This window comes from Caulobacter sp. GW821-FHT11E10 (assembly GCF_058808375.1).
Window position 1 is genome coordinate 222658 of sequence record NZ_JBXARP010000009.1, and the last position, 56345, is coordinate 279002.

At 66.7% G+C, this 56345-nt stretch carries 56 protein-coding genes and 1 pseudogene (2 of these 57 only partly in view); 11 read left to right on the forward strand and 46 right to left on the reverse strand.

What is annotated here, in order from left to right:
* The 4 genes from AC1RRV_RS19715 to lexA all read left to right on the forward strand — a co-directional run.
* A protein-coding gene (locus AC1RRV_RS19715; protein WP_492861342.1) for a lysophospholipid acyltransferase family protein crosses the window boundary here: on the forward strand, positions 1 to 424 show its 3' portion. Its footprint begins 143 nt before the window's first position; only the last 424 of its 567 coding nucleotides appear in the window; the start codon falls outside the window, past its left edge; its stop codon occupies positions 422 to 424.
* Positions 425 to 488: 64 nt separating this feature from the next.
* A complete protein-coding gene (gene lepB, locus AC1RRV_RS19720; RefSeq protein ID WP_492861343.1) occupies positions 489 to 1301 on the forward strand; it encodes a signal peptidase I in 813 nt (270 codons plus the stop codon).
* A 111-nt stretch (positions 1302 to 1412) separates the two neighbouring features.
* Entirely contained in the window at positions 1413 to 2216 is an 804-nt protein-coding gene (locus AC1RRV_RS19725) for a class I SAM-dependent methyltransferase (RefSeq protein ID WP_492861433.1), read from the forward strand.
* A gap of 171 nt (positions 2217 to 2387) precedes the next feature.
* A complete protein-coding gene (gene lexA, locus AC1RRV_RS19730; protein WP_492861344.1) occupies positions 2388 to 3092 on the forward strand; it encodes a transcriptional repressor LexA in 705 nt (234 codons plus the stop codon).
* Between the two features lie 60 nt (positions 3093 to 3152).
* On the opposite strand, the gene AC1RRV_RS19735 is transcribed toward lexA, so the two are convergent.
* On the reverse strand, positions 3153 to 3920 hold the full coding sequence (locus tag AC1RRV_RS19735; RefSeq protein WP_492861345.1) for an isocitrate lyase/PEP mutase family protein: 768 nt from the start codon (positions 3918 to 3920) through the stop codon (positions 3153 to 3155).
* A 46-nt stretch (positions 3921 to 3966) separates the two neighbouring features.
* The gene (locus AC1RRV_RS19740) at positions 3967 to 6135 is read right to left on the reverse strand and encodes a ComEC/Rec2 family competence protein (protein ID WP_492861346.1); all 2169 of its coding nucleotides are present in this window, start codon (positions 6133 to 6135) and stop codon (positions 3967 to 3969) included.
* Between the two features lie 174 nt (positions 6136 to 6309).
* Here AC1RRV_RS19740 and gltX point away from each other — a divergent pair, with 174 nt between their 5' ends.
* Positions 6310 to 7737 (forward strand): glutamate--tRNA ligase, encoded by a 1428-nt coding sequence (gene gltX, locus AC1RRV_RS19745; RefSeq protein ID WP_492861347.1) that lies wholly within the window; start codon positions 6310 to 6312, stop codon positions 7735 to 7737.
* Between the two features lie 67 nt (positions 7738 to 7804).
* Positions 7805 to 9085: a citrate synthase gene (gltA, locus tag AC1RRV_RS19750; RefSeq protein WP_492861348.1), complete on the forward strand. Its 1281-nt coding sequence runs from the start codon at positions 7805 to 7807 to the stop codon at positions 9083 to 9085.
* Between the two features lie 72 nt (positions 9086 to 9157).
* Here gltA and AC1RRV_RS19755 read toward each other — a convergent pair whose 3' ends face one another.
* From AC1RRV_RS19755 to rpsB, 17 genes are all read right to left on the reverse strand, one after another.
* A complete protein-coding gene (locus AC1RRV_RS19755) occupies positions 9158 to 9424 on the reverse strand; it encodes an EscU/YscU/HrcU family type III secretion system export apparatus switch protein (protein WP_492861349.1) in 267 nt (88 codons plus the stop codon).
* Entirely contained in the window at positions 9421 to 11484 is a 2064-nt protein-coding gene (locus AC1RRV_RS19760) for a flagellar hook-length control protein FliK (protein WP_492861350.1), read from the reverse strand. The genes AC1RRV_RS19755 and AC1RRV_RS19760 overlap by 4 nt, the downstream gene beginning before the upstream one ends.
* Positions 11485 to 11685: 201 nt before the next feature.
* A complete protein-coding gene (gene lpxB / locus AC1RRV_RS19765) occupies positions 11686 to 12873 on the reverse strand; it encodes a lipid-A-disaccharide synthase (protein WP_492861351.1) in 1188 nt (395 codons plus the stop codon).
* Entirely contained in the window at positions 12870 to 13712 is an 843-nt protein-coding gene (lpxI, locus tag AC1RRV_RS19770; protein ID WP_492861352.1) for a UDP-2,3-diacylglucosamine diphosphatase, read from the reverse strand. The genes lpxB and lpxI overlap by 4 nt, the downstream gene beginning before the upstream one ends.
* A gap of 7 nt (positions 13713 to 13719) precedes the next feature.
* Complete coding sequence (gene lpxA / locus AC1RRV_RS19775; RefSeq protein ID WP_492861353.1) at positions 13720 to 14511, reverse strand: acyl-ACP--UDP-N-acetylglucosamine O-acyltransferase; 792 nt, start codon at positions 14509 to 14511, stop codon at positions 13720 to 13722.
* On the reverse strand, positions 14508 to 14987 hold the full coding sequence (gene fabZ, locus AC1RRV_RS19780; RefSeq protein ID WP_492861354.1) for a 3-hydroxyacyl-ACP dehydratase FabZ: 480 nt from the start codon (positions 14985 to 14987) through the stop codon (positions 14508 to 14510). Before fabZ ends, lpxA begins: the two co-directional genes overlap by 4 nt.
* Positions 14988 to 14989: 2 nt before the next feature.
* Complete coding sequence (gene lpxD / locus AC1RRV_RS19785) at positions 14990 to 16009, reverse strand: UDP-3-O-(3-hydroxymyristoyl)glucosamine N-acyltransferase (RefSeq protein WP_492861355.1); 1020 nt, start codon at positions 16007 to 16009, stop codon at positions 14990 to 14992.
* 53 nt (positions 16010 to 16062) lie between these two features.
* The gene (locus AC1RRV_RS19790) at positions 16063 to 16698 is read right to left on the reverse strand and encodes an OmpH family outer membrane protein (protein WP_492861356.1); all 636 of its coding nucleotides are present in this window, start codon (positions 16696 to 16698) and stop codon (positions 16063 to 16065) included.
* A gap of 2 nt (positions 16699 to 16700) precedes the next feature.
* Positions 16701 to 19064, reverse strand: coding sequence for an outer membrane protein assembly factor BamA (bamA, locus tag AC1RRV_RS19795; RefSeq protein ID WP_492861357.1), 2364 nt, complete (start codon positions 19062 to 19064; stop codon positions 16701 to 16703).
* Between the two features lie 17 nt (positions 19065 to 19081).
* A complete protein-coding gene (locus tag AC1RRV_RS19800) occupies positions 19082 to 20278 on the reverse strand; it encodes a M50 family metallopeptidase (RefSeq protein ID WP_492861359.1) in 1197 nt (398 codons plus the stop codon).
* 21 nt (positions 20279 to 20299) lie between these two features.
* Positions 20300 to 21499 (reverse strand): 1-deoxy-D-xylulose-5-phosphate reductoisomerase, encoded by a 1200-nt coding sequence (dxr, locus tag AC1RRV_RS19805; protein WP_492861360.1) that lies wholly within the window; start codon positions 21497 to 21499, stop codon positions 20300 to 20302.
* Positions 21487 to 22332 (reverse strand): phosphatidate cytidylyltransferase, encoded by an 846-nt coding sequence (locus AC1RRV_RS19810; RefSeq protein ID WP_492861361.1) that lies wholly within the window; start codon positions 22330 to 22332, stop codon positions 21487 to 21489. Before AC1RRV_RS19810 ends, dxr begins: the two co-directional genes overlap by 13 nt.
* Positions 22292 to 23071, reverse strand: a complete 780-nt coding sequence (gene uppS, locus AC1RRV_RS19815; RefSeq protein ID WP_492861362.1) for a polyprenyl diphosphate synthase — start codon at positions 23069 to 23071, stop codon at positions 22292 to 22294. Before uppS ends, AC1RRV_RS19810 begins: the two co-directional genes overlap by 41 nt.
* Positions 23072 to 23119: 48 nt before the next feature.
* Positions 23120 to 23686, reverse strand: a complete 567-nt coding sequence (frr, locus tag AC1RRV_RS19820; RefSeq protein ID WP_492861363.1) for a ribosome recycling factor — start codon at positions 23684 to 23686, stop codon at positions 23120 to 23122.
* 27 nt (positions 23687 to 23713) lie between these two features.
* Positions 23714 to 24454 (reverse strand): UMP kinase, encoded by a 741-nt coding sequence (gene pyrH / locus AC1RRV_RS19825; RefSeq protein WP_492861364.1) that lies wholly within the window; start codon positions 24452 to 24454, stop codon positions 23714 to 23716.
* 178 nt (positions 24455 to 24632) lie between these two features.
* Entirely contained in the window at positions 24633 to 25571 is a 939-nt protein-coding gene (tsf, locus tag AC1RRV_RS19830) for a translation elongation factor Ts (protein WP_492861366.1), read from the reverse strand.
* A gap of 149 nt (positions 25572 to 25720) precedes the next feature.
* Positions 25721 to 26596: a 30S ribosomal protein S2 gene (gene rpsB, locus AC1RRV_RS19835; protein ID WP_492861367.1), complete on the reverse strand. Its 876-nt coding sequence runs from the start codon at positions 26594 to 26596 to the stop codon at positions 25721 to 25723.
* A gap of 357 nt (positions 26597 to 26953) precedes the next feature.
* Between rpsB and AC1RRV_RS19840 the strand changes: the two genes are divergently transcribed.
* Positions 26954 to 27604: a haloacid dehalogenase-like hydrolase gene (locus AC1RRV_RS19840; RefSeq protein ID WP_492861368.1), complete on the forward strand. Its 651-nt coding sequence runs from the start codon at positions 26954 to 26956 to the stop codon at positions 27602 to 27604.
* A gap of 69 nt (positions 27605 to 27673) precedes the next feature.
* Here AC1RRV_RS19840 and AC1RRV_RS19845 read toward each other — a convergent pair whose 3' ends face one another.
* Positions 27674 to 28351 (reverse strand): hypothetical protein, encoded by a 678-nt coding sequence (locus AC1RRV_RS19845; RefSeq protein ID WP_492861370.1) that lies wholly within the window; start codon positions 28349 to 28351, stop codon positions 27674 to 27676.
* 171 nt (positions 28352 to 28522) lie between these two features.
* On the opposite strand from AC1RRV_RS19845, the gene AC1RRV_RS19850 reads away from it, so the two are divergent.
* Complete coding sequence (locus tag AC1RRV_RS19850) at positions 28523 to 28837, forward strand: hypothetical protein (protein WP_492861371.1); 315 nt, start codon at positions 28523 to 28525, stop codon at positions 28835 to 28837.
* A 100-nt stretch (positions 28838 to 28937) separates the two neighbouring features.
* The gene (locus AC1RRV_RS19855) at positions 28938 to 29405 is read left to right on the forward strand and encodes an SMI1/KNR4 family protein (protein ID WP_492861372.1); all 468 of its coding nucleotides are present in this window, start codon (positions 28938 to 28940) and stop codon (positions 29403 to 29405) included.
* Between the two features lie 59 nt (positions 29406 to 29464).
* Here the strand turns inward: AC1RRV_RS19855 and AC1RRV_RS19860 are convergent, their stop codons facing one another.
* The 3 genes from AC1RRV_RS19860 to sidA form a co-directional block, all read right to left on the reverse strand.
* A complete protein-coding gene (locus AC1RRV_RS19860) occupies positions 29465 to 29815 on the reverse strand; it encodes a GFA family protein (RefSeq protein ID WP_492861373.1) in 351 nt (116 codons plus the stop codon).
* Positions 29816 to 30008: 193 nt separating this feature from the next.
* Entirely contained in the window at positions 30009 to 33440 is a 3432-nt protein-coding gene (gene dnaE / locus AC1RRV_RS19865) for a DNA polymerase III subunit alpha (RefSeq protein ID WP_492861374.1), read from the reverse strand.
* Between the two features lie 37 nt (positions 33441 to 33477).
* On the reverse strand, positions 33478 to 33567 hold the full coding sequence (gene sidA, locus AC1RRV_RS19870; protein WP_156136740.1) for a cell division inhibitor SidA: 90 nt from the start codon (positions 33565 to 33567) through the stop codon (positions 33478 to 33480).
* Positions 33568 to 33769: 202 nt separating this feature from the next.
* Here sidA and AC1RRV_RS19875 point away from each other — a divergent pair, with 202 nt between their 5' ends.
* Together AC1RRV_RS19875 and AC1RRV_RS19880 are read left to right on the forward strand one after the other, a co-directional pair.
* Positions 33770 to 34729 carry a nucleoside hydrolase gene (locus tag AC1RRV_RS19875; protein ID WP_492861434.1) on the forward strand — a complete coding sequence of 320 codons (960 nt, stop codon included), beginning with the start codon at positions 33770 to 33772 and terminating at the stop codon, positions 34727 to 34729.
* 35 nt (positions 34730 to 34764) lie between these two features.
* Entirely contained in the window at positions 34765 to 36003 is a 1239-nt protein-coding gene (locus AC1RRV_RS19880; protein WP_492861375.1) for a hypothetical protein, read from the forward strand.
* Positions 36004 to 36010: 7 nt separating this feature from the next.
* Here the strand turns inward: AC1RRV_RS19880 and AC1RRV_RS19885 are convergent, their stop codons facing one another.
* From AC1RRV_RS19885 to AC1RRV_RS19995, 23 genes and pseudogenes are all read right to left on the reverse strand, one after another.
* Positions 36011 to 36700, reverse strand: a complete 690-nt coding sequence (locus AC1RRV_RS19885) for an ABC transporter ATP-binding protein (RefSeq protein ID WP_492861376.1) — start codon at positions 36698 to 36700, stop codon at positions 36011 to 36013.
* On the reverse strand, positions 36693 to 37973 hold the full coding sequence (locus AC1RRV_RS19890) for a lipoprotein-releasing ABC transporter permease subunit (RefSeq protein WP_492861377.1): 1281 nt from the start codon (positions 37971 to 37973) through the stop codon (positions 36693 to 36695). Before AC1RRV_RS19890 ends, AC1RRV_RS19885 begins: the two co-directional genes overlap by 8 nt.
* Positions 37973 to 39301 carry a proline--tRNA ligase gene (proS, locus tag AC1RRV_RS19895; RefSeq protein ID WP_492861378.1) on the reverse strand — a complete coding sequence of 443 codons (1329 nt, stop codon included), beginning with the start codon at positions 39299 to 39301 and terminating at the stop codon, positions 37973 to 37975. The genes AC1RRV_RS19890 and proS overlap by 1 nt, the downstream gene beginning before the upstream one ends.
* A 98-nt stretch (positions 39302 to 39399) precedes the next feature.
* Positions 39400 to 39550, reverse strand: a pseudogene (locus AC1RRV_RS19900) (hypothetical protein); the annotation flags it as partial.
* A gap of 75 nt (positions 39551 to 39625) precedes the next feature.
* Entirely contained in the window at positions 39626 to 39886 is a 261-nt protein-coding gene (locus tag AC1RRV_RS19905) for a DUF1467 family protein (RefSeq protein WP_492861379.1), read from the reverse strand.
* Positions 39886 to 40305, reverse strand: coding sequence for a methylmalonyl-CoA epimerase (mce, locus tag AC1RRV_RS19910; RefSeq protein WP_492861380.1), 420 nt, complete (start codon positions 40303 to 40305; stop codon positions 39886 to 39888). Before mce ends, AC1RRV_RS19905 begins: the two co-directional genes overlap by 1 nt.
* A 112-nt stretch (positions 40306 to 40417) precedes the next feature.
* On the reverse strand, positions 40418 to 42097 hold the full coding sequence (locus tag AC1RRV_RS19915; RefSeq protein WP_492861381.1) for a ribonuclease J: 1680 nt from the start codon (positions 42095 to 42097) through the stop codon (positions 40418 to 40420).
* Positions 42097 to 42882 (reverse strand): type III pantothenate kinase, encoded by a 786-nt coding sequence (locus AC1RRV_RS19920; RefSeq protein ID WP_492861382.1) that lies wholly within the window; start codon positions 42880 to 42882, stop codon positions 42097 to 42099. The genes AC1RRV_RS19915 and AC1RRV_RS19920 overlap by 1 nt, the downstream gene beginning before the upstream one ends.
* Entirely contained in the window at positions 42879 to 43634 is a 756-nt protein-coding gene (locus tag AC1RRV_RS19925; protein ID WP_492861383.1) for a biotin--[acetyl-CoA-carboxylase] ligase, read from the reverse strand. Before AC1RRV_RS19925 ends, AC1RRV_RS19920 begins: the two co-directional genes overlap by 4 nt.
* Positions 43621 to 45066: an NADH-quinone oxidoreductase subunit NuoN gene (gene nuoN, locus AC1RRV_RS19930; protein ID WP_492861384.1), complete on the reverse strand. Its 1446-nt coding sequence runs from the start codon at positions 45064 to 45066 to the stop codon at positions 43621 to 43623. Before nuoN ends, AC1RRV_RS19925 begins: the two co-directional genes overlap by 14 nt.
* A 7-nt stretch (positions 45067 to 45073) precedes the next feature.
* On the reverse strand, positions 45074 to 46576 hold the full coding sequence (locus AC1RRV_RS19935) for an NADH-quinone oxidoreductase subunit M (RefSeq protein WP_492861385.1): 1503 nt from the start codon (positions 46574 to 46576) through the stop codon (positions 45074 to 45076).
* On the reverse strand, positions 46573 to 48654 hold the full coding sequence (gene nuoL, locus AC1RRV_RS19940) for an NADH-quinone oxidoreductase subunit L (RefSeq protein ID WP_492861386.1): 2082 nt from the start codon (positions 48652 to 48654) through the stop codon (positions 46573 to 46575). The genes AC1RRV_RS19935 and nuoL overlap by 4 nt, the downstream gene beginning before the upstream one ends.
* An 8-nt stretch (positions 48655 to 48662) precedes the next feature.
* Positions 48663 to 48968, reverse strand: coding sequence for an NADH-quinone oxidoreductase subunit NuoK (gene nuoK, locus AC1RRV_RS19945; protein WP_013079344.1), 306 nt, complete (start codon positions 48966 to 48968; stop codon positions 48663 to 48665).
* Complete coding sequence (locus AC1RRV_RS19950) at positions 48965 to 49582, reverse strand: NADH-quinone oxidoreductase subunit J (RefSeq protein WP_492861387.1); 618 nt, start codon at positions 49580 to 49582, stop codon at positions 48965 to 48967. Before AC1RRV_RS19950 ends, nuoK begins: the two co-directional genes overlap by 4 nt.
* 83 nt (positions 49583 to 49665) lie before the next feature.
* A complete protein-coding gene (nuoI, locus tag AC1RRV_RS19955; protein WP_354072622.1) occupies positions 49666 to 50157 on the reverse strand; it encodes an NADH-quinone oxidoreductase subunit NuoI in 492 nt (163 codons plus the stop codon).
* Positions 50158 to 50388: 231 nt separating this feature from the next.
* Positions 50389 to 50628: a hypothetical protein gene (locus tag AC1RRV_RS19960; RefSeq protein ID WP_492861388.1), complete on the reverse strand. Its 240-nt coding sequence runs from the start codon at positions 50626 to 50628 to the stop codon at positions 50389 to 50391.
* Positions 50628 to 51689, reverse strand: a complete 1062-nt coding sequence (gene nuoH, locus AC1RRV_RS19965; protein WP_492861389.1) for an NADH-quinone oxidoreductase subunit NuoH — start codon at positions 51687 to 51689, stop codon at positions 50628 to 50630. Before nuoH ends, AC1RRV_RS19960 begins: the two co-directional genes overlap by 1 nt.
* A 3-nt stretch (positions 51690 to 51692) precedes the next feature.
* Positions 51693 to 53753 carry an NADH-quinone oxidoreductase subunit NuoG gene (nuoG, locus tag AC1RRV_RS19970; protein ID WP_492861390.1) on the reverse strand — a complete coding sequence of 687 codons (2061 nt, stop codon included), beginning with the start codon at positions 53751 to 53753 and terminating at the stop codon, positions 51693 to 51695.
* Positions 53754 to 53758: 5 nt separating this feature from the next.
* The gene (gene nuoF / locus AC1RRV_RS19975) at positions 53759 to 55078 is read right to left on the reverse strand and encodes an NADH-quinone oxidoreductase subunit NuoF (RefSeq protein WP_492861391.1); all 1320 of its coding nucleotides are present in this window, start codon (positions 55076 to 55078) and stop codon (positions 53759 to 53761) included.
* 3 nt (positions 55079 to 55081) lie between these two features.
* Positions 55082 to 55348, reverse strand: coding sequence for a hypothetical protein (locus AC1RRV_RS19980; RefSeq protein WP_492861392.1), 267 nt, complete (start codon positions 55346 to 55348; stop codon positions 55082 to 55084).
* Entirely contained in the window at positions 55345 to 55569 is a 225-nt protein-coding gene (locus tag AC1RRV_RS19985) for a hypothetical protein (RefSeq protein WP_492861393.1), read from the reverse strand. Before AC1RRV_RS19985 ends, AC1RRV_RS19980 begins: the two co-directional genes overlap by 4 nt.
* A 1-nt stretch (position 55570) precedes the next feature.
* Positions 55571 to 56260 (reverse strand): NADH-quinone oxidoreductase subunit NuoE, encoded by a 690-nt coding sequence (nuoE, locus tag AC1RRV_RS19990; RefSeq protein WP_492861394.1) that lies wholly within the window; start codon positions 56258 to 56260, stop codon positions 55571 to 55573.
* Positions 56257 to 56345: the end of a nuclear transport factor 2 family protein gene (locus AC1RRV_RS19995; protein ID WP_492861395.1), read on the reverse strand. It continues 244 nt past the right edge of the window; only the last 89 of its 333 coding nucleotides appear in the window; its start codon lies beyond the right edge, outside the window — the gene reads right to left on this strand; the stop codon is at positions 56257 to 56259. The genes nuoE and AC1RRV_RS19995 overlap by 4 nt, the downstream gene beginning before the upstream one ends.

A 56345-nucleotide genomic window follows, 5' to 3' on the forward strand; every position in this document is an offset into this window, starting at 1 on the left:
CTACTTCCTGGGCGCGGCCGACGCGCTGAACCTGAAGCTCAGCTTCATGGGCAAGGCCTCACTGTTCCGCTGGCCGTTCGAGAGGCTGATGAAGGACCTGGGCGGCGTGCCGATCGATCGATCCCAGTCGCGCGACACGGTCCAGGCCATGGCCGACGAGTTCGCCCGTCGTGACGAATTCATGCTGACGATCGCGCCCGAGGGCACGCGCGGCAAGGCGAGCGGCTGGAAGACCGGCTTCTACAACATCGCCCTGAAGGCCGGCGTGCCGATGGTGCCCGGCTTCATGGACTACAAGCGCAAGGTGGTGGGCCTGGGCCCGGCGATGACCCCCAGCGGCGACTATGAAAAGGACATGGCTGTGCTTGCCGCGTTCTACGCGCCGGTCACGCCAAAGCATCCGGAACTGAAGACCATCCTCTAGGACCCTTCGCCACGATTTGGCCAAGCTCCGCCGTCTAGCTAGACGCCGAGACGGAGGGACAAACATGGCCGAAACACGCGCCGAGAAGACGGGCTGGATCCACGGACTGGTCGAGACGGCCAAGACGGTCGCCATCGTGCTGGTGGTGTTCCTGGTTCCACGCACGGTCTTCTGCCAGCCGTTCACGATCCCGTCGGAGTCGATGCAGCCGACGTTGATGGTCGGCGACTACATCCTGGTGTCGAAGTATCCCTACGGCTGGAGCCGTCACTCCATCACGCTGAGCCCGCCTGTCGGCCACGGTCGCCTCATGGAGAAGACGCCGGTGCGCGGCGACATCGTCGTCTTCAAGAAGCCCAGCGACGGCCGCACCGATGTGATCAAGCGGGTCATCGGCCTGCCCGGCGACCGCATCCAGGTGAGCGGCGGCGTGCTGCGCATCAACGGCGTCGCGGTGTCCCAGAGCCTGACCGCCATCGACGCCGAGGGCTCGCCCGACGGCTATCCGATCCCGGTCCGCCACCTTCGCGAGACCCTGCCCAACGGCCGCGCCTACGCCACCAACAGCTTCGGCGCCGACACCTCGGCGGCCAATACCGGCGTCTATACGGTCCCGGCCGGCTGCTACTTCGTCATGGGCGACAATCGCGACAACTCGGCCGACAGCCGCTTCAATCCGGGGGCCACGACCCCGGGCTACGCCTCCTGCCCGTGGGATGTGGCCCGCGACGCCGACCTGCCGCCGCAGCTGGGCATGGGCTTCATTCCGGCCGAAAACCTGGTGGGCCGCGCCGAACGGATTCTGTTCTCGTGGAATGGCCACGGCCTGCGCCTGGACCGCACGTTCCGCAAACTGCCCGCCCCGAAGGTTGGCTGAACCCCATCACGTCGCTACGGTCCGCCCCGCTGCGGATCGAAAGGGAATCGGATGCGGGACGGCTCTTTCCTGACGGCGCTGCGCAACGCCACCCCGGCGCCCCTGCGTCCGATGCTGGGTCGCCTGCGCCGCGCGCTGACGCCCGCGCCGCCGGTCGCCGCGCCTGACGTCGTCCCGACCGATCCAAACGCCCTCCAGGCTCCTCAAGAGCTTTGGCACCTGGTCGGGGCCGCCGACGCCGACTTCGTGCGCGTCGGCCAACAATTCAAGCAGCTCTTCATCCAGGCCGGCCTGCAACCGCATCACGCGATTCTCGACGTCGGCTGCGGCATCGGACGCGCCGCCGCGCCGCTGGTGGACTATCTGGACCAGACCGGCCGCTACGCCGGCTTCGACGTGATGGCCCAGGCCATCGACTGGTGCAAAGCCAACATCGCGGTCGGCGATCCGCGCTTCGAATTCCTGCACGCCGACATGCACAGCGACCGGTACAATCCGGAAGGTTCGCAGCCGGCCAGCGCCTACGTCTTCCCTTATCCTGACGCCAGCTTCGACTATGTCTGGCTGGGCTCTGTCTTCACCCATCTGCTAGCCGCCGATCAGGCCCAGTTCGCCCGCGAGATCGCCCGCGTGCTGAAGCCCGGCGGGATCAGCATCGTCTCCTGGTACCTGGTCGACGACGAGGCGCGCGCCAATACCGGCAACGGCAGGATCGCCTTCGACTTCGTCCATGCGCTGGACGGCTGCTGGACGGCGACGCCGGACCTGCCGGAATCAGTGATCGGCTATGATCTCGAGCCGATCCTGGCCCAGTACGACGCCCTGGGCCTCGACGTGCTGAACCAGGCCCTGGGCGTCTGGCGCCGCGAACCCTTGCAGGATCAGGACATCATCGTCGCCCGCAAGCGCATCTGAAAGTTTTCGTTAAGCTTTTGATTCTGAGCGACATTTACCTTGTCGCCGAGCCTAGCCTTTGATTTTTCTGGCCTTTCTGGCCCAACACAGCCTCGACTTGACTTTAATGCGGAACGCCTAGAGAACATTCGAAAGGTTTGCGGTTTGTTCCGCGCTCCAGTCGAGGTCGACATGCTCACTCGCAAGCAGCACGAACTGCTGATGTTCATCCACGAACGCATCAAGGAGAGCGGTGTCTCTCCTTCGTTCGACGAGATGAAGGAGGCGTTGGATCTGGCGTCCAAGTCGGGCATCCACCGCCTGATCACCGCCCTGGAAGAGCGCGGTTTCATTCGTCGTCTCGCCCACCGCGCCCGGGCTCTCGAGGTGGTGAAACTGCCGCAGCAGGCCACGACGGCGGCGCCGCCCAAGGGGCGTGGAGCCTTCCGCCCGCAGGTGTTCGAAGGCGGCGGCGCGCCTCCGCCGACGCCTTCCGCGGCGCCTCCTGCCAACGACAGCCGAGAACTTCCGATACTCGGCAAGATCGCCGCCGGCACGCCGATCGACGCCATCCAGCACGAGCGCGAGCGCCTGCCCGTACCCGAATCCATGCTGGGGGCCGGCGAGCACTATGTGCTCGAGGTGCAGGGTGACTCGATGATCGAGGCCGGCATCCTCGACGGCGACTATGTGATCATCAAGAAGGGTGACACCGCCACCTCGGGCGAGATCGTCGTCGCCCTGGTCGGCGAGGAAGCCACCCTGAAGCGTCTGCGCAAGAAGGGCGGCTCGATCGCCCTGGAAGCGGCCAACCCGAAATACGAAACCCGCATCTTCGGTCCCGACCAGGTCGAGGTGCAGGGCAAGTTGGTCGGCCTGATCCGCCGCTACCACTAAACGTTCGAGATTACGGAGCAATCGGCCCCGGTCTTCATGTGAGACCGGGGCCTTTTTGTATCAGGGCCTGGGCGCCAAACGCCCCTCCTCCGCCAGCCGCTTGGCGACGGTGTCGAACCCCGCCCAGGCGGCCGCCGCCAAGGAGGCGCCGGTGCTGACCCGCCGAACGCCCAAGGCGCCGAGGCTCTCCACGGACATCTCCAGTCCCCAGAACAGGACGTTGACCGGCTTGGGCGCAACGGCTTGGACAATCGCCCTGATCTCCGTCGGATCGGTCACCGCCGGCGCATAGAGACAGTCCGCGCCAGCCTGGGCATAGGCCTTGAGACGTTCCAGGGTGGGAGCGAGATCGCGATTGCCGCGCAGATAGCCTTCCGTGCGCCCCACCAGCATCACGTCCTGGCCAGAGGCGTCGATGGCGCCGCGCGCCGCCTTGATCCGCGCGACGGCGGTCGGAAGGTCGTAGAGCGCGCTGCCCGACCAGTCCTCGATCGACAGGCCCGCGACGCCCGCCTCAACGGCCAGGGTCACGCTTTCGCCGACGCCATCGACCGTCTCCGAAAAGCCGGCCTCGAAGTCGGCATTCACGGGCAGGTCGGTCGCGGCGCACAACTCGCGAAGATGCGCGATCACCTCGTCCCGGGTAATCTGGCCGTCATCCTTGCCCATGGCCCAGGCCGCCCCGGCGCTGGTCGAGGCCAGAGCCTTGAAGCCCAGCTTCTCCAGCCGCCGCGCGCTGCCCACGTCCCACGGGTTGGGCAGAGCGAAACAGCCTTCGGCATGCAGGGCGCGGAAAGCCGCGCGGCGGGTGGCGAACGGGTTCGACATGGCTGGTGCTCCTTCGAAACGCGTGGGCCCGCGCTCGTGACGACGCTTAGCGCCCGCCCGTGACATAGGGTGTCAGCAGGCGGCTCCAAGGGCGGTCCCCCCGCAACGGCTGGGCCCAGACGATCCGCCAGCCGTCCGGGCCACGATAGAGCTCGGCGGCGCCGCCTCGCTCAAAATCCTCGGCTGTCAGCAGCACGGTGTCGGCGCACAGCGGCGGGGTGCGTTCCGGCGCCAAGGCGCGGACCACCACGACCTCGCTGCGCACGCAGAGCCCCGACAGCGTCTCGGCGTCAGGAGTCTTGCGGCTCCAGGCGATCGACAGCCGCACGGGCGCGCCCAAGGCTGGCGCGCAAGTCCGCTTGTCACAAGCATAGAGGCTCCACGTCGCCGGCGTCAGGCCACGTCGCCGGGCCCACAGTTCGGCGCCGAAACGCTTGGCGTCGGTCCGCAGCAAGACCGCCGCATCGCCCGAGCGAACGGCGGCGGTGGCGCCGTCGGCGGCGACCCACGCGTCGGGCGGCGCCGGTCTGGGCCACAGAGCGACCGCGAGGGCGAGCGGCGCGCCGATCCAGCGGAGCTTCCCGCGCCACAGACACAGCAGCATCAAGCCGAGGAAAGCGATCACCAGCACCTGCGGGGGCGCGCTGGCGACGATCCGCTGAGCGCCGTGGGCGTCGGAAAAGCCGTTGGCGATCCCGACCATGCCGTCGATTCCCCATCCGGCGACGGCCAGGAACGGCGCGCCCAGACCGAATGGCTCCAGCAATGTCCCGACCGCCAGGAACGGCATGATCACGAACGAGGATAGCGGCGCGACCGCCAGATTGGCCGGCAAGCCCCAGACCGCCACCCGGTTGAAGTGCTGCATGGCGAATGGCGCGGTCGCCAGGCCCGCGACCAGGCTAGCCGCGACGCTGGCGGCCAGCCACGCGAACGCCGCCTGTGGCCAGCGTATCCACCAGGGCGTCGAGATCTCGCTCACGGGCGTGGGCCAGGCTTCGGCCAGCGCCACAAGGGCGGCGGTGGCGGCGAAGGACATCTGGAAACCCGGCTCGCCGGCGGTCTCGGGCTTCAAGGCCAGGATCAGCAGCGCCGCCAGCGCCAGGCCGTGCAACGTGATGGCGCGCCGGTCGAACAGGATGGCCAGGAAGGCGACACTGGCGGTGATCGCCGCCCGCTCGGCCGGCGGCGGCGCGCCGGAGATGACGAGATAGCCGAGCACCGCGACGAGGCCCGCCACGGCGGCGATCTTCTTGCCCGGCGCCCGCAGCGCCAGCCATGGCCAGGCGGCGACACCCAGGCGCGCGAAGCCAAATACGAAACCGCCGACGATGGCCATGTGGAGGCCGGAAATCGACAGGATGTGCGCCAGCCCCGAGGCGCGCATGGCCTCGGTCTGGGCCTCGGTGATCCAGGCCTCGTGCCCGGTGACCATGGCCGCGCCGATCCCGCCGCTGGTGGGGCCCATGCGCGAGAGGATCCGTTGCGCCAGGCTCCAGCGGAAGGCGTTGACCGCCATCGCCACCCGCAGAGCCGCGGGCGGCGGATCGAGCCGCGTCGGTTCCAGTTCGCCGATCGTGAAGCCGACGCCGCCGATCGAGTCGAACCAGGCGTCGCGGGCGAAATCATAGGATCCGGGCGCGGCCGGCGGTGGCGGCGGGCCCAGCATAGCCCTCAGGTGGATCGCCCGGCCGGGCTCTGGCGTCTCGTTCTCGCCGATGGTCACGCGGATCCGGTTCGGTGTCCGCGCGGGCGCCACGCCGGAGATCGCGACGGGCGCGATCACCAGGCGAGTCCCGCCCGCGCCGGGACTAACGACGTCGACGACGAAGCCGTCGACCCGACGCACCACCCGCTCGCCGGCCATGACGGGCCCCGCCACGCGCTCGCTACGGACCTTGGCCGCGAGCCCGCCGGCGGCTCCGAAGGCGGCCAGACTGGCCAGCGCCACGAGGATCGCCGGCCCGCTCCGGCGCCGACAGATCCACCAGATCGCGGCCAACGACAGGGCGAGTCCAGCGAGCGCCCAGAGGCACGGCTCGCGTCGCGCTTCCAGATAGGCCGCCGCGCCGAGACCGAACGCGACCGGCGCCCAGAGGAACACGCGATCCTGGTTGACTCGCAGTTCGGCGAGCGCCAGCGACGCTAGGGTCCGCCACGAGAACCGCGTCGCGGTCACCGTTGACGGCGTTTCGATCACAACCTCGCCTAACATCCCGAAACCGTTGAATTTTTGACGGCTGAGCCAAGTTCGCCGCGCTGCGGAAAACCGCTAGGCCCCGCACGAACCGGCGTGCTAAGACGCGCCGCCCCAAGTCGCTTAGCACTCGCTTCGCGGGCCGGGCTTTCCGACGCCGCTACGGCGCCTCGTCCTGCAGCCTTGAAGTCCATGTCGAACCCCATTCCTACCGGCTCCTCCACGACGGGCGTCGTCACGCGCTTCGCCCCCTCGCCCACCGGTTTCCTGCATATCGGCGGCGCCCGCACGGCGCTGTTCAACTGGTTATATGCACGGCATACGGGAGGGAAGTTCCTTATTCGCGTCGAAGACACGGATCGTGAGCGTTCGACCGAAGCGGCCGTCGCCGCGATCTTCGAGGGGCTGAATTGGCTGGGCCTGGAATCCGACGACGAGGTCGTCTTCCAGCACACCCGCGCGCCGCGTCACGTCGAGGTGGTGCAGGCAATGCTGGCCAAGGGCCGCGCCTATCGCTGCTGGATGACCGTCGAGGAACTGGAAGTCGCCCGCGAAAAGGCCCGGTCCGAAGGCCGCGCCATCCGCTCGCCCTGGCGCGATGCGCCCGAAGGCGATCTGGCGGTCCCGCACGTGATCCGCTTCAAGGGGCCGCTGGACGGCGAGACCGTGGTCAACGACCTGGTCAAGGGTCCGGTGACCTTCAAGAACATCGAGCTGGACGACCTTGTCCTGCTGCGCGCTGACGGCGCCCCGACTTACAACCTCGCCGTGGTCGTCGACGACCACGACATGGGCGTCACTCACGTGATCCGTGGTGACGATCACCTGAACAACGCCGCCCGCCAGAGCCTGATCTATCAGGCCATGGACTGGACCGTGCCCGCCTTCGCCCACATCCCGCTGATCCACGGCCCGGACGGCGCCAAGCTCAGCAAGCGCCACGGCGCGCAAGCGGTCGGTGAGTTCGCCGACCTCGGCTACATCCCCGAAGGCATGCGCAACTACCTGGCGCGGCTAGGCTGGGGTCACGGCGATGACGAGGTGTTCGACGACGCGCAGGCGATCAGCTGGTTCGACGTCAAGGACGTGGTCAAGGCGCCGGCGCGCCTGGACTGGGCCAAGCTGAACCACACCAACGCCCAGCATCTGCGCAAGGCCGACGACGACCGTCTGACGGACCTGGCCCTGGACGCCGCCCAGAAGCGCGGTGAGTCCTTGCCCGCCGACGCTCGTGAGCGCATCGCCCGCACGGTCCCCGAGGTCAAGGAAGGCGCCAAGACCATCCTGGAACTGGTCGATCACTGTGCGTTCGCACTGAAGACTCGGCCGTTCGCGCTCGAAGAGAAAACTCAAAAGCAGCTGACCGAGGAAACGGTGGAGCGGCTGAAGCGTCTGCGCGATCAGCTGGCGGTCGCGCCGTCGTTCGACGCCGCCACTCTGGAAACCGTGTTGAAATCCTTCGCGGAATCCGAGGGCGTCGGTTTCGGCAAGTTCGGCCCGGCCCTGCGCGGGATCCTGACCGGCGGCGCCCAGGCTCCGGATCTCAACAAGACCATGGCGGCGCTCTCTCGCGAAGAGAGCCTGGGGCGTCTTGACGACGCCCTAGCGCCGCGCGCATGAGGCGCTATAACGCACCCGCGAAAAGCGAAAGTTGGACTGCTCGTTCCAATAATGAAGGGGTCTACGGATGACCGATAAAGCCACGCTGACGATCGGCGACAAGAGCTACGACCTGCCGATCCTCAAGGGCAGCACGGGTCCGGACGTCATCGACGTCCGGAAGATCTATGCCGAGAGCGACCACTTCACCTTCGATCCGGGCTTCACCTCGACCGCTTCGTGCGAGAGCAAGATCACCTATATCGATGGTGACGCCGGTATTCTGCTGCACCGCGGCTATCCGATCGACCAGCTGGCCGAGAAGTCCTCGTTCCTCGAGGTCTGCCACCTGCTGCTGAACGGCGAACTGCCGACGGCCGACGAGTTCGCCAAGTTCGAGAAGAACATCACCTACCACACGATGCTGCACGCGCAGTTCGACGCCTTCTTCCAAGGCTTCCGCCGCGACGCGCACCCGATGGCGGTGATGACCGGCGCGGTCGGCGCCCTGTCGGCCTTCTACGCCGACAGCATCAATGTCGACGACGCCCGCGAACGCGAGATCAGCGCTCATCGCCTGATCGCCAAGATGCCGACGATCGCCGCGCGCGCCTACAAGTACACGATCGGTCAACCGTTCGTGTCGCCGCGCAACGACCTGTCGTACTCGGAAAACTTCCTGCGCATGTGCTTCGCCGTTCCGGCCGAGGACTGGAAGCCGAACCCGGTGCTGACCCGCGCCATGGATCGGATCTTCATCCTGCACGCCGATCACGAGCAGAACGCCTCGACCTCGACCGTCCGTCTGGCCGGCTCGTCGGGCGCGCACCCGTTCGCCTGCATCGCCGCCGGCATCGCCTGCCTGTGGGGCCCGTCGCACGGCGGCGCCAACCAGGAAGCGCTGGAGATGCTGGAGACCATCGGTTCGGTCGAGAACATCCCGGACTACGTCCAGGGCGTGAAGGATCGCAAGTACAAGCTGATGGGCTTCGGCCACCGCGTGTACAAGAACTTCGACCCGCGCGCGAAGGTCATGCAGAAGACCGCTCACGAAGTGCTGGCGGAACTGGGCCACAACAACGATCCGCTGCTGCAGGTCGCCCAGGAGCTGGAAAAGGTCGCGCTGAGCGACCCCTACTTCATCGACCGCAAGCTCTATCCGAACATCGACTTCTATTCGGGCATCACCCTGCGCGCGATGGGCTTCCCGACCAACATGTTCACCGTGCTGTTCGCCCTCGCCCGCACCGTCGGCTGGATCAGCCAGTGGAAGGAAATGTTCGAGGACCCCACCCGCAAGATCGGCCGTCCGCGTCAGCTCTACACGGGCGCCACGCAGCGCGACTATCTCTCGATCGACAAGCGCTAAGCGCAAGTCATCGGACACCGGATCAGGCCCCGCTTCGGCGGGGCCTTTTTCGTTTCAGCTTCAACAAGAGGGCTAGCGCTTCAGCAGGAAGCTCAGCACCTCGGCAACGGCGCGGTAGAGCGCCTCGGGGATCTCCTCGTCGACCTCGATGGTCGAGAGGGCCTGGGCCAGGACCGGATCTTCCTCGATCGGCACGCCGTGTTCGCGGGCCGTTTCGATGATCTTCTCGCCGACCCAGCCCTGTCCCGAGGCCACGACCTTGGGGGCGCTGGGGTCGTCGTAAAGCAAGGCGACGGCGATGCGGCCGCGCGGGCCCGAGGGTCCGGTGATCCCGCTCATGAGGCCTGATCCACGAAATGGCCCAGGGGACCGCCGCCGCGGGTCGGGGGCGCCCCAGAATGGACGGCGACGTCCGGCGTCAGCTCGGCCTGGCGCAGGGCCGCGCCCAGGCTTTCCTCGCCAGCGCGCAGGCGGGCGATGGTCTCGGCGCGCTCCGCCCACAACGACACGCGGGCGCGGGCGCCCGTCAGGGTGACGAGGGCGTGGACCGGGCCCAGGGGCTCGATGTCGATCGAGAAGCGGGCGCGATAGGTCCGCTCCCCCGGCCCGACCGCGCCGCCGCCGGAACCGCCGCCATCGTGGCTGATCTCGAATTGGGCGACCGCCACGCCTTGGGGCGTCATGAAGGGCAGGTCGAGGTTGAGGCGCGCGCCTTGGGATCGGGTTTCGACGGCCTCGGCCTCATGATGATGCGGCTCGGGCAGCGAGGCGATCTGCATCAGGTCCTGCCTGGCCAGGGCGCCGCTCGTCCCCTTCAACAGGCGTCGGACCATGTCCCCGCTCGATATGCCGGCCGGAACCTCGGGCGGCGTCGGCTTCTGACCGGCCATCGGACCGCCGGCATAGGGGGGCGGCGGGACCTTGGAGCGCGCGGCCTCCAAAGGCGCCGCACCGTAGCCGCGCGCGACGAGCGGCTTGGCGTCGGCAGACGTCGGTGGCGCGTCGTCATGAACGGCGTCCTCGGCGATCAGGCCCAGCTGGACCAGGGCGGACAACGCCGTCCTGACCGCGCTCGCCGGCGAAGGCGTGGCCTTGGGAGCCGCCACGAAGGAGGCAAAGCGCGCCGCGATGGCGTCGTCCTCTGGTGGCGTTTCCCGTGGCGAAGTCGCGGCGGCGCGGGGTGGCGGCTCCGCGATCTCAGGCTCATCCGTCACGACGACGGGCGCCGTCCCAACGGCTTGGCTTTCTTCCCGCGTGGACGCCGCGCCTGGACTGGGAAGCGTCTCTCCGGGCGCACGAACCGCCGGCTGCGGAGGCGTCGGGGCGGCCGGAATGTTCGATGTGGGAGGTCGGGGCCCGGCTTCGCGGCCTTCCGGCCGGGCAGTGATCTCTGGCGAGACCATCTCTGACGCCGCCGCTACAGGCGCGCGCGCCGGGTCAGGCGCCGGCGTTGGCCGACCGACCGACGCGGCCGGCGGGGCGGGCGTTCCGGTGGTGGCTTTCGACGCGATCGGCTCCGGTTCGGCGCCGATGCCTTCGGGCGGTGGCGCGTCCACGCTCGCGCCTTGAGGTGTGCGAGGCGACGCAGGCTGCGCGGGTGTGGAAGCCGCGGGCGTGGGCAATGGCGTCGGGGGCGCGCCCCGCGAGGCGGCGATGGCCGGTAGCGCTCGGGGGGCTTCGCCGTCCGCGTCCGGCGTTGAGGGCTGAGCGATTGAATCGTCGGCCGCCGCCTGACCCGTCGCCTGGGGCGCCGTCTTGGCCAACCAACCCGAGAGCGCGCTTCGGAAGACCAGGAGCGCGGCCTTCAGATCGCCGCCCTCATGGACCCGGGGGGCGCCTTCGACGACCGGCGCGACCGCCGCCCGCGCCATACGCGCTTCGAGGAACACCCCCGAGCGCTCGACCGCCTTGCGCAGGCCTCGCGGCGTGGCGATTTCGGCGGCCGGCGGCGTTCTGGCCAGCAGCGCCCGACCGGCTTCGCGGACCTCCGCAGGCATGTCGGCCCGATCCACGACGGCGCGCACATCGGCCATCAACGGCGCCAGTCCCGCCTGGCGAGGCACGGCCTCGGCGGCGGCGGTCCGAACGGCGCGGGCCATGCGGGTCTCTGGCGAAGCCTTGGCCGCCGAAGGGCTCTGCGCGACGGGCGCGCCCTTGGCGGGCGGCGCATCGGCGGCGTGGCTGGTGTCCTGCGCGGAGGTCTGCCCGGCCCGCTCAACCGGCATGTTGCTCTGGGGGGGAGACGTTGCCGGACGGCCGACGATCTCGCCTAGTTGGCTGGTGGTGTTCGCCAGCGCCGCACGCGCCATGGCCTGAAGCACGGCGACGGAATCCGGCGCGGCTCCAGCCGGAACGGCTGGAATGACGGGGGTCACGGGCGTGGTCGGGTCGATGGCCACGACGACTCCAGGGCGACGGGTAGCCTGAGGCTAGGCCTCGAGCGTTAAGCGCTAGTTAACCTTGAGCATGGCAGCGCGTCTCTATTTACGCGACCCGGAAGCTCGAAAGCGCCCCTGAACATTCGCCTCGGCTGAAGCTTTGAGCGACGGCCGCTGGATCTTAGATCCGCGAGCAACGCCCGAGCAACCGCACCACGATTTCTACGGGCGCGCGCGGTCGCCAGCGTCGCGGCGGCGCAGGAAGTCCAGCACCGCATCGGCCGCCGCCGCGGAGGGGTCGGGCATGCCGCGCCCCAACGTCTCGAGCGCCGCGAACTGCTCGGCCGCCTGCCGCGTCCGCAAGGCCGGATCATCCAATAGCCGCCCCACCTCGCGCGCCAAGCCCTCGCCCTCGCAGGCGCTCTGAATCAGTTCGGGCGCGATGGCCTTGCCGGCGGCGATGTTGAACAGAGTGATCCAGCGCGGCTTCACCAGACGCTTGAGGATGGCGTAGGTCACCCCGCTGGTCTTGTAGCCGACCACCATGGGCCGGCCGGCCAGGGCCAGTTCCGTCGTCACCGTGCCGCTGCAGGCCAGGGCGACGTCTCCGGCGACGAAGGCGTCGTCCTTGAGACCGTCGTCCTCGATGACATGCGCCCTGAAGGGCCAGCCGGCGACGCGGGCCCTCACCGCCTCGGCGACGGTGTAGGCGGCCGGCACGATCACCACCAAGTCGGGCCGCTCAGCCTTCAGGCGGCGCACCGCATCCTCGAAGGCCGGCATGACCCGCTCGATCTCGGACGGACGGCTGCCCGGCAGCACCAATAGAATCGGATCGCTAGCCGAGGCGCCGACGGCCGCCCGCAGACGCGCCCCATCGGCCTGGTCAAAGCGCTTGGCCAGGGCTAAATTGCCGACGAAGACGCTGTCGAGCCGGACGGCGTCGAAATACGGCCTGTCCATCGGCTGGATCGACAGCAGCAGGTCGACCGCCTTGGCCAGCGATCGCGCCCTCCCCTCGCGATAGACCCAGACTTGCGGCGCGACGTATTTCACCAGCGGCAAACCGGGGTCCAGTTTTCGCAACGCGTGGGCCAAGCGGATGTTGAAGCCCCAGCTGTCGATAAGGACCGCCACGTCGGGCTTTTCCCGGGCCGCCAGGGCCACGGTGTCCTTCAGGCGGGCCATGGCCCGGGGATAGGCCTTCAGGCTCTCCAGGACGCCCAGGATCGAAAGCTGGGCGATGTCGAAGGGGCTCTCGATCCCCTGTTCGGCCATCTTGGCTCCGCCGACGCCGACGAAGGTGACGTTTTCGCCCAGTCGCGCTCGCAACGCCTTGGCCAGGCCCGCGCCCAGCGCGTCGCCCGAGGCCTCGGCGGCCACAAGCATGACCTTGAGCGGCGTCTTCACGTGCGACCCTGCGGATCGACCCCCAGCACGAAAAGGCCCAGGTCGTCGGCGGCGGCGATCACCGCCTCGCGGTCGACCACCAGCAGGCGGCCGGTCTCGCCGACGACGCCGGCGAGGCCCGCACGGGCGGCGCGTTGGATGGTGGCGACGCCGATGGTTGGCAGATCGACCTTGGTCTCCTGGATTGGCTTGGGCGCCTTGGCCAGGACGCCCCGGGGCGCTTCGGCCGAGCCCCGGATCGTCTGAGGCAGTTCAGCGACCCGGCGCAGCATTGCGTCGGTGCCCTCCTGGGCTTCCACGGCCAGGACCAGGCCCTCGCAGACCACAGCGCCCTGGCCCACGTCCAGACGGCCGATCTCGCGGGCCACCAGCAGGGCCTTGTCGATATCGGCCATGTGCGCGGCGTTTGGCGAATGCTTGCCCAACCGCCCTCGTGGCAGGGTCATTTCGCCCATGACCTCATGGGCGCCCTCGATCTCGAAGCCTTCCTTCTCGAACTCGTCCAGCACGCGGCGCAGCAGGGCGTCGTCACCCTTGCGCGCGGCGACGATCAGGCCGGGCAGGACCTTCATGCCGCGGGCGTCGGGCATCAGGGCGGAAAAATCGGGCCGACTGACATTGCCCGCGAAACACACGACCTCGCAGCCCTCGGCGCGCAGGGCCTTGAACGCCTTGCCGAATTCGCCGAGGCCGACCTCCTGGCCCGGATAACGGGCTAGAACCGGATCGGCGAAGCTTCTCAGGCGCATGATGGCGAACGACCGCCCAGCGGCCTCGCAATGAGCCGCCAGTTCGACGGGAAGCGTCCCACCACCGGCGATCAGGCCTAGCTTACGCATCGAAAGCCTAGACCTCTCGTTCCGGCAGGCAGAGCGGGCGGTTGGCGTCGGCCCGGATGAAGTCGACGATCTCCATCACCTCGGCGTTGCCGGCATGGATTTCGGCGACGTCGTCGAGGCGCTCCTGGAAGGTGCCCTCGTCGGCGAACATGAGACGGTAGGCCGCGCGCAGGGCGTTGATCGACTCGCGCGAGAAGCCTCGGCGCTTAAGGCCGACCAGGTTCAGACCCTCGAGGTGAGCGTGGTTGCCCCACACCGAGCCGTACGGAATGATGTCCTTGGTGACGATGCCGCCGCCCCCGACAAAGGCGTAGCGTCCGATACGGGTGAACTGATGCACCGCGCTCAGCCCGCCCATGAACACGAAATCGCCGACCGAGACGTGGCCGCCCAGGGTGGCGTTGTTGGCGAAGGTCACGCGGTCGCCGATCACGCAGTCATGCGCCACGTGGGCCCCGACCATATAGAGGCTGTCCGAGCCGACCTTGGTCAGGCCGCCGCCGCCGACCGTGCCGGTCTGCATGGTGACGTGCTCACGGATCACGTTGCGGTCGCCGATCTCGAGGCGGGTGTCCTCGCCCTTGTGGGCCAGGTGCTGGGGCGGCGCGCCGAGAACGGCGAACGGATACAGCGTGCAGGCCTCGCCGATCGTCGTCGCGCCGTCGATGACGACGTGCGAGATCAGGCGTGTGCCGGCGCCCAGTTTCACCTGGGGGCCGACCGTGCAGAACGGGCCGATCTCGACGCCGGCGCCCAGTTGCGCGCCCGGCGCGACGATGGCGCTGGGATGGATCGTCATGCCTTGGGACCCGTGTCGACCACCATGGCGGCGAACTCGGCCTCGGCGGCGACCTTGTCACCGACCTTGGCCACGCCCTTGAACTTGAAGATCGACGAGCGCGCGCGGACGACCTCCACCTCCATCCGGATCACGTCGCCGGGACGCACGGGATTGCGGAAGCGGGCGTTGTCGACCGACATGAAGAAGATGGTCTTGCCCTCGGTGTCGACTTCCAGCGACTTGCTCATCAGCACCGCGCCCGTCTGGGCCAGGGCCTCGATGATCAGCACGCCCGGCATCACCGGGTTGCCCGGGAAGTGGCCCTGGAAGAACGGCTCGTTGATCGTCACGCACTTGATGCCGACGATCGACTTATGCGGCTCGTAGGCCTCGGCCCGATCGACCAGCAGGAACGGATAGCGGTGCGGGATGCGCGCCAGGATCTCCGCGATGTCGATGTCGGTCTGCACCGTCTGCTCGGCGTTCTGGCCCATACTCAGCCCCTCGTCCCTCGGCCGCCCGCCATGCGGGACAGCCATGCGGTCTCCCGGAGCCACCGCTTGAGCGGTCGCGCCGGAAAGCCCGTCCAAGTTTCACCTTCCGGCACGTCCTTGAACACCGAGGCGGCCGCCCCGATGCTCGCGCCCGAGCCGATGTTCAAGTGGTCGGCGACGCCGGCCTTACCGCCGAACGCCACGCCATCGCCGACGATCGTGCTGCCCGACAGACCGGTGTAGGCCGCCAGCACGCAATTGCGTCCCACACGGACGTTGTGCGCGACATGCACCAGGTTGTCGATCTTGGTGTTCTCACCGACGGTGGTGTCAGCGAAGGCGCCGCGGTCGACGCAGCTATTGGCGCCGATCGTGACATTGTCCTGGATCACCACCCGGCCCAGCTGCGGCAGGTCGACCATGCCGCCCTGGCCGATGGCCGCGCCGAACCCCGCCTCGCCCAGCACCGCGCCGGCCGAGATCGAGACCCGGTCGCCAAGCAAGGCGAAGCCGACTACCGCATTGGGGCCGATCACGCAGTCACGGCCGATCAGGACGCCCGGACCGATCACGGCGCCAGGGCCGACTCGCGTCCCGCGCCCGATGCGCGCGCCCTGGCCGATGGTCACATTGGGCGCCAGCAGAACGCCCTCTTCGAGCTCCGCTTCCGGATGGATCGCGGCCGCCGACGGCTCATGCCGACGCGGCGCATGGAGGCGCGTCACGGCGCCCGCCCAGGCGGCCTGCGGATGCCTCGTCACCAGGGCGACACAAGTGGAAGGCAGGAATTCCCGATGCTCGGCGCGCACGAAACAGGCGCCGGCCCGGGTGGCCGCGGCGATGTCCTTACGCTTGGCGTCAGAGAAGAAGGTGATCGCCCCCGCATCGGCCGCATCGAGCGGCGCGGCGTGGTCGATCATGCGGTCGCCCAGGGCGGCGTCCGCCAATTCGGCGGCGCCAGCCCGGGCCAACTCGGAAAGCGCTGCCGGACCCAGGCTGTCAAAGAAACGCGGGTCCGGCATGGCTCCTCACGGCAAAATCATTCCCCTAGGTAAACCCAAAGGAGACGATTCGCTTACTTATTGGTCGGTTGCAGCGGCGCGGCGCCCGGGACCTGTTGGTCCAGACGTTCGCGATCGAAGGTCAGGGTCTTGATGCGCGCGTCGAGGGCGGTGACCACGGCGTCGGTGATATCCATCGACGGGTTGGCCAGCATCACCGATTCACGATCCACCAGCATGCTGCACTTTTGAGTCTGGTAGACCTGCTTGATCGGCATATCGAGCTCTTGATAGACGCGCGCCAGCGCCTTCTGCTCGGTCGCTTCGACTTCCTTCTGGCGCAGCTGACCCTTGCGCTGCCAGGCGTTGGCCTTGGCCTGCAGGGTGGCGGCCTGTTGCTCCAGGGCGTCCTGAGCCATGGTCGCGCGCTTGGCGTCGAGCGCCTTGGCTTCGGTGTCCAGCGCGTTGCGCTCGCCGGTCAGTTCGGCGTTCACCTGCTGGATGATGGTCTTCAGGCGCGTATCGACGGCCTTACCCACTTGCGAGCTGCCGACAGCGCGCGGGCTCGAGAAGATGCAGACGCCCGGCAGAGCGGGGCCGTGCGAGACGGCCGGAGCCGCCGGCGCGGCAGGAGCCGTCTGGGCCGATGCGCTGGTCGCGATGGCAAGAGCGACGACGCTGGTGGCGGCCGCGGACAGGAACTTGGACATGTTTATTGGAACCTTGTGGAGGTGGAGAACCGGAACGTTTCGGTTCGGTCGTAGCTTTCCTTGGCCAAAATACGGCTGATATCGAATCGGATGGGACCCATGGGGGACTTCCAGTCGATCGAGATACCGGCCGTGGCACGCAGGCCGAGGTTATCCTTGATGTTCGGATCGAAGACGCCAGGAGACTTCTGGCGATCCACATCATCCAGCAGACCGGCCGTACCCACGTCGCTGAACAGGGCGGCCTTGATGCCGTACTGCTCGGGCAGGAACGTCGGAATGGTCAGCTCGAAGGTGCTGATGGCGTAGAGCTTGGCGCCCATCGAGTTGTAGGTGCTCGAAACGTCGCGCGGACCGATGCCGGCGATCTCGAAGCCGCGGAACGAGGTGCCGCCGCGATAGAAGCGGTCGTTGATGCGGACGTTGTCGCCGCCCCAGCCCTCGATATAGCCGAACGAGCCGGTGGCGCTGAACACCATGTCCTTGGTGATGCCGTAGTACCAACCGGCGTCGGCCTCGGTCTTCAGGTACTTCACGTCGCCGCCGATGCCGGCCATGTCCTGGTTCAGGTCGGCGAACCAGCCGCGCGTCGGGTTGATCGGATCGTTCCGCTTGTCGATGCGCAGGCCGTAGCCGATCAGCGAGGTGATGTAGGCGCCGCGCTGCAGGCAGAGGATCTGCGAAACCGAACCGCTGGTGCAGAGGTTGTCGGCCACGTCCACCTCGTCCTGACGAACGGTGTAGCGCAGGCTCATCGACGAATCGTTGGTCAGCGGGAAGCCGAACCGGATATCGCCGCCGACTGACTTGGTGTCGTAGGCCGCGTAGTCCGACAGGTCGTAGCGGAAGGTGTACAGGTTGAGACCCGCCACCAGGTTGCGACCCAGGAAGCGCGGCTCGCTGAAGCCGAAATCGATCTGCTGGCGCAGCGAACCGACCGAGACGCGCGCGCGCATGTTCTGGCCGCGACCGCGGAAGTTCCGCTCGGTGATGCCGACGTCCAGCACCAGCTTGTCGACCGAGCTGTAGCCGGCGCTGAACGACAGTTCGCCCGTCGGCTGCTCTTCGACCTTGACCCGCAGGCTGGTGCGGTCGGGGGCCGAACCCGGCGTGTCCTCGATCTCGACTTCCTTGAAGAAGCCCAGGCGACGGATGTTGTTCTTCGAGCGATCGACCAGGACGCGGTTGTAGGCGTCGCCTTCGGCCACTTCGAGTTCGCGGCGCAGGACGTAGTCCAGCGTGCGGGTGTTGCCGACGATGTCGATGCGATCGACATAGACGCGCGGGCCTTCACGAACCTGGAAGACCACGTCGACCGTCTTGGTCTCGCGGTTGGGCACGTAGCGCGGGCGCACGTCCACGAAGGCGAAGCCCGCCGCGCCCGCCGCGAAGGTCAGGGCGTCGGTGGCTTGTTCGATGCGCTCGTCTTCGTACAGCTGACCGGTGCGGATCGGCAGGATCTGGGCCAGCAGATTGCCGTCCAGCTTCTTCAGTTCCGTTTCGACCGTAACCTTGCCGAACTTGTACTTCGGGCCCTCGTCCAGGGTGTAGGTGACGGCGAAGCCGTTCTTGTCAGGCGCCAGTTCGGCCACGGACGACACGACGCGGAAGTCGAAATAGCCGCGGTTGCGGTAGTGCTTGCGCAGCTGCTCGCGGTCGTACTCGATCCGGTCGGGATCGTAGTTGTCGTTGCTGGTCAGGATCTTGTACCAGCGGCTTTCCTTGGTCACGACCACGTCACGCAGGTCGTTGTCCGAGTACTCGCTGTTGCCGAGGAAGTTGATCCCCAGCACGCCGCTCTTGGGGCCTTCGCTGATTTCGAACACCAAGTCGACGCGCTTCTGCGGCAGCTCGACCACCTTCGGCGTCACGGTCGCCGAGATGCGGCCCGAACGGCGATAGAGTTCGATGATGCGCTGGACGTCGGCCTGCACCTTGGCGCGGGTGAAGATGCCGCGCGGCCGGATCTGCACCTCGTCCTTCAGCTTGTCTTCCTTCAGGGACGAATTCCCCTCGAAGACCACCTGGTTGATGATCGGGTTCTCGACGACCTTCACGACGAGGTCGCCGCCCTGCATCTCGACCTTCACGTCGGCGAAGAGGTCGGTGCGGGCCAGGGTCTTCAGCGCCAGGTCGAGGCGCTGGGAGTCGACCGTGTCGCCCGGCTGGATCGGCAGGTAGGACAGGATCGTGCCCTGCTCGATACGCTCGTTGCCCTGCACGACGATACGCTGCACCACGCCCGTCTGGGCGCTCTGCGCGAAGGCCTGATGCGGAGCCACCATGGCCGTCGAGCCAAGGAGGAGCGCCATACCAGTGGCGAACGCGGCGCTGCGGGCGCGAAGTTTGTTCATGGGACCAATCATGGACGAAGAGCGGGCGTTCACGTGAACAGGCCGCCGATGAATTTGAACACGTCGTAGCGGTTGAGGTCGTTCCATGCCGCGAACAGCATGAAACCCAGGATCAAGGCAAGCCCCGCGCGGAAGCCGGCCGCCTGGAAGTCCGCTCTTAGAGGCCGCTTGGCCACGGCTTCATAAGCGTACATCAGCAGATGCCCGCCATCGAGAACCGGGATTGGCAGCAGATTCATGAAGCCGATGCTGACCGAGAGGCTGGCGATCAGCAGCATGGAGGAGACGAAGACCCGCAGCACCATGGTGGCGACGTCCGGCGCGCCCTCGGCGCTGGCCTTGGTCACCGCGCCGGCTGTGTGGCCGATCCCGATCAGGCCGCTGATCTGGTCGGCGGGCAGCTGGCCGGTGACGAGACGGCCCAGATAGAAGCCGATCGTCTTGATCATGCCCCACACCTCGACCGTGGCGTCGGGAATGGCGCTGAGGACCGTCGAGCGCTCCAAGTGCCGCTGGCCGGTGTTGCCGATGCCCAGGCGGCTGATCTTCGTGCGGCCGGAGAAGCGGTCCGTCACCTCGACGAGGCGCGGGGTCGCGGCCAGATGCACCTCTCGGCCGGCGCGCTGGACGGTGAAGTCGACCGTCATGTTGGCGCGCAGCCCAATGTAGTTCTGCAAGGTCTGGAAGCTCTCGATCTTGCGGTTGTCGGCCTGCAGGATCTTGTCGCCGATCTTGAAGCCCGCAGCCTCGGCCGCGCTGCCGGGCTCGATGCTGGTCACGACGGGGGTCGATCGTGGCGATCCGATCATCACCAGGAACACGGCCATGATCAGGATGGCGAGGACGAAATTCGAGATCGGACCAGCCGCCGCGATGATCGCCCGCTGCCAGACCGGCTTGAAATGGAAGTACCGCGACAGCGCCTCTTCGCCCTCGCGCCGGGTGATCGAGGCGCGCATGGCCTCCAGACCGTCCTGGTCGGGTACGCTGGCGGCATTCTCGTCGCCCGAGAAACGCACATAGCCGCCCAGCGGGATCGAGGCGATGCGCCACTCCACGCCGTGCTTGTCGCGCCAGGACATCAGCGGCGGACCAAAGCCCAGCGAGAAGCAGTCGATGGCGACGCCGCAGGCGCGGGCGGCCCAATAGTGGCCCAGCTCGTGGATGGTCACCACGACGGACAGCACGAAGACCGTGGAAAGGATGATGATCAGTATGTCGGTCATGTAAGTGGCCGGTCCCCCGGATCAGCGCCCGCGATGCTTTTGCGCGACAACCTCGGCCGCAATGCGGCGAGCGCTGACGTCGATCAACATCGCGTTTTCGACGGCGTCACTTTCCGCAATGGAGAGATTGCCAAGACTGTTCATACGCTCGAGGGTTCCCGCCACCGCGGCGGCAATATCGAGAAACCCGATCCTACGGTCAAGGAAAGCGGCCACGGCGATTTCGTTGGCCGCATTCATCGCCGTCGGCGCGCCGCCCGCAAGGCGCAGCGCTTCGCGCGCGATGCCGATCGAGGGGAAGCGTTCAAGGTCCGGCGATTCGAAGGTCAGCTGGCCGTAGGCCGCCAAATCCAGACGCGGCGCGGGCCACGGCAGGCGGTCCGGCCAGGCGAAGGCGCAGGCGATGGGGCTGCGCATATCGGGCGCGCCCAACTGGGCCAGGGTCGAGCCGTCGACATACTCCACCAGGCTATGGATCACGGATTGGGGGTGGATCACGACGTCGACGCGGTCTTCCGGGGTTCCGAACAGGTAAGAGGCCTCGATCATCTCGAGCCCCTTGTTCATCATCGTCGCGGAATCGACCGAAATCTTGGCGCCCATCGACCAGTTCGGGTGTGCGACCGCCTGTTCGGGGGTGGCCGTCTCCATGGCGGCCCGGGTCCAGGTGCGGAACGGGCCGCCCGAGGCCGTCAGGATCAGGCGCGCCACGCGGTGGGCGCAGGCGGGCTGCAGCACCTGGAAGATCGCCGAGTGCTCGGAATCGACCGGAATCACCGATCCGCCCGCCGCCTTGGCGATGGCCAGCAGCGCCGGACCGGCGCAGACGAGACTTTCCTTGTTGGCCAGGGCGATCACGGCGCCCGTGCGAGCGGCCGCCACGGTGGGCGCAAGGCCGGCGGCCCCCACGATCGCCGACATCACCCAGTCCGCGCCCATGGCGGCGGCCTCGCTGACCGCGGCCTCGCCGGCCGCCGCCCGCACGCCCGTACCGGCCAGGCCATCCTTGAGGACCTGAAGCTTGCTCTCGTCCTGAATGACCGCGACCAGAGGTTTCCAGCGCCGCGCCTGTTCGATTAGGCGCTCAACATTGCGACCGGCCGTCAGGGCCAGGATCTCAACGGGCGTTCCAGACTCTTCGAACAGGCTCAGGGTCGAAAGGCCGATCGATCCCGTCGAGCCCAGCACCACTACTTTACGGGGTAAGGTCAATGGCCCCATTTCCAGTGATCGACCAGGCGCACGGCGGCGATCACGATGGCCGCGAACATCAGGCCGTCGACGCGGTCCAGCAGGCCGCCATGTCCCGGAATCAGGTCGCCGCTGTCTTTCACGCCGAAGCGGCGCTTGAGCATCGATTCCCAGAGGTCGCCGGCCATGGTGGCCAGCCCCCCGAGGAATCCGACTAGGGCGGCCGCCGGCCAGACCAGACGCAGGTCGGCCAGGTTGGCGACGACGATGGCGCCCACGGTGGCCGCCACCAGGCCGCCGATGAAGCCCGACCAGGTCTTGTTGGGTGAGATCTGGGGCCACAGTTTCGGCCCCTTGAAGATGCTGCCGGCCACATAGGCGAAGATGTCGGCGAACCATGTGACCACGAACAGCATCAGGGTCCACCACAGGCCGTCCGAGATCGAGCGGACCCAGACCAGGGCGATGACGGCCGGCGCGATATAGACAACGCCATAGGCCGCGTCGGCCCGGCGCTCGACCGCCCCGCGCGCGATCAGGCCGGCCAGGAAGGCTCCGACGAGAACGACGGACCAGGCGATGAAGAAGTGGTGCAGGAACCCGGCCACGACCGCGATGGCGCAGAAGACGCCGACCACGGTCCCGACCGCCCGAGGGGCCTTGGGCGCACTGATCTTGCCCCACTCGCGAGCCAGCAGAGCCACGCAAACCAGGGCGAGCGCCAGAATCCAGTAGCCGCCCAGCCAGACGGCGGCCACGACCGTGGGCACGAGCACGGTGGCCGAGACCACGCGCATTCGAAGATTGCCCCAGTTGAAGCGCTTAGCCGGCGACGGCGACGTCATCGGCCGCGATCCCTCCATAACGTCGATCCCGTCGGCGGTACTCGGCGATCGCCGCCGCCAGGGCCTCGGGGCCGTAGTCAGGCCAGAGCACGTCCTGGAAGACGAGCTCGGCATAGGCGCATTCCCAGAGCAGGAAGTTCGAGATGCGGCGCTCGCCGCTGGTGCGCACGATCAGATCCGGCGCCGGCGCGGAGGCCGTCGAGAGGAAGCGTTCGAAGGTTTCCTCGGTGAGGTCGGACGCCTTGGCCTCGCCACGCTCGACCTTCTCGGCGAAGGCCCGCGCCGCGTCGGCGATGTCGGCCTGGCCGCCATAGTTGAAGGCCACCTGGAGGACGAATTCGGTGTTCTGCGCCGTCCGCGCCTCGGCGCGCTCGATCACTTCGGCGATGTCCGCCGAGAGGCCGACGCGGCGACCGATGATGCGAACACGCACCCCGGCCTTGGCGAGGCGCTCGAGGTCCGATTCGACATAGGCCTTGAGCAGGCTCATCAGCTCGGAGACTTCGTGGGCCGGTCGGCGCCAGTTCTCGGTCGAGAAGCCAAAGACCGTCAGCACGCCGACGTTCTGGCTCTGAGCGCCTTCCACGGTACGCTTCAGGGCGTTGACGCCGGCGCGATGGCCCAGGACGCGCGGCATCCCCCGCTGCTTCGCCCAGCGGCCGTTACCATCCATGATAATGGCCACGTGCAGACGATGGTCGGTCACGTCACCCCCGACGCGTCCCGAAACATCCTGCAGCCCGGTGGTCGGCGGCATTCGCTTCAACCTTCCCTCGTTCCCCCTCTAAACACGCAGGGAGGACGATTAGACCTGCATGATCTCTTGTTCTTTGGTTTTCAAGGCCTCGTCGACCCGCTTGATGGCCTCGTCGGTCATCTTCTGGACCTCGGTCTCCATCTTCTTGCGCTCGTCCTCGGCGATCGCGCCGTCCTTCTCGGCCTTCTTCAGGTCGTCGTTCGCGTCGCGGCGAACGTTGCGGACGGCGATCTTCTGCTGCTCGGCGTACTTGCCGGCCAGCTTGGAGAGTTCCTTGCGGCGCTCCTCGGTCGGCGGCGGAAGCGGAATACGCAGGTTCTGGCCTTCGACGACCGGGTTCAGGCCCAGGCTCGAGGCCCGAATGGCCTTCTCGACCGCGACGACAACGCCGCGGTCCCAGACGCTGACATTGATCTGGCGCGGCTCGGGCACGCTGACCGAAGCCACCGCGTTCAGCGGCGTGGTCGAGCCATAAGCGTCGACCATGATCTGGTCCAGCAGGCTGGCCGACGCGCGGCCGGTGCGCAGGCTGCTGAATTCTTCCTTCAGGGCAACGATGGCCTTGTCCATGCGATCGCGGTAGCGCGACAGGACAGGTTTTTCGGCGGCGGCCATGACGGGCTCTCCTCGCTAGATGTCTTTTTAGGCGGCGCGGTCGTCGGCGACCACGGTGTGGGTCCCCTCGCCTCGCAGGACGGTCAACAGGTTGCCGCGTCCCTTGATCGAGAAGACCACGATCGGAATGTTGCTGTCGCGCATGAGCGCCACGGCCGAGGCGTCCATGACGCGCAGGTCCTTGGCCAGGACGTCCATGTAGGTAAGGCGGTCGTAGCGCTCCGCCGCCGGATCCTTCTTGGGGTCGGCCGTGTAGACGCCGTCGACGCTGGTGCCCTTGAACAGGGCGTCACACTGCATCTCGGCCGCGCGCAGGGCCGCGGCGGTGTCGGTGGTGAAGAACGGGTTGCCGGTGCCGGCGGCGAAGATCACGACGCGGCCCTTTTCCAGGTGACGCTGGGCGCGGCGGCGGATGTAGGGCTCGCAAACCGTGGCCATCGGAATGGCCGACTGTACGCGGGTCTCGACGCCGATGCGCTCGAGCGCGTCCTGCATCGCCAGGGCGTTCATGACGGTCGCCAGCATGCCCATGTAGTCGGCGCTGGAGCGCTCCATCCCCTTGGCCGCGCCGGCCATGCCGCGGAAGATGTTGCCGCCGCCGATCACCAGGCACAGCTCGACGCCCGACTTGACGATCTCGGCCACGTCCTCGGCCACGGATTGGACGGTGTTGGTGTCGATGCCGTAGGGCGTGTCGCCCATCAGGACCTCGCCCGACACTTTCAGCAGGATGCGGCGGTATTTCTGGGGTGCGCTGGTATCGGACATGGGACCGCTATTCCTGAGTCGTCGGCACGCACTTTACGTGCGTTCTACAGAAGTGAGACGTGTTTTGCCAACCGGGCTGAAATCGCCGCGCGGCGGGCGCAAAAAGGGCGCGGCGCGCGCTCGATGCGCGCCGCGCCCTGATTGTCTGACCAAGGCCCGAAGGCCTCGGTGATCAGCCTTAGGCTTGGCCGGCCATGGCGGCGACTTCGGCGGCGAAATCGCCAACCGGAGCCTTTTCGACGCCTTCGCCCAGGGCGAGGCGCACGAAGCCCTTCACGGTCAGGGTCGAACCCAGTTCCTTGCCGGTCTCGGCGACCAGCTGCTCGACGGTCTGGTCCGGGTTCATGACGAAGGCCTGCTTCAGCAGCACGACTTCTTCCAGGAACTTGCGGATGCGGCCATCGACCATCTTCTCGACAACGGCCGGGGGCTTGCCCGATTCCAGCGCCTGCTCGGTGAAGATGGCGCGTTCCTTTTCGATCGCGGCCTGGTCCAGATCGTCCGGCGACAGCGACAGCGGCGAGGTCGCGGCGACGTGCATGGCGATCTTGCGGCCCAGTTCGACGATCTTGGCTTGATCGCCGGCGCCTTCGATGGCCACCAGCACGCCGATGCGGCCCAGTTCGGGAGCCGTGGCGTTGTGGATGTAGGTCGCGATGGCGCCTTGGGCGACGCTGAAGCGCGCCGAGCGACGCAGGACCATGTTCTCGCCGATGGTGGCGATCAGGTTGGTCAGCACGTCCGAGACGACTTCGCCGTCGGCGGTCTTGCCGGCGTTGATGGCGTCGACGCCATCAGCGTCCAGGCCGACGGCCGCGATCTTGCGGACGGCGCTCTGGAACAGCTCGTTGCGGCCCAGGAAGTCGGTTTCGGCGTTCACTTCGACGGCGGCGGCGGTCATGCCGGCGCCATCGTTGCGAACGGCGACGCCCACGAGGCCTTCGGCGGCGACGCGGTCAGCCTTCTTGGCGGCCTTGGACAGGCCCTTGGCGCGCAGCCAGTCGATGGACGCATCGATGTCGCCTGCGTTCTCTTGCAGCGCCTTCTTGCAGTCCATCATGCCGACGCCGGACTTTTCGCGCAGTTCCTTGACCAGCGCAGCCGTGATCTCAGCCATGGAAAATCTCCATATTCAAATGGTTAGCGACCGGACTTGTCGTCTGCCCTAGTCACAAAGAGTAGCGACCGGGCTATTAGCCCGGTCGCATGTCAGGGTCGCGACGGCCTCCGCGTCCCAGCCGAGCCGGGACCGAGGCGCGCGGGAAATCAGCCTTCGGCCGATTCCGGAGCAGCTTCGGCAGCGGCTTCCGGGGCAGCTTCCGGAGCGGCTTCAACAGCAGCTTCCGGGGCGGCTTCGACAACCGGAGCGGCTTCCGGTTCCGGAGCCAGAGCGCGGGCCAGGGCCGGCTCGCTCGGGTTCACGGCGGCGCCCAGGTCGACGCCCGAACCGGCCTGACCGGCGGCCAGACCATCCAGAACCGCGTCGGCGATCAGGTCGCAGTACAGTTGCAGAGCGCGGGCGGCGTCGTCGTTACCCGGGATCGGATAGGTGATGCCGTCCGGATCGCAGTTGGTGTCGAGGATGGCGACGACCGGGATGTTCAGCTTGCGGGCTTCCAGGATCGCGATCGCTTCCTTGTTAGTGTCGATCACGAACATGATGTCGGGGATACCGCCCATGTCCTTGATGCCGCCCAGCGACAGTTCCAGCTTGTCGCGCTCGCGGGTCAGCTGCAGCAGTTCCTTCTTGGAACGGCCGGCGCCTTCGCCGCTCAGAACGCCTTCCAGCTCGCGCAGACGAGCGATCGAGCCCGAGACGGTGCGCCAGTTGGTCAGGGTGCCGCCGAGCCAGCGGTGGTTCACGTAGTATTGGGCGCAGCGCTTGGCGGCCGTGGCGACCGGGTCGCTGGCCTGGCGCTTGGTGCCGACGAACAGCACGCGGCCGCCGGCGGCGGCGACTTCACGGACCTTCACCAGGGCCTGGTGCAGCAGCGGGATCGACTGCGACAGGTCGATGATGTGGATGTTCGAGCGCGAGCCGAAGATGTAGCGGTCCATCTTCGGGTTCCAGCGGTGCGTCTGGTGACCGAAGTGGGCGCCGGCTTCCAGGAGCTGACGCATGGAGAATTCGGGAAGAGCCATCGGGCCTTAATCCTTTTTCCGGTTGAACCTCCGCGGACACCCCCGTTCCAGACCATTCTGGAGCGGGACCGGAACGGCGACGCCGGGATGTCTCCCCGGTCGCTACCGAACGTCCACGTGTGGAATGGGCGGGCAAATAGGCGCTTGGCGGCAAAAAAGCAAGCCCCGACCGTCTTGGGACGGATATGCGCACGCGCCGACCGCCCCCTGGGCTGGGAACGGCGCGAATCCGCCTCGCCGACGTCGAAACCCCGCCATGTTTCCACAGGAGACTCGGCGGGGCTTCGCCATACCGACACAGAAGCGTGGGCCAATGCCCAGGCCTTCGCTCCGGAGGCAGGCCGGAGGATCAGGGCCATGCTCGCTGTGTTCGATCTGGACGGAACCCTGCTGGACGGCGATTCCACCGCGCTGTGGCTCTGGGATCGGGTGCGAAGATCTCCGCTCCGCGCGCTGGCCGCCATGCTGGTCGCGCCGATCGCCGGCCCGATGGTCGCCCTGCCCCGCACGCGCCGCGCCGGCGCCTCCATCCTGCTGTGGATCGCCACGGTCGGCCTGTGCGAGCGCGGCTTGCGCGAGTCCTGCGCCCTCTTCGGGAAACGCTTTCGCGACGGCCCCAGCGCGCTGACCTGGCGCGCTGGCGGCATGGCGACGCTGGACGAACATCTGATGGCCGGAGATCGGGTCGTGGTGGTGACCGCCGCGCCGACCCTCCTCGCCCAGGCTCTGATTGGACCGCTGGACCGGCCGATCGAGGTGCTGGGCACATCGCTGAAACGCCTCGGAGGCGGTTGGGTGGCCGACGTCCACTGCCGCAACCAGCGCAAGTGCCAGGCCCTGGCCGAGGCCGGTCACGGCGCGCGCTGGACCTATGCCTATACCGACAGCCTCGACGACCTGCCCCTGCTGCGTGGCGCCGAACGGCCGGTGATCGTCAAGGGCGGCCGGGCGGCCGAGCGACGGCTATTCCGGGCGGGGCTGGCCAATGCGCGCGCGGCGGCGTGGTGAGGCGAGGGACAGGACCGGTCGAAGCCGATACCGCCCCCGACGCTGACGTCTACTTTCGATCCTTGTCGGCTATTCGGAAGGTCCGGTGTCGAGCACGGTCAGATATCGCCAGCCGAATCTACCGTCCTTCATCTCCAGCAATACCAACGAGCCGACCTTGCGGTCACCGGCGGGGAGTGCCGACACCAGCATCTTCTGGCCTGCACGGCTGGAGGCGACAGTCATCTTGGTCCCCCCGCGCGCGTAGTATGTCTTCACTACTGTCCCGCTCATCATAACAGGGGGTGTGGGATCGAACGTAATGTTGGCGTAGATGACAGTTCCCCACGCCCAGGCCACACAAAGGGCGAGCGTCCCAAGCATGCGGAATGCGGCCTTGGCTTCGAAATCCGCTTTGACGAGGGCGACAAATAGAATGGTCGCTAGGGGCAGCGCCGCTAGGAACGGTTGAAGCGGCTCTATAGTCTTTTGCCGAAGAGCTCCCTGGAGTGCGAGCACAAGCACTGGTGCCCACAGCCCTCCAATGTCCACCGTCGAGCCTGGATTCGAGATGCTCGACGAAAATCGCTGATCGAACCACGCTATCGAAACAGCCACCCAAGGAGCGGCGATACACGCCGCACCCGTGAAAGGATTCGGCCAAACGAACTGCCATATGGCTAAGCCAAGCGCGGCCGCATTCACTGCGAGGCCGACGCGGCTTGCACTAGGGTCGGGTCCAATTCTACGAGCATAGATATCGGTCATCCCGATAACCTAGGATTGCAGGATTAAGTGTTTGTAGCCGATTGCTTCAAAGCAGCCAGCGCAGCTCATGAGCGTCACGGTCCAGACGCCATTCCAGTCGGACGCCATGTCAGTGAAAGCCCGCCACCCAATGCGGAATCTGGCTCGTGTTCAGCTAGGCTAGAAAAATGATTGATCTCTTCATCTTCCAGGATCGCCTCCCCCGACGCGGGGGATGTGCATATCTGCGTGATCGACCAAGCTGCTGCTATGGACCTGATCTCACTGGCCGAAATCGATCACTGCTTCTTTGGCTACATTTTGTACGGCGATGAAATCGGCAAGCGATATGTCGGCGTGTGGGGCAAGCGGACAGCGGCTAAATTCCGCAAAACGCTCCAAGAGCGCGGCGCGAATTTTAGAGTGCATGCCAGCCATCCACTGGCCCGGCTCATACGGTTCGCGACGCAAGGCTCTGCGCGGGCGGAGGCACTAGCCGGCAGCTAGCTGCGGCAATGTCCGCTCACCACCCATAGGCGACCTTGGCATGGTCGGTTAGCCTGAGGCCACGCTTCGGCATTCATGCTGGCAATGCTTTTAGGATCGCATGCACGAGCTCGCCGAATTTTCGATCAAATGGTCGCATCCTGACTACCCGCCGGAGCCTGTACTCGTGGGCGATCTGGCGAGAGCGGAGGAACAACTCGGCGGACGCCTCCCTGCTGTCTATCGCGAAGCGGTGATCGCCGTTGGTCTGCCGCGACCCACCATCGCGCTTCTTCATAGCATCTGCGAAGAGGAGGCCGATCTCGCGGACGTGTCAGACTTCCTCACGGCAGATGAGATGATCTCATCCACTGAAGCTTGGCGAGAGATGGGACTGCCGCACGGCAAGATCGCCTTTGCTTCGGACTGCATGGGCAACTTGTTCGCCTTCGACGGCAACACGCTGGACCAGAGTTCCGAAGTTTGGCTTTTCGATCACGAGACGGCTGAGACAGCTCTGGTAGCGGAGACCTTCCAAACCTGGATCAAGCAATACCTGGACCTGAGATTTGTCTCGCCGGATGAATAAGCAACGCCTCTAAGTCCGCTAACCACCCAAATCAGACCCTTGCCGCCCCAAACGCCCCCTCAGAGCGACCGGCCGTCCACCTGTTGCGGCTGGAGCGAGGAGACGTCGATGTCGTCCAGGCAGCGAACATTGATCGCCACCATCGCCTGACCGTTCGGAGCCACGCCACGTCCGAACGACTGGATGCCGCAGGTCGAGCAGAAGAAGTGCGAGATCTTGTGGGTGTTGAACTGGTACTCGGTCAGCGCGTCCTCGCCGCTCTCCAGATCGAACGCGTCCGCGCTCGTGAAGCCCAGAATCGAACCCAGCTTGCCGCAGCGCGAGCAGTTGCAGGTGATCAGGCTGTCGAGCGAGACATCGACTGCGAAGCGGACCCGCCCGCACTGGCAACCGCCTTGGTGATTGGCCATCGTCCATCTCCGTCATTGAAAAATCTTGAGGGCAATCGCAGCGCCGAACGCCTCGCCGTCGCTCGATCCTCATCCGTCCTAGGCGCCCGGCCAGCCCGACCGCCACCACGCTGTCTCCGCCACTCCAACCCGGTTCGAACGCAGCGGCTCCTTCGGGCGTCCACGCGACGCAACTGTGTGTAGGAATATATTCCTACACATCCTCCAGCAACGCCACACCCGGCGCGGTTTTCAATGCGCCGCGCAGAGCCGCATCGAGCGTGTAACGCCCCGGCAGACGCAGCTCGATCTCGCGACCGCCGGCGATGGCGGCGACGAAGGTCACCTCCCCGCCCTTCTGGGCCTGGGCCGGTTCGAGACGGCGCTTCAGTGCATCGATCTCGGCGGCGCTCGGCGACAGATGCACCCGAAGTCCGGCCACCACGTTCTCGATGGCCTTCTCGATCGGTTCAGCGTCATCGCCGAAGAAGCGCACCTCCCCGTCGCGGGCCTTGGCGCGAACCTTGATGGCCACGGCCTTGCCGGGCTCAAGGACGTCTCGACACTTGCGAAGGCTCTCCGGCGGGAACAGCACTTCGTACTCGCCCGTCGGATCAGACAGCGAGACGAAGGCGAACTTCTCCCCGCTCTGCGAGGCGCGTTCCTGGCGACGGCGGACCACGCCACACATACGGAACGCCTCCATACCGGCCTCGGCCTGGACCATGGCCTCGGCCAGCATGACCGTCCGGCGCCGCCGCAGCATGCCGACCATGTCCTCCAGCGGGTGGCCGGTCAGGTAGAAGCCGACGGCCGAGAGCTCTTCGTCCAGCAGGTCGACCTGGTTCCAGTTCTCGGTCTTGGCCAGGCGCGGGCGACCAGCGCCAGGATCGGAGCCGAACAGACCGCCCTGTCCCCCTTGGCGGTCGGCGTGACAGCTCTGGGCATGGGCGATCAACACGTCGGCCGAGGCGACGATCTGGGCGCGGTTCTTGTGCATCTGGTCGAAGGCCCCGGCCCGGGCCAGGTTCTCGATGGCGCGCTTGTTGACCTGCTTGGGGTCGATCCGCTCGACGAAGTCGAAGAGGTCGCGGAACGGACCGCCCTCCTCGCGGATCGCCACCAAGTGCTTCATGGCCTCCAGGCCGACATTGCGGATGGCCCCCAGCGCGTAGAGCACCTCGCCGTTCTCGACCTCGAAGTCGGCGCCCGAGGCATTGACGTCCGGCGCCCGCACCGTGACCCCGAACCGGCGGGCGTCCTGATGGAAGACCGCCAGCTTGTCGGTGTTCGACAAGTCCAGGCTCATCGAGGCCGCAAAGAACTCGACCGGCGTATTGGCCTTCAGCCAGGCGGTTTGATACGAAATGAAGGCGTAGGCGGCCGCGTGCGACTTGTTGAAGCCGTAGCCCGCGAACTTGGCCACCAGCTCGAAGATCGAGCCCGACTGCTCCTCGGGGACGCCCTTCTCCTTGGCGCCGGAGACAAAACGGATCTTCTGGAGATCCATCTCCTCCTTCTTCTTCTTGCCCATGGCGCGGCGCAGAAGGTCGGCTTCGCCCAGGCTGTAGCCCGCCAGGATCTGGGCGATCTGCATCACCTGTTCCTGGTAGACGATGACGCCGTAGGTCTCCTTCAGCACCGTCTCCAGCGACGGGTGCAGGGTGTCGACGGGTTTGCGGCCGAACTTGCAGTCGACGAAGGTGTCGATGTTGTCCATCGGCCCCGGTCGATACAGCGAGATCAGCGCCGTGATCTCCTCGATCGAGCCGCAGCGCATCTTGCGCAGGGTGTCGCGCATGCCCTGGCTTTCGAGCTGGAACACCCCGACCGTCTGGCCCGAGGCGAGCAGCTCGTAGCTCTTGGTGTCGTCGAACGACAGGCGGCCGAGGTCGACCTCCATACCGCGCTTCTTCAGGTGCTTCACCGCCCGGTCCAGCACCGTCAGGGTCTTCAGGCCCAGGAAGTCGAACTTGACCAGGCCGGCGCTCTCGACCCACTTCATGTTGAACTGAGTGGCCGGCAGGTCGGAACGCGGATCCTTGTAGAGCGGGGTCAGCTGGACCAGCGGCCGGTCGCCGATCACCACGCCGGCGGCGTGGGTCGAGGCGTTGCGGAACAGGCCTTCCAATTGCAGGGCCACATCCAGGCAAGCCGAGACGTTGGCGTCTTCCTTCTTGGCCTGCTTGAGACGCGGTTCCAGGTCGATGGCCTGGGCCAGGGTCACCGGCGCGGCCGGGTTGTTCGGCACCATCTTGCAGAGCCGGTCCACCAGGCCCAACGGCAGCTGCATCACGCGGCCAACGTCGCGCAGCACGGCGCGGGCCTGCAAGCTGCCGAAGGTGATGATCTGGGCCACGCGGTCGCGGCCATACTTCTCCTGCACGTAGGAGATCACCTCTTCGCGTCGCTCCTGGCAGAAGTCGACGTCGAAGTCGGGCATCGAGACCCGTTCGGGATTGAGGAAACGCTCGAACAGCAGGCCGAAGCGCAGCGGATCGAGGTCGGTGATCGTCAGCACCCAGGCGACCAGCGAACCGGCGCCCGACCCGCGGCCCGGACCGACCGGAATGCCGTGCGCCTTACCCCATTTGATGAAGTCCGACACGATCAGGAAGTAGCCCGGGAAGCCCATCTTCTTGATGATGTCGAGCTCGAAGGCCAGCCGGTCCCAGTACTGGTCCTCGGGCGCGGCCAGCTCCAGGCCCTGCAAGCGCATCTTCAGGCCCTCCTGGGCCTGGTGCGTCAGTTCCTCGGCCTCGTTGCGGCCGTCGCCCGTCGGGAAGCTGGGCAAGATCGGATCGCGCTTGTGCACCATGAAGGCGCAGCGACGGGCGATATCGAGGGTGTTGTCACAGGCCTCGGGCAGGTCCGAGAACAGCTTGCGCATATCGGCCGGCGACTTGAACCAGTGCTCGGGCGTGACCCGCCGGCGCTCGTCCTGGCCCACGAACGAGCCATCGGCGATGCACAGCAGCGCATCGTGGGCGTCGTAGAAGCTTTCCTTGACGAAATAGACGTCGTTGGTCGCGACCAGCGGCACGTCATTCTCGTAGGCCCAGTTGACCAGGCCAGGCTCGGCCGCCGCCTGCTTGGGCAGGCCATGACGCTGCAGCTCGACATAGAAGCGGTCGCCGAACACCCGCTGCATCTCGGCGAGGGCCGCCGAAGCCTCCGTCGACTTGCCGGCGGCGAACAGGGCGTCGACCGGGCCGTCCGTACCGCCGGACAGGAGGATCAGACCTTCGCTGAACTCCACCACCTTGGCCCAGGGCACGATCGGCTCCGGGAGTTCGGCGCTGTCGAGATAGGCGATCGACGAGAGTTCGGAGAGATTGAGATAGCCCCGCTCGTTCTGGGCCAGCAGCATGATCGTCGGGGCCCGCGCCCAACGCTCCGTCGGGCCGCCGCCGATACCCGTGATGGGAATGGCGCAGCCGATAATCGGCTGCACCCCCGCATCCTTGGCGTAGGACGAGTATTCCAGAGCCCCGAACAGGTTGGCGCGGTCGGCGATACCGGCGGCCGGCATGCCCACCGACGCGGCCAGCTTGCCAATCTGGTCGGCCTTGATGGCCCCTTCGAGCAACGAATAGGCCGAGCGGACCCGCAGGTGGACAAAGCCCTGTCCTTCCCCGTCCGCCATGACCGATCCTCCGCTAGACGACAGCCGTCTACACGACTCAGGCCACCAACTGGGCGACCGTACACATCATCCAGACGAAGCTGGCGACCGACACAAGGGCCAAAGACTCACGCGCGATACGGATCATCGGAACCTCCACAGATTTCTTGTTTTGTTCCATATTCTGGTTTTGTTCTGTTCACAAGATGTTCCGCGACGATCCACCGCATTTTCTTCCCCCGAGTCATTCGACAGGCCGCCCGTCCCTTCCTGACTTGGCCTCACACTTTCGCTTGCGGCGCGCTGGATGCGCTATGGCCAAGTCGTCCAGATCAGGCCAGATCTCCGCTATGCGCCTGATCATCGACACCGACACCGCCGGCGACGACGTCTTCTCGCTGATGCTGGCCCTGACCCGCCCTGGCGTGACGGTGGAAGCCATCACCATCGCCCACGGCAATGTCGGCTTCGTCCAGCACGCCGAGAACGCCCTGGTCACGCTGGAGCGGTGCGGCAGGGCCGGCGAGGTTCCCGTCTATCTCGGCGCCCAGACGCCGTTCACGCGCGCGCCGCTCGACGCGGCCTATGTGTTCGGCCACGACGGCATGAGCGACAGCGGCTTCGCCAAGGCCGCCCAGCGCCCGGCCGACGGCCACGCGGTCGACGAACTGGTGGCCCGGATCATGGCCGCGCCCGGCGAGATCACCCTGATCGCCCAGGCGCCGCTGACCAATATCGCCCTCGCCTATCTGCGCGAGCCGAGGATCGCCAAGGCGCTCAAGCGGCTCTGGGTCATGGGCGGCACGGACAATGGGGTCGGCAATGTCACGCCGGCGGCCGAGTACAATTTCTATGTCGACCCGGAGGCGGCCAAGATCGTCGTCAACGCCGGCTTCAACCTGTCGATCGTGACCTGGACCCTCACGCTCGAGGATGGTCTCTGGAGCACGGCCCAGTTGGCCGAGCTCGACGCGCTTGGGACGGAAAAAGCCCGGTTCTTCACTGATGTGAACCGCGCTTCCCTCGCCTTTGCTCGCGAAACGGAGGGGCTGGACGGCAGCCTGCACCCCGACGCCCTCACCTGCGCCATCGCCCTCGACGACAGCCTGATCCTCGAGGCCGAGGACTGCGTCGTCGACGTCGAGACCCTGGGTGAGCTGACACGCGGCTATCTCAGCGTCTCGCACGCGATCCTACCGGACATTGAGTTGGCCGACCCGGCCCTGAAGCGTCGGCCGCCCAACGCCCGCGTGATCAAGAAGATCGACCAGGCCGGCTTCTTCGCCGCGATGAAACGGGCTCTGCTTTAACCTTATCTCAGCGGACCGGGCGCAGACTGGGCGTCATGGGGAGAACCGCCTTCGTCGCACTGGGCTTGGCCCTGAGCTTGGCGAGCGCCGGCGCGGCGCGCGCCCAGGCGGACCTGTTCTCCCGCGACACCGTTTCCGGCCTCGTGGACCTGCGCCTTGTCGCCGCCGACGGCGAGACATCCTGGATCGACGGCCGTGTCGGCAAGGCGCGGTTCGGCGACGGCCATCAGGGCCCGCGCCTGGGCGAGGCCGCCCTGGTCTGGAACCCGCGCCTCACCGACACCCTATCGGCTGTCGTCGTCGCCGAGAGCCAGGATGGCCAACGGCACCTGGTCGATCTGGGCGAAGGCTACCTGGCCTATCGCTCGCGCCCCGGCGCGACCTTGCGCCTGTCGGCCAGAGCCGGCGTCTTCTATCCGCCGATCTCGCTGGAGCATGACGGCCTCGACTGGTCGGTGCCCGACACCATCACCCCCTCGGCGATCAACACCTGGGTGGCCGAGGAGACCAAGGTCGTCGGGGTCGAGGCCACGATCCGCCGCACCCTGGCCGGCCAGACCTTCAGCCTGACGGCCGGCGGCTTCAAGAACGGCGACACCTCGGGCACCGAGCTGACTTTCCGGGGCTGGGCGCTGCATGACGTCAAGTCGCCGGTGTTCGGCCGCTTCCCGCTGCCGCCCCTGAGCACCCGCATGGCCATGCGCCAGGCGCCGTCCACGACGCCGCTGGCCGAGATCGACGGTCGCATCGGCTATTACGGCCGCGTCGAGTGGCGCCCCTCGTCGGTGCTGGCCTTCGACCTGTTCGGCTACGAGAACGAGGGCGACCGCACCAGCGTCGACGACAATCGCGAATGGTCGTGGGAGACCCGGTTCTGGAACCTCGGCATGCGGCTCGATCTCGACGCCGTCGCCATCAAGGCCCAGGTCATGACCGGCGAGACCCTGATGGGTTATTCGAACGCCCTGGGCATCTGGGCCGACATGGGCTTCGAGGCGGCCTACGTCTCGGCGACCAGGGCATTGGGCCCAGGTTCAGCGACGGTGCGCTACGACCACTTCTCGACGACGGACCGCACCAACAAGCTGACCGACAACAACGCCGAACACGGCTGGTCGACGTTGGCCGCCTATCGCTGGGACGTGCGCCCCAACAGCCAGATCGTGTTCGAGGCGCTGCACATCCACAGCTTCCGGCGTGACCGCGCGCGGCTGGGCCTCGCACCGGCCCAGAACCAGACGGTCCTGCAGGCCGCCTTCCGCCGCCAATTCTAGACGCGCCTTACTGGAAGATCTGGGCTTCCAGATGGCCGTCCTTGAGGGCGACCACGCGGTCCATGTAGCGAGCCAGCTCCATGTTGTGCGTGGCGATCAGGGCCGCGACGCCTTGCTGGCGGGCGACCTGATACAGCGACTGAAACACGGCCGCGGAGGTCGCCGGGTCGAGGTTGCCGGTCGGCTCGTCGGCCAGGAGCAGCTTCGGGCGGTTGGCCAGGGCGCGCGCGATGGCGACGCGCTGCTGTTCGCCGCCGGACATCTGGGCCGGCTGGTGGTTCATGCGGTGGCCCAGGCCCAGGTCCTTCAGCAGTTCCTCGGCCCGCGCTTCGGCCTGCCGGCGGCTTTGGCCGGCGATCGTCAGCGGCATGGCCACGTTCTCCAGCGCCGAGAACTCGGGCAGCAGATGGTGGAACTGGTAGACGAAGCCCACCGTGCCCAGGCGGATACGGGTGCGGATGCGCTCGGAAAGCTTGGAACAGTCACGGCCTTCCAGGGCCACCAGGCCGCCGTCAGGGCGCTCCAGCAGTCCCGCCGAGTGCAACAGGGACGACTTGCCCGAGCCCGAGGGCCCGATCAGGCCGACGACCTCGCCGGGATAGACGTCGATGTCGACGCCGCGCAGCACCGGCAGCGGGCCAGCCTCGGTCTTGTAGACGCGCTCGACCCCGCGCAGGGCCAGGACCGGGCTATTCATAGCGAAGCGCCTCCACCGGATCGAGGCGCGACGCGCGCCAGGCCGGCGGCAGGGTCGCCACCACGCTCATCAGGGCCGAGGCCGCCACGATGCCGCCGACCTCGACCCAGTCGATCTTCGCCGGGATGTGCGAGAGCATGTAGACGTCGGCGCTGAACACCGCCGTGCCGGTGGCCCATTCCACGAAGTTCTGGATCGGGGTGATGTAGGCGCAGAAGACCACGCCCAGGGCCAGGCCGCAGAGCGTACCAGCCACGCCGATCGAGGCGCCGGCCATCAGGAAGATGCGCAGCACCGCCCCCTGCCCCGCGCCCATGGTGCGTAGGATGGCGATGTCCTTGCCCTTGTTCTTCACCAGCATGACCAGACTGGAGATGATGTTCAGCGTGGCGATGGCCACGATGCAGAACAGGATCAGCCGCATCACCTTCCGCTCGACCTGGAGCGCGGTGAAATAGCTGTGGTTCTTGTCCTGCCAGTCGCTGACCAGCGAGCCGGGGCCGCTGGCGACCTCGACATCGTGCTTGAGGGCCTTGGCCTTGTCGGGGTCGTCGACCTTGATCTCGATATAGTCGACCGAGGTGTCGCGGCCGAAGAACAGCTGGGCCTGCTCCAGCGGCATGTAGACGAAGGCCTCGTCGAACTGGCTCATGCCCACGCTGAAGACGCCGCCGACGATGTAGTTCTTCTCGCGGGTCGAGGTGCCGAACGCGGTGGCCGGACCGGTCGGCGAGATCAGGGTGATCGGATCGCCGACCTGCACGCCCAGGGCCTGGGCCATGCGCTCGCCGATCAGGACGACGTCGCCCCCGTACTCGCCCTGACCGAAGCCTTCCAGCGAGCCCTTCTTGATGTTGCCCGCGATCAGCGACATGTGCCGCAGATCAGAGGTCGTCACCCCGCGCACGATCGCGCCGGTGACCTGGGTCGGACCGATGACCATGGCCTGGGCCTCGACCATAGGCGCGGCCTGGATCACGCCCGGCGAAGCCTTGATCCGGCGGATCACGGTGTCACGGTCCGGGCCGTTGATCATCGGCGACTGGGCGTAGAGGTGGCCGTTGAAGCCGAGGATCCGGCCCAGCAGCTCGGCCCGGAAGCCGTTCATGACGCTCATCACGGTGATGAGGGCGAAGACCGCCAACATCACCGCGCTGAACGAGATCACCGAGATCAGCGCCACGCCGCCGTTCTTGCGCTTGGCGAACAGGTACCGGCGAGCGACAGAGCGCTCCCAGCGACTGAAGGGACCGGCGGCGCGGACGTCTGGCATCAGGCGGTCTTGCTCTTGGTCAGCCCGTCGAGCACCGAGTCCAGCGAGGCGGTGTGGCGCTCGCCGGTCTTGCGGTTCTTGATCTCGACCACGCCCTCGGCGATGCCCTTGGGACCGACGATCAGCTGCCAGGGCAGGCCGATCAGGTCCATGGTGGCGAACTTGGCGCCGCCGCGGGCGTCCGTGTCGTCATAGAGTACGTCCTTACCGGCGGCTTCGAGCGCGGCGTAGGCCGTCTCGCAGGCGGCGTCACAGGCCGCGTCGCCCTGGCGCATGTTGACGATGCCGACATCGAACGGCGCCACGCCTTCCGGCCAGATGATCCCGGCCTCGTCGTGGCTGGCCTCGATGATCGCGCCCAGCAGGCGCGAGACGCCGACGCCATAGCTGCCCATCTGCACCGGCACGTCCTTGCCGTCCGGGCCCGTGACGGTCGCCTTCATCGGCTCCGAATACTTGGTGCCGAACGAGAAGATGTGGCCGACCTCGATGCCGCGCGCCGACAGGCGTTCGCCCTCGGGAATCGCGTTGAAGGCCGCCTCGTCGTGCATTTCCTCGGTCGCGGCGTAGAGCGCCGTCCGCTGGTTCACCAGCGGCTGCAAGTCGCCGAACCAGTCGACGTCTGGACCGGGGGCCGGCATCTCGACCAGATCCTTGTGGCAGAAGACGGCGCTTTCACCGGTCTCGGCCAGCACGATGAACTCGTGGCTCAGGTCGCCGCCGATCGGACCGGTATCGGCGCGCATCGGCACAGCCTTCAGACCCATCCGCGAGAACAGGTTCAGATAGGCCACGAACATGCGGTTGTAGGCCTTGCGCGCGCCCTCGGCGTCGAGGTCGAAGCTGTAGGCGTCCTTCATCAGGAACTCGCGGCCGCGCATCACGCCAAAGCGCGGACGGCGCTCGTCCCGGAACTTCCACTGGATGTTGTAGAGGTTCTTGGGAAGGTCCTTGTAGCTCCGCACGTAGCCGCGGAAGATGTCGGTGACCACTTCCTCGGCCGTGGGCCCGTACAGCAGGTCACGCTTGTGGCGGTCGGTGATGCGCAGCATCTCGTCGCCATAGGCCTCGTAGCGGCCGCTTTCGCGCCACAGGTCGGCTAGCTGGATGGTCGGCATCAGGAGTTCGATGGCGCCGGCGCGATCCATTTCCTCCCGGACGATCTGCTCGACCTTCTTGAGGACGCGCAGGCCCAGCGGCAGCCAGGCATAGATGCCCGCGGCCTCTTGGCGGATCATGCCGGCGCGAAGCATCAACTGGTGCGAAGCGATCTGGGCGTCGGACGGTGCTTCCTTCAGCACCGGCAGGAAATAGCGCGACAAGCGCATGCGCGTGGAAACTCCGGGAATTCGAGAAGGGCCTGAGATAGCCTCTCGTCCGACAGCTTGGCAACGCGCGTGACTAAAGTATGGCTCCCGACGTGAATAAAAGAGAGGCCGCGCGGATCGCCGCGCGGCCTTTCAAGTCATCGTCGGGGAAGACGCCACAGAGCGAGACCGGCATGGCCGATCTCCTGAAGTCACCTTACCAACCGAACATGTGTTGGGGCACGCCATCACAAGGGAAGCGCTAACAATGGGGACATTCGCCCAAGGCTTGGGCGTTTGAAGGCAAGTTGCTCACGCCCCGCCCAAGGCTTGTGCAACCGGGCGTCAGGCGGCCGCTCGAAGGTTCGGCAGCGTGATCAGTTGGAAGTGCACGACCGCGAAGAACAGCAGGAACACGACCGCCGACACCCAGGTCGTGGTGATGAACTTGCGCTTCAGGTTCGGATTGATCGGCGCGCCCGGGTCCACGCCCGGCGGCGGCTTGATCCCCGCTTCGTGGAAGCTGCGCGAGCCCAGCGGCAGCACGGCGAACAGCACCGTCCACCAGATGGTCAGATAGATCGCGAACCAGGTAATCGGACTCATCAGTGATGCGCCTCCTTAGGCGTCTCCATGAGCTCGACCAGCAGGCCGCCCATGTCCTTGGGGTGAACGAAGATGATCAGGGTCCCGTGGGCGCCGATGCGGGGCTCGCCCAGCACGGTCGCGCCCTTGGCCACCAGGGCGTCGCGGGCCTCGTAGATGTTCTCGACCTCGAAGCAGATGTGATGCTGGCCGCCCTTGGGGTTCTTGGCCAGGAAGCCGTGGATCGGCGAGCTCTCGCCGTAGGGCTCGATCAGCTCGATCTGGCTGTTGGGCAGGTTGACGAAGCAGACCCAGACGCCCTGCTCCGGCATCGCCCACTTGTCGGTGACCGAGGTGGCGCCGAGCAGCTCGCGATACATCTTCACCGAGTCGTCGATGGACGGCGTGGCGACGCCGACGTGGTTGAGCTTGCCGATCATCCTAGAGAACTCCCGCTGCGCTTTTCTGGTTGTTGGCTGATGGCCTAGCACCGGTGCTGCGCTGCGGAAAGATACGGGCGACCACGGTGTTTCCGTGGCCGCCCGTCCAGAATCAGATCCGTAGGACCGTGGTCTCGACGACCGGCTTGCGCTCCCAGATGCGGAACGCGGCCTTCTTCACGGCGCGGGAGATGGCGCTCTCGATCGCCTCGTCGAGCTCGCGGGTCTCGCCCTGGAGCTTCTTGTAGGCGCCCTCGGCTTCCTCGGCGAGGTCGTCCAGGGCGTCGTCGAGCGTATATTCCTCGTCGCCCGTCAGGCCGATGCCGCGAACCTGCGGGCCCGAGACGATCTTGTTGCGGCCGTCCAGGACGATCGACACAGCCAGCATGCCGTTGAACGCCGCGTGGCGGCGCTCGCGCAGGGCGTCGCCGTTCTCGGGCGTGACGACGCCGCCGTCGACATAGAGACGGCCGGCCGGCACTTCGTCGATGATCTCGGGCATGCCCGGCGCCAGGCGCACCATGTCGCCGTTGCGCGGCGAAATGGCGTGCGGGACCTGCAGATCCTTGGCGAAGGCCGCGTGTTCGATCAGGTGGCGGCGCTCTCCGTGGGTCGGCACCGCGATCTGCGGACGCACCCACGAATACATCTGGCGCAGTTCCTCACGGCACGGGTGACCCGAGACGTGGATGCCGGGCGTATCGCGCTCGGTGTGCAGGCGTACGCCACGGTCAGCCAGCTTGTTCTGCAGGTTGCGGATCGGAATCTCGTTGCCCGGAATGACCCGCGAGCTGAAGACCACGTGGTCGCCCGAGCCGAGCTTCACGTGCGGATGGCTGCCGTCGGCGATGCGCGACAGGGCCGCGCGGGCCTCGCCCTGACTGCCGGTGCAGAGGAACAGGACCTCGTTCTCGGGCAGGTGCTTGGCCTGGTCGTCGTTGATGAAGGGCTCGAGGCCCTGCAGCAGACCCACCGACCGCGCGGCCGCCGCCATGCGGTGCATCGAGCGGCCCGCCAGAGACACCTTGCGGCCACAGGCCTGGGCGGCGCGGATCACGGTGTCCATGCGCGCCACGTTCGAGGCGAAGCAGGCCACGGCGATCTTGCCCGAAAGGCTCTTGATCAGATTGCCTAGGGCCTCGCGGACATCGGCCTCCGACCCCGCCGAACCTTCGACGAAGACATTGGTGCTGTCGCAGACCATGGCCAGCACGCCCTCGTCGCCAAGACGGCGGATAGCGGCCTCGTCGGTGGGAGCGCCCAGCTGAGGCTCGGGATCGATCTTCCAGTCGCCGGTGTGCAGAATCGTGCCCAGCGGCGTCTTGATCGCCAGGCCGTTCGGCTCGGGGATCGAGTGCGTCAGGGTGATCAGTTCCAGCTCGAACGGGCCGAGCGTGAACTTACCGCCCAGCGGCACTTCGGTGATCGGCACCTCGCCCAGCAGGTCGGCGTCACGCAGCTTCTCGCGCAGCAGGAAGGCGGTGAACGGGGTGGCGTATACCGGCGCCTTCAGGCGCGGCCACAGCCAGTGCACCGCGCCCAGATGGTCTTCGTGCGCGTGGGTCAGGACGATGCCGATGATGTCCTTCGCATAGGGCTCGATATAGCTGGGATCCGGCAGGATGATCTCAACGCCCGGCGTCGTCTGGTCGCCGAAGGTCACGCCGAGGTCGACCACGATCCACTTGCGATCGTGAGCCGGGCCGAAGCCGTACAGGTTGAAGTTCATGCCGATCTCGTTCGACCCGCCTAGCGGCAGGAAGACGAGCTCGTCGTTCTTGGATTTTTTCATTAGGTCTCGGAAATGGTGTTTCGTCGGTAGATTTCGAGGAGACCCCGGATCGTCAGATCGGAGTCGAAGTGGTCGATGCTGTCGGTGGCGCCCTCGAACAGCGAGGCGACGCCGCCGGTGGCGACAACGGTCATGGGCTCGCCGCGCTCAGCCTTGATGCGCGAGACGAGGCCCTCGATCAGGGAGATATAGCCCCAAAAGACGCCGGACTGCATGGCCGACACCGTGTCGGTGCCCACGATCCTGTTACCGGCGGGTCGCTGGATGGCGATCCGGGGCAGCTTCGCCGCGGCATCGTGCAGCGCCTGCATCGAAAGATTGATGCCCGGGGCGATGATGCCGCCCTCGAAGGCGCCGTCGGCCGCCACGATATCGAAGGTGGTGGCCGTGCCGCTGTCGATGACGATCAGCGGCCCTGGATAGACCATGGCCGCCCCGATGGCGTTGACCAGCCGGTCGGCGCCGGCCTCGGAGGGCTTTTCGATCCGCACGTCTATGCCGAGCTTGGCGTTCTCGCCGATCACCAGGGGTTCGACGTTGAAATAGCGCCGGCTGAGATTGCGCAGATTGAAGATCGACTGCGGTACGACGCTGGAGATGATCACCGCATCAATGGCCCGGAAGCCCAGCCCCTGCATCGACAGGAGCTGCGAAAGCCAGACCACGTACTCGTCGGCGGTTCGGGTGCTTTCGGTCGCCGAGCGCCATTGAGCCACCCACGACGCGCCGTCGTGAATGGCGAACATGGTGTTGGTGTTGCCCTGTTCAATGGCGAGAAGCATCAAGCGCCTCCGAAAAACACGTCGCCGGCGGTGACTCGGCGGACCCGGCCGTCATCCAGACGAAGCCGCAGCGCCCCGTCCCCGTCTAGCCCTTCGGCGATCCCTTCGACGGTTTCGCTCCCCAGGCGGGCGATGCAGGGTTCGCCCAAACCATGGGCGCGAGCAGTCCAGGCGTCGGCTATGGCGGGAAAGCCCAGGGTGTTCCAGGCTCGGAACCAGCGCTCGAACGCGCCGGCCAGGATCTCGACGGCTTCGGTCGGATGTGGCGGCGGAATTTCACGATAGGTGGCGATCGACGTCGCGGGGTGCTGGGAGTCGATCGGCTTGCGGCGCAGGTTGACGCCGATGCCCACGGCGATCCAGAGCCCGCCCAGCGGCGAAGCGCCGGACTCGATCAGGATGCCGCTGACCTTCAACCCGCCCAGCAGCGGATCATTAGGCCACTTCAAACTGACGAGGGAGGCCGGCACGTACTCGGCCAGCATGTCGGCCACGGCCAGGGCGGCGACAAACGAAACCTGAGCGGCTTCGGCGGGCGGCTTATCGGTGCGGAAGAGCAAGGTGGCGGCGAGGTTGCCCTCACCGGTCTCCCAGGCGCGACCTCGGCGGCCGCGCCCGGCGGTCTGGCGAAGACCGACCAGCCACAGGGGGCCGGCCTCGCCCGCCTCGGCCCGTCGACGGGCCTCGGCGTTAGTGGAGTCGATCTCGTCGAGGACGACGACGGGCGGCACGCCCGTCACGTCACGCGTGACCAAAGGCGGCCGCTGCGGCCTTGGCGGCGGGATCGAGCCAGATCAGGGCCACGAGCACGATCGGGAACGAGAAGATCGCGGCGGCGAAGCCGACGGCCCGCGCCGAGGGCGACGGGGCGTCGACCGAACCGGACGAGGCGTCGAACCAGATCGCCTTGATCAGGCGCAGGTAATAGAACGCCGCGACCACGCTGCCGACCAGGCCCAGCACGGCGGCCCACTGCATGACGACGTCGCCCGTGCCGATGGCGGCCTTGAAGACGTAGAACTTCGACCAGAAGCCCGAGAACGGCGGCAGGCCCAGGGCCGACAGCGAGAACGCCGTCATGGCCAGGGCGATGCCCGGACGTTCCTTCACCAGGCCGGCCATGTCCTCGATGGTCTCCATCGGCTTGCCGCCGCGGTTCAGCGCCTGCAGGCAAGCGAAGAAGCCGGTCACGTCGACCATGTAGAGGACCATGAAGACCAGCATCGACTGCAGGCCGACCTCGCCGCCGGCCGCGACGCCCAGCAGGGCGTAACCGACATTGGCGATCGAGGAATAGGCCCACAGGCGCTTGAGGTTGCTTTGGGCCAGGCCCGCGAAGGCGCCGACGAAGACCGACAGCAGGGCCGCGATCACCAGGACCTGGCGCCATTGGTCGACCGAGCCCGGGAAGGCGTCGCCCAGCACGCGGGCGAACATCATCATGGCGGCCAGCTTCGGCGCGGCGGCGAAGAAGCCGACGACCGGAGTCGGGGCGCCCTCGTAGACGTCCGGCGTCCACATGTGGAACGGCGCGGCCGAAACCTTGAACGCGAGACCGCAGATCAGGAACACCAGGCCGAACAGCAGGCCCACGCCGTGCGAACCGCCATGAGCGGCGGCCAGGGCGATCTGGCTGAAGTGGGTCGAGCCGGTGAAGCCGTAGATGAGCGAGCTGCCGTACAGCAGCAGGCCCGACGACAGGGCGCCGAGCACGAAGTACTTCAGGCCGGCCTCCGACGACTTGGCGTCGTCGCGGCGCAGGGCGGCCAGGACATAGAGCGCCAGCGACTGCAACTCGACGCCGACATAGAGGCTGATCAGGTCGCCGGCCGAGGCGGTGACGCCCATGCCGAGCGCGGCCAGAACCACCAGGATGGCGTATTCGAACTTCTGGTCGCCGCGCTGGGCCAGCCAGCGGTCGCCGAGCACGACGGCCACGGCGCTCGACAGGTAGATGGCCACCTTGGCGTAGGTCGCGGCGGCGTCGGCCGCGTAGACGCCGTTGAAGGCGTGGCCATGCGGGCCCAGCACCGCCGTGGCGGCGGCCGCCAGCAGAGCGGCGACGGCGGCCAGGGTGAAGATGGCCCCGACCTTGCCCCGGAAGGCGCCGGCGACCAGCAGAACCAGCGCCGCGATCGCGAGAACGATCTCAGGCAGGACGAGCGAGAAGTTGGCGGAAAAGGTCATAGGCTCCTCACCCGCCCACGGCGGCGCGCCAGGCGCCGACGAGCGCGTCGACGGACGTCGCGGTCAGGTTGAACACGAAATTCGGATAGATGCCGAGCACCAGGGTCGACACGATCAGCGGGGCGAAGATCAGGATCTCGCGCTTGTCCAGATCGGTGATCGTGGCCAGTTGCGGGTTGGTGATCTCGCCGAACATGACGCGGCGGTACAGGGTCAGGGCGTACATGGCCGACAGGATCACGCCCGAGGCGGCGACGAGCGCCGTCCAGGTCGAAGCCTTGTAGACGCCGGTCATGGTCAGGATTTCCCCGACGAAGCCCGACGTGCCCGGCAGGCCGACATTGCCCATGGTGAACAGCATGAAGGTCGCGGCGTACCAGGGCATGCGGTTCGTCAGGCCGCCGTAGAAGGCGATCTCGCGGGTGTGCATGCGGTCGTAGACGACGCCGACGCAGAGGAAGAGCGCGCCGGAGATCACCCCGTGGCTCAGCATCTGGAACAGAGCGCCCTGTTCGCCCGCGGCATTGCCCGAGAAGATGCCCATGGTCACGAAGCCCATGTGGGCGACCGACGAATAGGCGATCAGCTTCTTGATGTCGGTCTGACGGAAGGCGACCAGCGAGGTGTAGACGATGGCGATGGCCGACATCGCGAACACCAGGGGCTGGAACAGCTCGGAGGCGTTCGGGAACATCGGCAGGCTGAAGCGCATGAAGCCGTAGCCGCCCATCTTCAGCAGGATGCCCGCCAGGATGACCGAACCGGCCGTCGGAGCTTCGACGTGGGCGTCAGGCAGCCAGGTGTGCACCGGCCACATCGGCATCTTCACCGCGAAGCTGGCGAAGAAGGCCAGCCACAGCCAGGTCTGCAGCCACGGCGCGAACTTGAAGGTCATCAGCGCCGGGATGGACGAGGTGCCGGCGATGCCGATCATCGCCAGGATCGCGGCCAGCATCAGCACCGAGCCGAGCAGCGTGTAGAGGAAGAACTTGTAGGCCGCGTAGACCCGGCGCTTGCCGCCCCAGATGCCGATGATCAGGAACATCGGAACCAGGCCGCCCTCGAAGAAGAGGTAGAACAGGATCAGGTCCAGCGCGCAGAACACGCCGATCACCAGGGTCTCCAGGACCAGGAAGGCGATCAGGTACTCGACCACGCGCTTCTCGACCGACTTCCAGCTGGCCACGATGCAGATCGGCAGCAGGAACGCGGTCAGCAGGACGAACAGCACCGAGATGCCGTCGATGCCCATGCGGTAGTGCAGGCCCGCGAACCAGGCGACGTCTTCCACGAACTGGAAGCCGGGGTTCTTGGGGTCGAACTGGACGGTCAGGAGGATCGACAGGCCGAACGTGACCAGCGTGGTCACCAGCGCGATCCACTTGGCCAGGGTGTCGGTCTTGTCCCCCGCGCCGTGCAGGGCGCGCGCGGCGAGGATCACCGCGACGCCGACCAGGGGCGCGAAAGTCGTGAGGCTGAGAAGGCCGGTCATTAGCTCCGTCCCCCTCAACGGAATGCGTACAGGGCGAAGGTCAGCAGGCCGGCGACGCCGAGCAGCATGACAAACGCGTAGTGGTAGAGATAGCCGGACTGCAGCTTGCCGGTGCGCCGGCCGACCTCATACGAGACCGCGCTGACGCCATCGGGACCCAGGCCGTCGATGATCTTCTGGTCGCCGCCCTTCCAGAACAGGTCGCCGAGGAACTTGGCGAAGCGCACGAAGGTGGCGTCGTAGAGCTCGTCGAAGAACCACTTGTTGTAGAAGAAGACGTAGGCCGGACCCTGGCGCTCGGCCAGCTTCAAGCCCAGGCGCTCATTGCCCTTGATCAGGTAGACATAGACCGCGATCAGCAGGCCAAGCAGCGAGGCGATCAGCGGGCTCCACTTCACCCAGTTGGCCACCTCGTGCGCTTCGTGCAGCACGTGGTTGGTCGGGGCATTGTAGATCGCGCCGCGCCAGAACTCTTCCTGGTGGTGACCCACGAAGTAGTCGACGAACACGAAGCCCGCGGCGATGGCGCCGATCGACAGCGCGACCAGCGGGAACAGCATGACCCACGGGCTTTCGTGCGGCTTGTGGTCATGGCCATGGCCATGATCGTCGTGGGCGTCGGGCAGAGGCTCGTCGTGCGTCTCTTGCGCGTGGGCGCCATGGCCGTGCGCGTCATGAGCATGGGCGTCATGCGCATGGTGGTCGTCATGACCCCAGCGGGCCTTGCCGTTGAAGGTGAAGAAGGCCAGGCGCCACGAGTAGAACGAGGTCAGGCCCGCCACCAGCACGCCGATCACCCACGCGAACATGGCGATCGCGTTGTGACCACCGGCCGCGAAAGCGGCTTCGATGATGGTGTCCTTCGAGTAGAAGCCGGCGAAGCCCAGGTGCAGCGGCGGGAAGCCGAGGCCCGTGATGGCGATCGTGCCGATCGTCATGGCGATGAAGGTCACCGGCAGCAGCTTGGCCAGGGCGCCGTAGCGGCGCATGTCCTGCTCGTGGTGCATGCCGTGGATCACCGAACCGGCGCCCAGGAACAGCAGAGCCTTGAAGAAGGCGTGGGTGAACAGGTGGAACATGGCCGCCTGATAGGCGCCGACGCCCGCCGCGAAGAACATGTAGCCCAGCTGCGAGCAGGTCGAGTAGGCGATCACGCGCTTGATGTCGTTCTGGGTCAGACCGACCGTGGCGGCGAACAGAGCCGTCACCGCGCCGATCACCGTGACGATGTTCTTGGCCACCGGGGCATATTCGAACATCGGCGACAGCAGGCACAGCATATAGACGCCGGCGGTCACCATGGTGGCCGCGTGGATCAGGGCCGAGACCGGGGTCGGGCCTTCCATGGCGTCCGGCAGCCAGGTGTGCAGGAAGAACTGCGCCGACTTGCCCATCGCGCCGATGAACAGCAGGAAGCAGGCGATATCCATCAGCGGGAACGTGTGGCCCGCGAATTCCCAGGTGCGGCCGGCGTTGGCGGCGATCTGCGGGAAGATCTCAGCGAACTGGATCGAACCGAACGCCCAGTAGGTGGTCATGATGCCGAGGGCGAAGCCGAAGTCGCCGACGCGGTTGACCACAAAGGCCTTGATGGCCGCGGCGCTGGCGGTGGACTTCTTGAACCAGAAGCCGATCAGCAGGTACGAGGCCAGGCCCACGCCTTCCCAGCCGAAGAACAGCTGCATGAAGTCGGCGGCGGTGACCAGCGACAGCATGGCGAAGGTGAACAGCGACAGGTACGCGAAGAAGCGCGGCTTGCTGTCGTCCTCGGCCATGTAGCCCCAGGAATAGATGTGCACGAGCATCGAAACGGTCGTGACCACGATCAGCATGGTCGCCGACAGGGCGTCGATGCGGATCGACCAGTTGGCCTGGAAGTCGCCGATGTGGATGAACGGCAGCAGGTTGACCGTGAAGGCCTCCATGTGCCCCCAGGTCCACTGGCTGAACGTGTACCAGCTAAGGCCGCAAGCCAGGATCAGCGCGCCGGTGGTGACCGACTGCGAAGCCACGTCGCCGATGCGGCGGCCGAACAGGCCGGCGATCGCCGCGGCGATGATCGGTGCGAAAACGAGAATGGTGACAAGCGTCTGCATGACGTCGCTTAGCCCTTCATCATGCTGGCGTCGTCAACCGCGATGTCGCCGCGGTTTCGGAAGAAGGTGACGAGAATGGCCAGGCCCACGGCCGCCTCGGCGGCGGCCACGGTCAGGACGAACATGGCGAAGATCTGCCCCGCCACGTCGTGCAGATAGGCCGAGAACGCCACCAGATTAATGTTCACCGCCAGCAGGATCAGCTCGATCGACATCAGAATGACGATGATGTTCTTGCGGTTCACGAAGATGCCGAAGACGCCGATCGTGAACAGGATCGCGGCGACGACGAGATAGTGCGGCAGGCCGATCATTCGGAGATCCCCTCACCCGGTTTGATCTGGACCAGCTCCATGCCGGTCTTGGGCGTGCGGGCGATCTGCTTGCCGATGTCCTGGCGCTTGACGCCCGGCTTGTGGCGCAGGGTGAGCACGATGGCGCCGATCATGGCGACCAGCAGCACCAGGCCCGCCAGTTGGAAGAAGAAGACGTAGTCGGTGTAGAGCACGCGACCGATGGCCTCGGTGTTGGGCACGCCGCCCGGCGAGGCGTTCGGCAGGGCGTTCTTGGCGGCGGCGCCGTTGGTCGCCACCGTGGCCGCGACGAACACCATCTCCAGCGTCAGGACGCCCGCGACCAGACCGCCGATCGGCAGGTACTGGGCGAAGCCTTGGCGGAGCTCGGCGAAGTCGACGTCCAGCATCATGACGACGAACAGGAACAGCACCGCGACCGCGCCCACATAGACGACGATCAGCAGCATCGCCAGGAACTCCGCGCCCAAGAGGACGAAGAGGCCGGCGGCCGAGAAGAAGGCGGTGATCAGGAAGAGCACCGAGTGCACGGGATTCCGCGCCGACACGACGAGGAGACCCGCCGCGATGGTCGTGAATGCCAGCAGATAGAAAGCGATCGCCTGCAAGGCCATTGGCCCAGGTGCTCCCCTGAAAACTTAAGTCCAATGACGATGAGCCGAACGGCGCATCGCCTCCTTCGGATTCGCGCCCGTCTTTAGCGGTAGGGCGCGTCCAACTCCAGATTCTTCGCGATCAGGCGCTCCCAGCGGTCGCCGTTATCGAGAAGACGTTCCTTGTCGTAGTAGAGCTCTTCGCGGGTCTCGGTCGCGAACTCGATGTTCGGACCTTCGACGATGGCGTCGACCGGGCAGGCCTCCTGGCACAGGCCGCAGTAGATGCACTTGACCATGTCGATGTCGTAGCGGGTCGTGCGGCGGCTGCCGTCCTCGCGCGGTTCGGCCTCGATGGTGATGGCCTGGGCCGGGCAGATGGCTTCGCAGAGCTTGCAGGCGATGCAGCGCTCTTCACCCGACGGATAGCGGCGCAGAGCGTGCTCACCCCGGAAGCGCGGCGACTGCGGGCCGCGCTCGTTCGGATAGATCACGGTCTTCTTCGGCGCGAGCATGTACTTCATGGCCAGCCCGAAGGCCCCCGCGAAGTCCAGAAGGGCCGCGCCCTTGACCGCCTGAGTGATGCGCTGGAACACCAGAGCTCTCCTAACACTTTTCCTTGGGGAAGGGTTTTACGGACCTCCCCTGCTCTTTTTGCTGCCGCCGCATGGTCTGCTTGAGGATGCATTCCTTGGTCTTGGCGTCCGACTTGCGGCGCGCCTCGACCTGCTCCTCATGCGATCGCTGCGGCGGTCGCGGTACAGTCCGCCCCCAGGAAGAACAGCCGGCCAACAGGCCCACCGTCACGATCCCGAGGACAACCCGCCTCATTTCCCGGCTCGGGGAACGATGCAGGTGTAGTTCGACAGCTGAACGGGGTCGCCCCCGTCCTGCTTGAAACGGATCGTCCCGCCCTCGGCCTTGCACTGGTCGCCGGCGCGGCGGAGCTCGTCGTAGCCGACGACGCCCTCGCCCAGCGAGTAGGACCGATCCGGCGCCGTCACGGCCTGGCAGGCCGTAAGAGCGAGGCCGGAAAGGCCCAGCGCGATGGCCGCGAGGCGGCGCATCAGGCCCCCGGACCGAACACGCGCCACGCGGCAACCGCGGCCACCAGCACCAGCGAGGTCGGCAGGAACACCTTCCAACCCAGGCGCATCAGCTGGTCGTAGCGGTAGCGAGGCACGATGGCCTTCGCCATGGCGAACATGAAGAACCAGAAGCAGATCTTGGCGTAGAAGACCAAGGCCAGCAGCAGGTTGGCCGCGAACTTCGGCCAGGTGGCCATGAAGTCAGTCGGGAAGCCCGGGCTCCAGCCGCCGAAGAACAGCACGCTGATCATCGCGCACATCAGGACGATGTTCGAATATTCGGCGACCATGAACAGCAGGTACGGGGTCGAGCTGTATTCGACCTGATAGCCGGCCACGAGTTCGGATTCGGCTTCCGGAAGGTCGAACGGCGGGCGGTTCGTCTCAGCCAGGGCCGAGATGTAGAACATGCCCATGGCCACGACCATGACCGGCAGCAGGATGAGGTTCTTGAGGCCGCCGCCGAAGACGTTCCAGTTCCAGAACCAGCCGGTCTGCTTCTCGACGATCGTCGACAGGTTCATCGACCCGGCCAGCAGGATCACCGTGATGATGATCAAGCCGATCGAGACTTCGTACGACACCATCTGCGCAGCCGAACGGAGCGCACCCAGGAACGGGTACTTCGAGTTCGAAGCCCAGCCGCCCATGATGATGCCGTAGACGCCCAGCGAGCTCATCGCCAGCAGGTACAGGATGCCCACGTTCAGGTTGGAGACGACCCAGCCCGGCGCGAACGGCACGACGGCCCAACCGACGAAGCCCAGGATCAGGCTGATCAGCGGCGCCAGGATGAAGATGATCTTGTCGGCGCCGGCCGGGATCACGATCTCCTTCAGGACGAACTTGAAGAAGTCGGCGAACGACTGCAGCAGGCCGAAGGGGCCAACCACGTTCGGACCTTTGCGCATCTGGACGCCGGCCCAGATCTTGCGGTCGGCCAGCAGCAGGAAGGCCAGGCTGAGCAGGACCCAGATCACGACCAGCAGGATGCCGCCGGTCGTCAGGCCAAACCAGAGAAGCGGAGAAGTCGAGCCCACGGTCTACTCCGCAGCGATCTTGGCGGCGCCGGAAGCCACGGCCGCGCATTCGGCCATGGTCACGCTGGCGCGCGCGACAGGGTTGGTCAGGTGGAAGGCCTTGATCGGGCTTTCGAACGGCGCGTCCGAAGCCTCGCCCGCGCCGCCCAGGGCGCCGACGTCGAACGACGTGGCGACCGAACCGGGCGCGTAGTCGATCTGGCCGAAGGTCGGGTGGTCGGCGAACAGCTTGGCGCGCAGTTGGTCCAGGCTGTCGTAGGGCAGCTTGTGGCCCAGCACTTCCGAGAGCGCCCGCAGGATCGACCAGTCTTCCTTGGCCTCGCCCTTCGGGAACACGGCGCGCTTGCCCTGTTGGACGCGGCCTTCGGTGTTCACATAGAGGCCGTTCTTCTCGGTATAGGCCGCGCCCGGCAGGATCACGTCCGCCTTGTGCGCGCCGGCGTCGCCGTGCGTGCCGAGATAGATCTTGAAGGCGTTCGAGGCCGAGGCCTCGCACTCGTCGGCGCCCAGCAGGAAGAGGACGTCAACGGCGCCCGGCTTCAGCATGTCGGCGGCCGACAGACCGCCCTCCGCCGGGACGAAGCCCATGTCGAGGCCGGCCACACGCGCGGCGGCGGTGTGCAGGACGTTCCAGCCGTTCCAGCCGCTACGAACCACGTTCGCGGCCTTGGCGAGGCCGGCGGCGGCCTTGAGGATCGCCGCGCCGTCGGCGCGGGCCAGCGCCCCCTGGCCGATGATGATCGCGGGACGCTCGGCGGCCTTCAGGGCGGCGACGAAGTCGTTCTTGCTCTTGGCCAGGCCCGACAGGGTCTTGGCCCCGGCGCCGAGATAGTCGTAGTCGAACGTCAGGTCGGCTTGCTCGCCGATGACGCCGAAGCGGGTCTTGCCGGCGATCCACTGCTTGCGGAAGCGGGCGTTGAGGACCGGAGCCTCGAGGCGCGGGTTCGTGCCGACGAACAGCACGACGTCGGCGTTCTCGATGCCGGCCAGGGTCGAGTTGAACAGCCAGCTCTCGCGCGGACCGGCGCCCAGCGCCACGCCGTCCTGGCGGGCGTCGAGGTTCTTCACGCCCAGGGCGGTGAAGAGGTCCTTGGTCGCCTTCAGGCTCTCGGCGTCCTGCAGGTCGCCGGCGATGACGCCGACGCGCTCAGGGCTGGTCGCCTTGATCTTGGCGGCCACGGCGGCGAAGGCTTCGGTCCAGGTGGCCGGCTTCAGGCTGCCGCCGACGCGGACGTACGGACGGTCCAGGCGCTGACGGCCCAGGCCGTCGACGGCGTAGCGGGTCTTGTCCGAGATCCACTCTTCGTTGATGTCGTCGTTGTTGCGCGGCAGAACCCGCAGTACGGCCGAGCCGCGCGCGTCGACGCGGATCGACGAGCCCAGGGCGTCCATGACGTCGACGCTTTCGGTCTTCTTCAGCTCCCACGGACGGGCTTCGAAGGCGTAGGGCTTGGAGGTCAGGGCGCCGACCGGGCACAGGTCGATGACGTTGGCGCTGAGCTCCGACGTTACCGCCGCGCCCAGATAGGTCGTGATTTCAACGTCTTCGCCGCGCGAGATCAGGCCGATTTCCGGTGAGCCGGCGACTTCGGTGATGAAGCGGACGCAGCGCGTGCACTGGATGCAGCGCGTCATCACGGTCTTGATGAGCGGGCCCATGGCCTTCTCTTCGACCGCGCGCTTGTTCTCTTCGTAGCGGCTGTCGTCGCGGCCATAGCCGACGGCCTGGTCCTGCAGATCGCACTCGCCGCCCTGGTCGCAGATCGGGCAATCCAGCGGGTGGTTGATGAGCAGGAACTCCATCACCCCTTCGCGGGCCTTCTTGACCATCGGAGTCTTGGTGAAGATCTCCTGGCCCTCGGCGGCCGGCAGGGCGCAAGACGCCTGCGGCTTCGGCGGGCCGGGCTTCACCTCGACCAGGCACATGCGGCAGTTGCCGGCGATGGACAGGCGTTCGTGGTAGCAGAAGCGCGGGATCTCTTCCCCAGCCAGCTCCGCGACCTGCAGAACCGTCATGCCGGGTTCGAACTCGACTTCGACGCCGTTGACCTTGGCGATAGCCATAATCGTTACTCCGCCGCGATCAGCTTGGCGCCCTGCACGTGCAGGCGACCGCTACGATAGGAAGCGATCCGCTCCTCCACCTCATGGCGGAAGTGGCGGAACAGGCCCTGGATCGGCCAGGCGGCCGCGTCGCCCAGGGCGCAGATGGTGTGACCCTCGACCTGGGTCGTGACGTCCAGCAAGGTGTCGATCTCTTTCGGATCGGCCTCGCCGGTCGCCATGCGCTCCATGACCCGCCACATCCAGCCGGTGCCTTCGCGGCACGGCGTGCACTGGCCGCAGCTCTCGTGCTTGTAGAAGTACGACAGCCGGGCGATGGCGCGGACCAGGTCGGTCGACTTGTCCATGACGATGACGGCGGCGGTGCCGAGGCCCGAGCGCAGGTTGCGCAGGGCGTCGAAGTCCATCGGCAGGTCTTCGCACTGCTCGGCCGGAATCATCGGCACGGACGAACCGCCCGGGATGACGGCCTTCAGGTTGCCCCAGCCGCCGCGAATGCCGCCGCAGTGATCTTCCATCAGCTGACGGAAGGGGATGCTCATGGCTTCTTCGACGTTGCAGGGCAGGTTCACGTGGCCCGAGACGCAGAACAGCTTGGTGCCGGCGTTGTTGGGACGGCCGAAGCCCGCGAACCAGGCCGCGCCGCGACGCAGGATGGTGCCGGCGACGGCGATGCTCTCGACGTTGTTGACCGTGGTCGGCATGCCGTAGAGGCCCGCGCCAGCCGGGAACGGCGGCTTCAGGCGCGGTTGGCCTTTCTTGCCTTCCAGGCTTTCCAGCAGGGCCGTCTCTTCGCCGCAGATATAGGCGCCGGCGCCGTGGTGGACGTAGATGTCGAAGTCCCAGCCGTGGACGTTGTTCTTGCCGACCAGCTTGGCCTCGTAGGCCTGCTTGATCGCCGCTTCCAGGCGCTCGCGCTCGAAGACGTACTCACCGCGGATGTAGATGTAGCAGGCGTTGGCCAGCATGGCGCGCGAGGCGATCAGGCAGCCCTCGATCAGGAGGTGCGGATCATGCCGCATGATCTCCCGGTCCTTGCAGGTGCCCGGTTCGGACTCATCGGCGTTGACCACCAGGTAGTGAGGACGACCTTCCTTCACTTCCTTGGGCATGAACGACCACTTCAGGCCGGTGCCGAAGCCCGCGCCGCCCCGGCCACGCAGGCCGGAGTTCTTCATGTTGTCGATGATCCAGTCGCGCCCGGCGTCCAGGATGTCCTTGGTGCCATTCCAGCAGCCGCGCTTCTTCGCGCCCTCGAGGCCCCAATCGTGGAGGCCATAGAGGTTGGTGAAGATGCGGTCCTTGTCTTCGAGGATACCGACCATGACTCAGCTTTGCGGATCGAATGGATGGGCGCGCACATAGCGCGTCCGACGAATGATGACATAGGCGAAAAGCAGCCAGCCCGCGCCGATCGTGACGAGGCCGGCGACGACCGCCCAGAACGGCGCGCCCTCGATGGTGCGACCCCAGATCAGCAGGATCGCGCCCACCAGGCACGCCACGAAGCCCACGCCGCGTTCACGGCGATGCAGGCCCCGGATGGTGTCGGCATAGGCCGCTCGGCGCGTATTGAGGTCGCTGTCGTCGATCATGACGAAGTCCCCTCGCGCTTGGTCGCGCGCATCCAGCCCAGGATGAACCAGATTTGCGCGCCCAGGCCCGCGACGATGGCCAGGATGAAGACGGGCTTGGCCCAGCCATATCCCAGCGCCACCGCGGCATAGATCGCGACGCCGGCCAGCACGAAGCAGACCACGTCGATGACGAGCATCGTGGTCAGGCGCTTCTTCTGAAGGACGGCGTCAGCGGTCATGTTAGGCGGTCGGCTCCGACTTGGCCTTCGAAGCCTTGGGCTTCTCGGGCAGGTTCGGGATCTTGATCTTCTTAGCGTACGAGCCGTCGTACAGCTTCGGGTCGGTCAGGGTGTGGATGGCGCCCTTCGGTTCCGAGGCGCCGCGACCGTCATAGCTGCCGGGCTTGGGCGACTTGCCGGCGGCGAAGTCGTCCAGGATCTGGGCCAGGCTCTCCGGCGTCAGGTCCTCGTAATAGTAGTCGTTGATCGCGGCCATCGGGGCGTTGCAGCACGCGCCCAGGCACTCGACCTCTTCCCAGCTGAACTTGCCATCGGCCGACACGTGGTGGGCGTCGCCGATCTTGGCCTTCAGCACGGCCCTCAGGTCCAGCGCGCCGCGCAGCTGGCACGGCGTGGTGCCGCACAGCTGGACGAAGGCCACCTTGCCGACCGGCTGCAGCTGGAACATCACGTAGAAGGTGGCCACTTCCAGCACGCGGATGACCGGCATCTCAAGCTGCTTGGCGATCTCCTGGATCGCCGGCTCGGAAATCCAGCCTTCCTGCTTCTGGGCCAGCCACAGCATCGGGATCACCGCCGACTGCTTGCGGACGGCGGGATACTTGGCTTTCCACCAATCGGCCTTGGCCTGGCTGTCCTTGGAAAAGGCGAAGCTGGCCGGCTGTTCCTTGGCGAGGCGACGAACACTCATCGGGCGAAATCCACTCGGACGATCTTGTCGCCCTTGAAGGTGTAGATGGCGGCGACCTGGAACGGCGCGTCGCCGTTGCCGCGGT

Coding starts and splice junctions, on each gene's coding strand:
- lepB (WP_492861343.1), top strand. CDS start 489: ATGGCCGAAACACGCGCCGAGAAGACGGGCTGGATCCACGGACTGGTC.
- AC1RRV_RS19725 (WP_492861433.1), top strand. CDS start 1,413: ATGCTGGGTCGCCTGCGCCGCGCGCTGACGCCCGCGCCGCCGGTCGCC.
- lexA (WP_492861344.1), top strand. CDS start 2,388: ATGCTCACTCGCAAGCAGCACGAACTGCTGATGTTCATCCACGAACGC.
- AC1RRV_RS19735 (WP_492861345.1), bottom strand. CDS start 3,920: ATGTCGAACCCGTTCGCCACCCGCCGCGCGGCTTTCCGCGCCCTGCAT.
- AC1RRV_RS19740 (WP_492861346.1), bottom strand. CDS start 6,135: ATGTTAGGCGAGGTTGTGATCGAAACGCCGTCAACGGTGACCGCGACG.
- gltX (WP_492861347.1), top strand. CDS start 6,310: ATGTCGAACCCCATTCCTACCGGCTCCTCCACGACGGGCGTCGTCACG.
- gltA (WP_492861348.1), top strand. CDS start 7,805: ATGACCGATAAAGCCACGCTGACGATCGGCGACAAGAGCTACGACCTG.
- AC1RRV_RS19755 (WP_492861349.1), bottom strand. CDS start 9,424: ATGAGCGGGATCACCGGACCCTCGGGCCCGCGCGGCCGCATCGCCGTC.
- lpxI (WP_492861352.1), bottom strand. CDS start 13,712: ATGCGTAAGCTAGGCCTGATCGCCGGTGGTGGGACGCTTCCCGTCGAA.
- lpxA (WP_492861353.1), bottom strand. CDS start 14,511: ATGACGATCCATCCCAGCGCCATCGTCGCGCCGGGCGCGCAACTGGGC.
- fabZ (WP_492861354.1), bottom strand. CDS start 14,987: ATGGGCCAGAACGCCGAGCAGACGGTGCAGACCGACATCGACATCGCG.
- lpxD (WP_492861355.1), bottom strand. CDS start 16,009: ATGCCGGACCCGCGTTTCTTTGACAGCCTGGGTCCGGCAGCGCTTTCC.
- AC1RRV_RS19790 (WP_492861356.1), bottom strand. CDS start 16,698: ATGTCCAAGTTCCTGTCCGCGGCCGCCACCAGCGTCGTCGCTCTTGCC.
- bamA (WP_492861357.1), bottom strand. CDS start 19,064: ATGATTGGTCCCATGAACAAACTTCGCGCCCGCAGCGCCGCGTTCGCC.
- AC1RRV_RS19800 (WP_492861359.1), bottom strand. CDS start 20,278: ATGACCGACATACTGATCATCATCCTTTCCACGGTCTTCGTGCTGTCC.
- dxr (WP_492861360.1), bottom strand. CDS start 21,499: ATGGGGCCATTGACCTTACCCCGTAAAGTAGTGGTGCTGGGCTCGACG.
- AC1RRV_RS19810 (WP_492861361.1), bottom strand. CDS start 22,332: ATGGAGGGATCGCGGCCGATGACGTCGCCGTCGCCGGCTAAGCGCTTC.
- uppS (WP_492861362.1), bottom strand. CDS start 23,071: ATGCCGCCGACCACCGGGCTGCAGGATGTTTCGGGACGCGTCGGGGGT.
- frr (WP_492861363.1), bottom strand. CDS start 23,686: ATGGCCGCCGCCGAAAAACCTGTCCTGTCGCGCTACCGCGATCGCATG.
- pyrH (WP_492861364.1), bottom strand. CDS start 24,454: ATGTCCGATACCAGCGCACCCCAGAAATACCGCCGCATCCTGCTGAAA.
- tsf (WP_492861366.1), bottom strand. CDS start 25,571: ATGGCTGAGATCACGGCTGCGCTGGTCAAGGAACTGCGCGAAAAGTCC.
- rpsB (WP_492861367.1), bottom strand. CDS start 26,596: ATGGCTCTTCCCGAATTCTCCATGCGTCAGCTCCTGGAAGCCGGCGCC.
- AC1RRV_RS19840 (WP_492861368.1), top strand. CDS start 26,954: ATGCTCGCTGTGTTCGATCTGGACGGAACCCTGCTGGACGGCGATTCC.
- AC1RRV_RS19845 (WP_492861370.1), bottom strand. CDS start 28,351: ATGACCGATATCTATGCTCGTAGAATTGGACCCGACCCTAGTGCAAGC.
- AC1RRV_RS19855 (WP_492861372.1), top strand. CDS start 28,938: ATGCACGAGCTCGCCGAATTTTCGATCAAATGGTCGCATCCTGACTAC.
- AC1RRV_RS19860 (WP_492861373.1), bottom strand. CDS start 29,815: ATGGCCAATCACCAAGGCGGTTGCCAGTGCGGGCGGGTCCGCTTCGCA.
- dnaE (WP_492861374.1), bottom strand. CDS start 33,440: ATGGCGGACGGGGAAGGACAGGGCTTTGTCCACCTGCGGGTCCGCTCG.
- sidA (WP_156136740.1), bottom strand. CDS start 33,567: ATGATCCGTATCGCGCGTGAGTCTTTGGCCCTTGTGTCGGTCGCCAGC.
- AC1RRV_RS19875 (WP_492861434.1), top strand. CDS start 33,770: ATGCGCCTGATCATCGACACCGACACCGCCGGCGACGACGTCTTCTCG.
- AC1RRV_RS19880 (WP_492861375.1), top strand. CDS start 34,765: ATGGGGAGAACCGCCTTCGTCGCACTGGGCTTGGCCCTGAGCTTGGCG.
- AC1RRV_RS19885 (WP_492861376.1), bottom strand. CDS start 36,700: ATGAATAGCCCGGTCCTGGCCCTGCGCGGGGTCGAGCGCGTCTACAAG.
- AC1RRV_RS19890 (WP_492861377.1), bottom strand. CDS start 37,973: ATGCCAGACGTCCGCGCCGCCGGTCCCTTCAGTCGCTGGGAGCGCTCT.
- proS (WP_492861378.1), bottom strand. CDS start 39,301: ATGCGCTTGTCGCGCTATTTCCTGCCGGTGCTGAAGGAAGCACCGTCC.
- AC1RRV_RS19905 (WP_492861379.1), bottom strand. CDS start 39,886: ATGAGTCCGATTACCTGGTTCGCGATCTATCTGACCATCTGGTGGACG.
- mce (WP_492861380.1), bottom strand. CDS start 40,305: ATGATCGGCAAGCTCAACCACGTCGGCGTCGCCACGCCGTCCATCGAC.
- AC1RRV_RS19915 (WP_492861381.1), bottom strand. CDS start 42,097: ATGAAAAAATCCAAGAACGACGAGCTCGTCTTCCTGCCGCTAGGCGGG.
- nuoN (WP_492861384.1), bottom strand. CDS start 45,066: ATGACCTTTTCCGCCAACTTCTCGCTCGTCCTGCCTGAGATCGTTCTC.
- nuoL (WP_492861386.1), bottom strand. CDS start 48,654: ATGCAGACGCTTGTCACCATTCTCGTTTTCGCACCGATCATCGCCGCG.
- nuoK (WP_013079344.1), bottom strand. CDS start 48,968: ATGATCGGCCTGCCGCACTATCTCGTCGTCGCCGCGATCCTGTTCACG.
- AC1RRV_RS19950 (WP_492861387.1), bottom strand. CDS start 49,582: ATGGCCTTGCAGGCGATCGCTTTCTATCTGCTGGCATTCACGACCATC.
- AC1RRV_RS19960 (WP_492861388.1), bottom strand. CDS start 50,628: ATGCGCCGCCTCGCGGCCATCGCGCTGGGCCTTTCCGGCCTCGCTCTT.
- nuoG (WP_492861390.1), bottom strand. CDS start 53,753: ATGGCTATCGCCAAGGTCAACGGCGTCGAAGTCGAGTTCGAACCCGGC.
- nuoF (WP_492861391.1), bottom strand. CDS start 55,078: ATGGTCGGTATCCTCGAAGACAAGGACCGCATCTTCACCAACCTCTAT.
- AC1RRV_RS19980 (WP_492861392.1), bottom strand. CDS start 55,348: ATGATCGACGACAGCGACCTCAATACGCGCCGAGCGGCCTATGCCGAC.
- AC1RRV_RS19985 (WP_492861393.1), bottom strand. CDS start 55,569: ATGACCGCTGACGCCGTCCTTCAGAAGAAGCGCCTGACCACGATGCTC.
- nuoE (WP_492861394.1), bottom strand. CDS start 56,260: ATGAGTGTTCGTCGCCTCGCCAAGGAACAGCCGGCCAGCTTCGCCTTT.